General features: G+C 60.8%; 52 protein-coding genes and 1 pseudogene (2 of these 53 only partly in view). 33 read left to right on the top strand and 20 right to left on the bottom strand.

The features are described 5' to 3' along the window. The 3 genes in view from fabG to TX23_RS13095 are tightly spaced (at most 26 nt apart) and all read left to right on the top strand, a layout consistent with a single transcriptional unit that may run on beyond the window. Positions 1–450 carry the 3' portion of a 3-oxoacyl-ACP reductase FabG gene (gene fabG / locus TX23_RS13105; RefSeq protein WP_057702510.1) on the top strand. 279 nt of this gene lie to the left of the window's left edge, so only the last 450 of its 729 coding nucleotides appear in the window; the start codon falls outside the window, past its left edge; it ends in the stop codon at positions 448–450. Further along, positions 450–1,676 (top strand): beta-ketoacyl-ACP synthase, encoded by a 1,227-nt coding sequence (locus TX23_RS13100; protein ID WP_057702509.1) that lies wholly within the window; start codon positions 450–452, stop codon positions 1,674–1,676. The genes fabG and TX23_RS13100 overlap by 1 nt, the downstream gene beginning before the upstream one ends. 26 nt (positions 1,677–1,702) lie before the next feature. Next, positions 1,703–2,122, top strand: a complete 420-nt coding sequence (locus tag TX23_RS13095; RefSeq protein WP_003187927.1) for a hypothetical protein — start codon at positions 1,703–1,705, stop codon at positions 2,120–2,122. A gap of 38 nt (positions 2,123–2,160) precedes the next feature. Here TX23_RS13095 and TX23_RS13090 read toward each other — a convergent pair whose 3' ends face one another. Further along, on the bottom strand, positions 2,161–3,054 hold the full coding sequence (locus tag TX23_RS13090) for a LysR family transcriptional regulator (protein WP_034134713.1): 894 nt from the start codon (positions 3,052–3,054) through the stop codon (positions 2,161–2,163). A 124-nt stretch (positions 3,055–3,178) separates the two neighbouring features. On the opposite strand from TX23_RS13090, the gene TX23_RS13085 reads away from it, so the two are divergent. Further along, the gene (locus TX23_RS13085) at positions 3,179–4,453 is read left to right on the top strand and encodes an MFS transporter (RefSeq protein ID WP_087149499.1); all 1,275 of its coding nucleotides are present in this window, start codon (positions 3,179–3,181) and stop codon (positions 4,451–4,453) included. Between the two features lie 27 nt (positions 4,454–4,480). On the opposite strand, the gene TX23_RS13080 is transcribed toward TX23_RS13085, so the two are convergent. The 12 genes from TX23_RS13080 to pilM all read right to left on the bottom strand — a co-directional run bounded on the left by TX23_RS13080 (position 4,481) and on the right by pilM (position 20,611). After that, positions 4,481–5,752 carry a type II toxin-antitoxin system HipA family toxin gene (locus TX23_RS13080; protein ID WP_057702507.1) on the bottom strand — a complete coding sequence of 424 codons (1,272 nt, stop codon included), beginning with the start codon at positions 5,750–5,752 and terminating at the stop codon, positions 4,481–4,483. After that, positions 5,745–6,008, bottom strand: coding sequence for a helix-turn-helix transcriptional regulator (locus tag TX23_RS13075; protein ID WP_087149498.1), 264 nt, complete (start codon positions 6,006–6,008; stop codon positions 5,745–5,747). The genes TX23_RS13080 and TX23_RS13075 overlap by 8 nt, the downstream gene beginning before the upstream one ends. Positions 6,009–6,131: 123 nt before the next feature. Beyond that, a complete protein-coding gene (gene hemE, locus TX23_RS13070; protein WP_057702506.1) occupies positions 6,132–7,199 on the bottom strand; it encodes a uroporphyrinogen decarboxylase in 1,068 nt (355 codons plus the stop codon). A 252-nt stretch (positions 7,200–7,451) separates the two neighbouring features. After that, the gene (locus tag TX23_RS13065) at positions 7,452–8,870 is read right to left on the bottom strand and encodes an FAD-dependent oxidoreductase (RefSeq protein ID WP_057702505.1); all 1,419 of its coding nucleotides are present in this window, start codon (positions 8,868–8,870) and stop codon (positions 7,452–7,454) included. Positions 8,871–8,902: 32 nt separating this feature from the next. Then, a complete protein-coding gene (gene gltB / locus TX23_RS13060) occupies positions 8,903–13,348 on the bottom strand; it encodes a glutamate synthase large subunit (protein WP_057702504.1) in 4,446 nt (1,481 codons plus the stop codon). Positions 13,349–13,700: 352 nt separating this feature from the next. After that, entirely contained in the window at positions 13,701–15,284 is a 1,584-nt protein-coding gene (locus TX23_RS13055; RefSeq protein ID WP_057702503.1) for an SPOR domain-containing protein, read from the bottom strand. A 10-nt stretch (positions 15,285–15,294) separates the two neighbouring features. After that, positions 15,295–16,395 carry a 3-dehydroquinate synthase gene (gene aroB / locus TX23_RS13050; protein WP_057702502.1) on the bottom strand — a complete coding sequence of 367 codons (1,101 nt, stop codon included), beginning with the start codon at positions 16,393–16,395 and terminating at the stop codon, positions 15,295–15,297. A gap of 125 nt (positions 16,396–16,520) precedes the next feature. After that, the gene (gene aroK / locus TX23_RS13045) at positions 16,521–17,039 is read right to left on the bottom strand and encodes a shikimate kinase AroK (RefSeq protein WP_057702501.1); all 519 of its coding nucleotides are present in this window, start codon (positions 17,037–17,039) and stop codon (positions 16,521–16,523) included. Positions 17,040–17,043: 4 nt separating this feature from the next. After that, entirely contained in the window at positions 17,044–18,369 is a 1,326-nt protein-coding gene (locus tag TX23_RS13040; protein WP_057702500.1) for a type IV pilus secretin PilQ, read from the bottom strand. Positions 18,370–18,438: 69 nt separating this feature from the next. Then, the gene (locus TX23_RS13035; protein ID WP_057702499.1) at positions 18,439–19,410 is read right to left on the bottom strand and encodes a pilus assembly protein PilP; all 972 of its coding nucleotides are present in this window, start codon (positions 19,408–19,410) and stop codon (positions 18,439–18,441) included. Next, positions 19,407–19,958 (bottom strand): PilN domain-containing protein, encoded by a 552-nt coding sequence (locus TX23_RS13030; RefSeq protein WP_057702498.1) that lies wholly within the window; start codon positions 19,956–19,958, stop codon positions 19,407–19,409. Before TX23_RS13030 ends, TX23_RS13035 begins: the two co-directional genes overlap by 4 nt. Further along, positions 19,955–20,611 (bottom strand): type IV pilus biogenesis protein PilM, encoded by a 657-nt coding sequence (pilM, locus tag TX23_RS13025; RefSeq protein WP_057702497.1) that lies wholly within the window; start codon positions 20,609–20,611, stop codon positions 19,955–19,957. Before pilM ends, TX23_RS13030 begins: the two co-directional genes overlap by 4 nt. A 232-nt stretch (positions 20,612–20,843) precedes the next feature. On the opposite strand from pilM, the gene TX23_RS13020 reads away from it, so the two are divergent. Beyond that, positions 20,844–23,315, top strand: a complete 2,472-nt coding sequence (locus TX23_RS13020; protein WP_407071381.1) for a penicillin-binding protein 1A — start codon at positions 20,844–20,846, stop codon at positions 23,313–23,315. A 251-nt stretch (positions 23,316–23,566) separates the two neighbouring features. Here TX23_RS13020 and TX23_RS13015 read toward each other — a convergent pair whose 3' ends face one another. The 3 genes from TX23_RS13015 to rpmE form a co-directional block, all read right to left on the bottom strand. Beyond that, entirely contained in the window at positions 23,567–24,835 is a 1,269-nt protein-coding gene (locus TX23_RS13015; protein ID WP_005784034.1) for a malic enzyme-like NAD(P)-binding protein, read from the bottom strand. Between the two features lie 182 nt (positions 24,836–25,017). After that, the gene (locus TX23_RS13010; RefSeq protein WP_057702495.1) at positions 25,018–25,824 is read right to left on the bottom strand and encodes a thermonuclease family protein; all 807 of its coding nucleotides are present in this window, start codon (positions 25,822–25,824) and stop codon (positions 25,018–25,020) included. A gap of 14 nt (positions 25,825–25,838) precedes the next feature. Next, a complete protein-coding gene (gene rpmE, locus TX23_RS13005) occupies positions 25,839–26,069 on the bottom strand; it encodes a 50S ribosomal protein L31 (protein WP_049710411.1) in 231 nt (76 codons plus the stop codon). A 215-nt stretch (positions 26,070–26,284) separates the two neighbouring features. Between rpmE and TX23_RS13000 the strand changes: the two genes are divergently transcribed. The 10 genes from TX23_RS13000 to TX23_RS12955 all read left to right on the top strand — a co-directional run bounded on the left by TX23_RS13000 (position 26,285) and on the right by TX23_RS12955 (position 39,145). Further along, entirely contained in the window at positions 26,285–28,504 is a 2,220-nt protein-coding gene (locus TX23_RS13000; RefSeq protein ID WP_057702709.1) for a primosomal protein N', read from the top strand. A 202-nt stretch (positions 28,505–28,706) separates the two neighbouring features. Then, positions 28,707–30,443 carry an arginine--tRNA ligase gene (gene argS / locus TX23_RS12995; RefSeq protein WP_057702494.1) on the top strand — a complete coding sequence of 579 codons (1,737 nt, stop codon included), beginning with the start codon at positions 28,707–28,709 and terminating at the stop codon, positions 30,441–30,443. A gap of 1 nt (position 30,444) precedes the next feature. Beyond that, on the top strand, positions 30,445–31,146 hold the full coding sequence (locus tag TX23_RS12990; protein ID WP_005784023.1) for an SPOR domain-containing protein: 702 nt from the start codon (positions 30,445–30,447) through the stop codon (positions 31,144–31,146). Between the two features lie 255 nt (positions 31,147–31,401). Beyond that, a complete protein-coding gene (gene hslV / locus TX23_RS12985) occupies positions 31,402–31,932 on the top strand; it encodes an ATP-dependent protease subunit HslV (RefSeq protein WP_003171209.1) in 531 nt (176 codons plus the stop codon). A gap of 37 nt (positions 31,933–31,969) precedes the next feature. Then, on the top strand, positions 31,970–33,307 hold the full coding sequence (hslU, locus tag TX23_RS12980) for an ATP-dependent protease ATPase subunit HslU (RefSeq protein WP_003171208.1): 1,338 nt from the start codon (positions 31,970–31,972) through the stop codon (positions 33,305–33,307). 160 nt (positions 33,308–33,467) lie between these two features. Next, a complete protein-coding gene (locus TX23_RS12975; protein WP_019820036.1) occupies positions 33,468–33,845 on the top strand; it encodes a gamma-butyrobetaine hydroxylase-like domain-containing protein in 378 nt (125 codons plus the stop codon). Positions 33,846–34,094: 249 nt separating this feature from the next. Next, complete coding sequence (gene phaC / locus TX23_RS12970; RefSeq protein ID WP_057702493.1) at positions 34,095–35,774, top strand: class II poly(R)-hydroxyalkanoic acid synthase; 1,680 nt, start codon at positions 34,095–34,097, stop codon at positions 35,772–35,774. 104 nt (positions 35,775–35,878) lie between these two features. After that, a complete protein-coding gene (gene phaZ / locus TX23_RS12965) occupies positions 35,879–36,724 on the top strand; it encodes a poly(3-hydroxyalkanoate) depolymerase (protein ID WP_019820034.1) in 846 nt (281 codons plus the stop codon). 90 nt (positions 36,725–36,814) lie between these two features. After that, entirely contained in the window at positions 36,815–38,497 is a 1,683-nt protein-coding gene (gene phaC, locus TX23_RS12960; protein ID WP_057702492.1) for a class II poly(R)-hydroxyalkanoic acid synthase, read from the top strand. Between the two features lie 27 nt (positions 38,498–38,524). Further along, the gene (locus tag TX23_RS12955) at positions 38,525–39,145 is read left to right on the top strand and encodes a TetR/AcrR family transcriptional regulator (protein ID WP_057702491.1); all 621 of its coding nucleotides are present in this window, start codon (positions 38,525–38,527) and stop codon (positions 39,143–39,145) included. A 6-nt stretch (positions 39,146–39,151) separates the two neighbouring features. On the opposite strand, the gene TX23_RS12950 is transcribed toward TX23_RS12955, so the two are convergent. Next, complete coding sequence (locus tag TX23_RS12950) at positions 39,152–39,847, bottom strand: response regulator transcription factor (RefSeq protein WP_244885953.1); 696 nt, start codon at positions 39,845–39,847, stop codon at positions 39,152–39,154. Between the two features lie 338 nt (positions 39,848–40,185). Between TX23_RS12950 and TX23_RS12945 the strand changes: the two genes are divergently transcribed. The 6 genes from TX23_RS12945 to TX23_RS12920 all read left to right on the top strand — a co-directional run bounded on the left by TX23_RS12945 (position 40,186) and on the right by TX23_RS12920 (position 46,579). Further along, positions 40,186–40,764 (top strand): fimbrial protein, encoded by a 579-nt coding sequence (locus TX23_RS12945; RefSeq protein WP_057702490.1) that lies wholly within the window; start codon positions 40,186–40,188, stop codon positions 40,762–40,764. Positions 40,765–40,817: 53 nt separating this feature from the next. After that, the gene (locus TX23_RS12940; protein ID WP_057702489.1) at positions 40,818–41,600 is read left to right on the top strand and encodes a fimbrial biogenesis chaperone; all 783 of its coding nucleotides are present in this window, start codon (positions 40,818–40,820) and stop codon (positions 41,598–41,600) included. Beyond that, positions 41,597–42,355: a fimbrial biogenesis chaperone gene (locus tag TX23_RS12935; RefSeq protein ID WP_057702488.1), complete on the top strand. Its 759-nt coding sequence runs from the start codon at positions 41,597–41,599 to the stop codon at positions 42,353–42,355. Before TX23_RS12940 ends, TX23_RS12935 begins: the two co-directional genes overlap by 4 nt. A 145-nt stretch (positions 42,356–42,500) precedes the next feature. Further along, on the top strand, positions 42,501–45,089 hold the full coding sequence (locus TX23_RS12930; protein WP_057702487.1) for a fimbria/pilus outer membrane usher protein: 2,589 nt from the start codon (positions 42,501–42,503) through the stop codon (positions 45,087–45,089). Beyond that, positions 45,089–46,045 (top strand): fimbrial protein, encoded by a 957-nt coding sequence (locus tag TX23_RS12925; protein WP_057702486.1) that lies wholly within the window; start codon positions 45,089–45,091, stop codon positions 46,043–46,045. Before TX23_RS12930 ends, TX23_RS12925 begins: the two co-directional genes overlap by 1 nt. A gap of 18 nt (positions 46,046–46,063) precedes the next feature. Continuing rightward, positions 46,064–46,579, top strand: coding sequence for a fimbrial protein (locus tag TX23_RS12920; protein WP_057702707.1), 516 nt, complete (start codon positions 46,064–46,066; stop codon positions 46,577–46,579). Between the two features lie 94 nt (positions 46,580–46,673). On the opposite strand, the gene TX23_RS12915 is transcribed toward TX23_RS12920, so the two are convergent. From TX23_RS12915 to TX23_RS12905, 3 genes are all read right to left on the bottom strand, one after another. Then, on the bottom strand, positions 46,674–47,609 hold the full coding sequence (locus TX23_RS12915; RefSeq protein WP_057702485.1) for a phasin family protein: 936 nt from the start codon (positions 47,607–47,609) through the stop codon (positions 46,674–46,676). Between the two features lie 12 nt (positions 47,610–47,621). Continuing rightward, entirely contained in the window at positions 47,622–48,044 is a 423-nt protein-coding gene (locus TX23_RS12910; RefSeq protein ID WP_057702484.1) for a phasin family protein, read from the bottom strand. A 101-nt stretch (positions 48,045–48,145) separates the two neighbouring features. Continuing rightward, positions 48,146–48,421 (bottom strand): polyhydroxyalkanoic acid system family protein, encoded by a 276-nt coding sequence (locus tag TX23_RS12905; protein WP_057702483.1) that lies wholly within the window; start codon positions 48,419–48,421, stop codon positions 48,146–48,148. 145 nt (positions 48,422–48,566) lie between these two features. Here TX23_RS12905 and ubiE point away from each other — a divergent pair, with 145 nt between their 5' ends. The 12 genes and pseudogenes from ubiE to TX23_RS12850 all read left to right on the top strand — a co-directional run. Then, the gene (gene ubiE, locus TX23_RS12900) at positions 48,567–49,337 is read left to right on the top strand and encodes a bifunctional demethylmenaquinone methyltransferase/2-methoxy-6-polyprenyl-1,4-benzoquinol methylase UbiE (protein WP_003171186.1); all 771 of its coding nucleotides are present in this window, start codon (positions 48,567–48,569) and stop codon (positions 49,335–49,337) included. After that, a complete protein-coding gene (locus TX23_RS12895; protein ID WP_005784000.1) occupies positions 49,337–49,960 on the top strand; it encodes a ubiquinone biosynthesis accessory factor UbiJ in 624 nt (207 codons plus the stop codon). Before ubiE ends, TX23_RS12895 begins: the two co-directional genes overlap by 1 nt. After that, positions 49,957–51,561, top strand: a complete 1,605-nt coding sequence (ubiB, locus tag TX23_RS12890; protein WP_057702482.1) for a ubiquinone biosynthesis regulatory protein kinase UbiB — start codon at positions 49,957–49,959, stop codon at positions 51,559–51,561. Before TX23_RS12895 ends, ubiB begins: the two co-directional genes overlap by 4 nt. Before the next feature lie 41 nt (positions 51,562–51,602). Beyond that, complete coding sequence (gene hisI / locus TX23_RS12885; protein ID WP_057702481.1) at positions 51,603–51,995, top strand: phosphoribosyl-AMP cyclohydrolase; 393 nt, start codon at positions 51,603–51,605, stop codon at positions 51,993–51,995. A gap of 2 nt (positions 51,996–51,997) precedes the next feature. Next, a complete protein-coding gene (locus tag TX23_RS12880; protein WP_005783994.1) occupies positions 51,998–52,330 on the top strand; it encodes a phosphoribosyl-ATP diphosphatase in 333 nt (110 codons plus the stop codon). Positions 52,331–52,356: 26 nt separating this feature from the next. After that, positions 52,357–52,635: a twin-arginine translocase TatA/TatE family subunit gene (locus TX23_RS12875; RefSeq protein ID WP_005783993.1), complete on the top strand. Its 279-nt coding sequence runs from the start codon at positions 52,357–52,359 to the stop codon at positions 52,633–52,635. Positions 52,636–52,645: 10 nt separating this feature from the next. Further along, on the top strand, positions 52,646–53,044 hold the full coding sequence (gene tatB, locus TX23_RS12870; RefSeq protein ID WP_057702480.1) for a Sec-independent protein translocase protein TatB: 399 nt from the start codon (positions 52,646–52,648) through the stop codon (positions 53,042–53,044). Beyond that, complete coding sequence (tatC, locus tag TX23_RS12865) at positions 53,041–53,832, top strand: twin-arginine translocase subunit TatC (protein WP_005783990.1); 792 nt, start codon at positions 53,041–53,043, stop codon at positions 53,830–53,832. Before tatB ends, tatC begins: the two co-directional genes overlap by 4 nt. Further along, on the top strand, positions 53,829–54,536 hold the full coding sequence (locus TX23_RS12860; RefSeq protein WP_057702479.1) for a 16S rRNA (uracil(1498)-N(3))-methyltransferase: 708 nt from the start codon (positions 53,829–53,831) through the stop codon (positions 54,534–54,536). The genes tatC and TX23_RS12860 overlap by 4 nt, the downstream gene beginning before the upstream one ends. Positions 54,537–54,739: 203 nt before the next feature. Continuing rightward, a pseudogene (locus tag TX23_RS28770) lies at positions 54,740–55,798 on the top strand (methyl-accepting chemotaxis protein); the annotation flags it as partial. Next, positions 55,784–56,656: a methyl-accepting chemotaxis protein gene (locus TX23_RS28765; RefSeq protein WP_407071380.1), complete on the top strand. Its 873-nt coding sequence runs from the start codon at positions 55,784–55,786 to the stop codon at positions 56,654–56,656. The pseudogene TX23_RS28770 and the gene TX23_RS28765, both read left to right, overlap by 15 nt. A 136-nt stretch (positions 56,657–56,792) precedes the next feature. Beyond that, positions 56,793–57,671, top strand: partial view of a HAMP domain-containing methyl-accepting chemotaxis protein gene (locus tag TX23_RS12850; protein WP_057702477.1) — the start only. The gene runs 1,029 nt beyond the window's last position; only the first 879 of its 1,908 coding nucleotides appear in the window; it begins with the start codon at positions 56,793–56,795; its stop codon lies off the right edge, out of view.

The following is a 57,671-nucleotide window of genomic DNA, read 5'->3' as shown; positions in this document are numbered from 1 at the left end:
GGCGCCTTCCCGGCCTTGTCGGAAGATGATTGGGACGTGGTGATGCGTACCAATCTCGATGGTTTCTATAACGTGCTGCACCCGGTGATGATGCCGATGATCCGTCGTCGCGCCGCAGGGCGCATCGTGTGCATCACGTCGGTTTCCGGGCTGATCGGCAATCGCGGCCAGGTCAATTACAGTGCATCGAAAGCCGGCCTGATCGGCGCGGCCAAGGCGCTGGCGATCGAGCTGGGCAAACGCAAGATCACCGTCAACTGCGTGGCTCCGGGGCTGATCGACACCGCAATGCTGGATGAAAATGTACCCGTGGAAGAATTAATGAAGATGATCCCGGCGCAGCGCATGGGCACGCCGGAAGAGGTGGCTGGCGCGGTGAATTTTCTGATGTCGGCTGAAGCGGGCTATATCACGCGCCAGGTGCTGGCCGTGAACGGAGGCTTGTGCTGATGAAGCGCGTCGTCGTCACCGGCATGGCCGGCGTGACCTCCCTGGGCAGCGACTGGGACACCATCGCCGCCAACTTTCGCGCCAACCGCAGCGGTATCCGGCGCATGGATGAGTGGGACCGTTTCACCGAGTTGAACACGCGCCTGGCGGGGCCGATTGATGACTTTGTGGTGCCTGCGCACTGGACCCGCAAGCAATTGCGCAGCATGGGGCGTGTGTCGCGCCTGGCAGTCTGGGCAGCGGAGCAGGCGCTGCAGGATGCCGGCCTGCTTGGAGACCCGTCGATCAAGGACGGACGTATGGGCGTGGCGTGTGGCTCGTCCACCGGCAGCACCGATGAGATCAAGGCGTTCGGCAATATGCTGCTCAATTCGGTGGCCGAGGGGCTTAACGCCAACTCCTATGTACGCATGATGCCGCACACCACGGCGGCGAATATCAGCATTTTCTTTGGCCTTACCGGGCGTTTGATCCCTACCTCCAGCGCCTGCACCAGCGGTAGCCAGGGCATTGGCTATGCCTACGAGGCGATCAAGTTCGGGCGCCTGTCATTGATGCTCGCCGGCGGCGCCGAAGAGCTGTGCCCCACCGAAGCCATGGTGTTCGATGCGCTCTACGCTACCAGCCTGAAAAACGACGCGCCACAAACCAGCCCGCGCCCCTACGACAGCGGCCGCGACGGCCTGGTGATCGGTGAAGGCGGCGGCATGTTGGTGCTCGAAGAGTTGGAACACGCGTTGGCGCGGGGCGCGCATATTCACGCGGAACTGGTTGGCTTCGGCAGCAATGCCGACGGCCAGCACACCACCCGCCCGGAGCAGAAAACCATGCGCCGCGCCATGGAACTGGCCCTGGAAGACGCAGGTCTTGAACCGTCCGCCATCGGCTACGTGAACGGCCACGGCACGGCCACCGATCAGGGCGACATCGCTGAAACCCTGGCCACCAGCAGCCTGTTCGGCAGCCGTATGCCGATCAGCTCGCAGAAGAGTTTCCTCGGCCACACCCTGGGTGCCTGCGGCGCACTGGAGTCGTGGTTCAGCATTGAGATGATGAACCGCGACCAATACGTGCACACCTTCAACCTGGACGCGGTCGACCCGCAATGCGGCGAACTGGATTACCTGCAAGGTGGCTTTCGCCAGATGCACAACGACTACGTGATGAATAACAATTTTGCCTTCGGCGGCGTTAACACCTCGTTGATCTTCCGCCGCTGGGCCTGACTTTTTAATCGATTGGAGAAAACGGAATGTCTTCCCTGCTACGCGCTACCCTGATCACCCTGGCCCTGCTGACCACGGCTGGCTGCACCAGCAAACCGGTGCTCAACACCCAGCACGAGTTACCGGCCACAAGCCAGGTCAGCGAAGAAAAAATGAAGCAAGTGATCGTCGCCGCTCTGCAAAAACGCGAGTGGACGGTACAACGCCTGAGCCCACAACTGGTGCAGGCCGAGATCACCGTGCGCGGCCAGTTCTACGCCGCCATCGACATCCGCTACACCCGCAACAGCTACGCCATCACCTACCGCGACAGCCGCGACCTGGGCTACAAGGACGGCAAGATCCATCGCAACTACAACCGTTGGGTGAGCATGCTGGATCGGGATATTCTGGCGGGGCTGCGTACTTACAGCGTGAATGAAGCAAATACTTCGCCCCAAAACTGACCCCCCTGTGGCGAGGGAGCTTGCTCCCTCGCCACAGGTTATTGAGCGGCCTTACGCGTCAACAACTCCACAAACCCTTTCGCCATCGGCGTTTGCGCGCCCTTACGCTGCACCAGCCACACCGCCGTCACCGCCTGCGGGTCGAGCAAGGTGCGATAGACCACGCCGTCAATGCGGATGCGCTGGTAAGACGCCGGCAACACCGACACCCCCAACCCCGCCGCCACCAGGCCGATGATGGTCATTGCTTCCCCTGCTTCCTGGGCAAAGTGCGGGCTGAACCCGGCGTCGCGAGCCAGGTTGAGCAATTGTGCGTACAGGCCGCTGCCGTAACTGCGCGGGAAGAACACAAAAGGCTCCTCGGCCAATTGCTCCAGGTGCAAGCCGCGCTCGCTGCCTTGGGCCAACGGGTGGCCGGCGCTCAGTACCGCTACCAAGGGTTCGCGCATCAACTCGACCACGCTCAGTGAGTCGGGCAAGGGCAAAGGCCGCATCAGCCCCACCTGAATCGACTCATCCACCAGCGACTCGGCCACTTGGGTGCTGCTCATTTCTTGCAAGTTCAGATGCACCGCCGGGAATGCCTGGCGGAAGGCAAAGATCGCCCGGGGAATGCTCGCGTTGAACGGCGCAGACGAGGTGAAGCCGATCTTCAACTCACCCAGCTCGCCCAACTGCGCACGCCGCGCCACATCTGCCGCCTTGTCGACCTGGGCCAGTACCAAGCGTGCCTCTTGCAAGAACAAGCGCCCTGCCTCGCTCAGCTCGACCCGACGATTGGTGCGCTCGAACAAGCGTGCGCCCAGCTCGTGTTCCAGCGCCTGGATCTGCTGGCTCAGGGGTGGCTGCGAGATGCCCAGCACCTGCGCGGCGCGGCCGAAGTGCAGTTCTTCGGCAACGGCGATGAAGTAGCGCAAATGGCGGAATTCCATGCAAGCCTCATTAGGTCGTAAAAACTATCAAACAGGTCGAACAATATATTGGAAAGAATCATTAGCCAGCTATATTCTTTTTTGCATTGTCAGTCCTGGCAGACTTTCCTCCCCGAGGTCCCCCGTGAATCCTGCTGTTGCTCCACTTGCCCAACACACCCCGCCCTCAGCCCTCGATGAGGTGGTGGCGCAGCTTAATGACGAGTACATCGAAAAAGGCACGCCGATGTTCATGCGCACCGTGCTGGCGCTGTTCTCCGGCGGGTTTGCCACCTTTGCCCTGTTGTATTGCGTACAGCCGATGATGCCGGCACTGTCCCACGAGTTTTCCATCAATGCGGCGCAAAGCAGCCTGATTCTTTCCGTCGCGACCGCCATGCTCGCCTGCGGTCTGCTGGTCACCGGGCCGATATCCGACCGGCTGGGGCGCAAGCCGGTGATGGTTGCCGCATTGTTCTGCGCGGCACTGGCCACCATCGCCAGCGGCTTGATGCCGAGCTGGGAGGGCATCCTGCTGATGCGCGCACTGGTAGGCTTGTCCTTAAGCGGCCTGGCCGCCGTGGCGATGACCTACCTCAGCGAAGAGATCCACCCACAACACATTGGCCTGGCCATGGGCCTGTATATCGGCGGCAATGCGATTGGCGGCATGAGCGGGCGCCTGATCATCGGCGTGTTGATCGACTTCGTCAGCTGGCACACCGCAATGCTGATCATCGGCGCCCTGGCACTGATCGCCGCCACAGTGTTCTGGAAGATCCTGCCGCCATCGCGCAACTTTCGCGCCAGCAGCCTCAAGCCGCGCAGCCTGGTGGATGGCTTTGTCATGCACTTCAAGGATGCGGGCTTGCCGTGGCTGTTTCTTGAAGCCTTCCTGCTGATGGGCGCCTTCGTAACGATGTTCAACTACATCGGCTATCGCCTGCTGGCCTCGCCGTATGAGCTGAGCCAGGCGGTGGTGGGCCTGCTGTCGTTGGTGTACCTCTCGGGCATCTACAGCTCGGCCAAGATCGGCTCGCTGGCCGACCGCCTCGGCCGCCGCCGTGTGCTGTGGGCCACCATCGTGCTGATGCTCGCCGGCATGGCCCTGACGCTGTTCACGCCTTTGTGGCTGGTGGTGCCGGGCATGTTGATCTTCACCTTCGGCTTTTTCGGCGCCCACTCGGTCGCCAGCAGCTGGATCGGCCGCCGGGCAGTAAAAGCCAAGGGGCAGGCGTCGTCGCTGTACTTGTTCTGCTATTACGTGGGGTCGAGTATTGCCGGGACGGCGGGTGGTTTTTTCTGGCACTTTGCCGGGTGGAACGGGATTGGCGGGTTTATCGTCGCGCTGCTGATTGGCGCGTTACTGGTGGCGTTGAAGCTGGCGAAGTTGCCGCCGTTGGGACCCACAGCAGCTTGAGGCATATCGTTTAATGAGAAAACCGCCTCACAGCGGTTTTTTCCCAATGGGCTTTCGCTTCATTCCAGTGCTGATCGAATCATGAAGCGCCATGGCACGTCCTCCATCCCACTCCGCCTGCATTGCCGAAAACAGCTCGATATCGATACGCGTTTGATGGGCAATGAGCGCCTCGGACATTGCCTCGGCAATTCGCTCAATGATCAACAAAGGTTTCTCCACCGCACAGTGCTTACGACCAAATTCCATCAGTTGCTGGCGGTCCGGATAGTTTTTGACCTTGTTCATTTTTATCGCCAAGGTGCGATCTACCAATGAACGACCGGACTTGGGATTGTAGTTCTCATACACAGTAGTGGTGGTGACATCGAAGACGGGCGCTAATTGCACTGTTTCACGGGCGCCAGGATGGGTGTAGATCACACCAAAGTTTTTCAGGTGCGCATCACCATTACGCACCATGACTGACAAGCAAACCGAAGAGAAGAACCGCTCAAGCTCGCGTAACGGATCACCCTGCGCACAAACATGATTGATCACCGCAGCGAGGGTCTCGTAGCTCTGCGAGTACTTGTAATTGTCGTGGGGATCTTTGTTGAGGCCCAATAGAACGGCCATGTCCTCAAAACCAAGCCGCCCGGACGGGGTCAGGTCAAAGCGCTCCATCACAAACAGATCGCCTCCTTCGGACAACCAGAAAGGTGGTGTTTCCATGCCCGCAATACGCGCAGCTTCCATGCAGAGGAACTCATTCTGTGCCAAATGAACGTATTCATCGGCACCCGACTTCACGATCAGGTCAGAACTGAGCATGGTTTTGCGACTGCCCGTCAGCTTGTCCAGGTCAGGTACCAGTACCTTGGGTTGCACACCGGAAATACCCGACTCGAAATATGTCTCCACTAGAAATGCGAATACACCCTGGGAGATATCGGCTGACAGTATTTGCTGGAGGCCCACCTGAGCCTTCACGGGCGCTGATGCCTCAACAGGGTTCTGGTAGGTAAGCCGCCCAATCTGGTTACCGCCGATCACCGATAAAAGGCGCATCTCGTCTACCTGCATATGCTTGGCCATCCGTCGTTTGATTTGATCGGCCAGAAACCCTTCCGGTACGTTCATATCGAAAATCGGATGCAGTACGTTGCTGACAGCAGGCGTCGGGTCGTAGGGCATGACCAGGGATACTTCGCGCCCGGCATCAGCAGATGAATAAGCAAACGAGAATTGCGAGCCTTTGGACAAATCGCCTGCATGGCCCTGGGGTGTCACAACGTTGAGCAGCTTGATTCTACTCATCGTGCTCCACCAGATCGGCGAGGGATTTGAGATCGATGCGTTTATCCACAACTTCCAAGGCCATCCCCAGTGCGCAAATCACCCGGAACACCGTGTACATCGCGACGTTTTCACCCGCTTCAAGATCAATGATGGTCTTGCGGTTGCACTTGGCTCGGTCCGCCAGATACGCTTGACTAAAGCCCTTGGCACGGCGCAGTTGGCGGATTCTTTCGCCAAGATCAGGTGGAGTAGCCAGCAACATAATGTCACCCATGACGGACTTTTCAGTATAAGAATCTAATTATGTCCGCAATGACGGACACCACAAGTACCATACGTCTGCTGACCACAAACAAGAACGCCCGGCCTAAGCCGGGCGTTCTTTATCAGGCAACTGTCACTCGTGGTACTGCGCCGACAACTCATGCACAGCCCGCAGGAACGCGCCCGCGTGCTCCGGGTTCACTTCCGGGGTGATGCCATGGCCGAGGTTGAACACGTGCCCGGTGCCCCTGCCATAGCTGGCCAGGATGCGCCCGACTTCGGTACGGATCGCTTCCGGCTTGGCGTAGAGCACGGTCGGGTCCATGTTGCCTTGCAGGGCCACCTGGTTGCCGACGCGGCGGCGCGCTTCACCAAGGTCGCAGGTCCAGTCCAGGCCCAATGCATCGGCACCAGCATCGGCGATGCTTTCCAGCCACAGGCCGCCGCCTTTGGTGAACATGATCACCGGAACCTTGCGGCCTTCGTGTTCACGGATCAGGCCGCTGACGATCTTGCGCATGTAGGCCAGGGAAAACTCCTGGTAGGCCGCCGCCGACAGGTTGCCGCCCCAGGTGTCGAAGATCTGCACCGCTTGCGCACCGGCCATGATCTGGCCGTTGAGGTAGGACGTCACCGACTGCGCCAGCTTGTCCAGCAACAGGTGCATGGCTTGCGGGTTGTCGTAGAGCATGGCCTTGGTCTTGCGGAAGTCTTTCGACGAGCCGCCTTCAACCATATAAGTGGCCAGGGTCCATGGGCTGCCGGAGAAGCCGATCAGCGGCACACGGCCGTTAAGCTCGCGACGGATGGTGCTGACGGCGTCCATCACATAACCGAGGTCTTTGTGCGGATCAGGGATCGGCAAGGCTTCGATATCAGCCAGGGTGCTCACGACTTTCTTGAAGCGCGGGCCTTCGCCGGTCTCGAAATACAGGCCCTGGCCCATGGCATCAGGGATGGTGAGGATATCGGAGAAGAGGATGGCCGCATCCAGTTGTGGGTAGCGGTCCAGCGGCTGCATGGTGACTTCGCACGCGAACTCCGGATTCATGCACAGGCTCATGAAATCGCCTGCATTGGCGCGGCTGGCGCGGTATTCCGGCAGGTAGCGACCGGCTTGACGCATCATCCACACGGGCGTGACGTCTACGGGTTGCTTGAGCAGGGCACGAAGGAAACGGTCGTTCTTGAGGGCAGTCATGTCGGCATCCGCAAAAAAAGTGCGGGCATTTTCTCAGAGCGCGACGCAAAAGGCACGGCAAGAGCGGAGCCTTTTGTCTATCGGGTCAATTTGTCGCAATGACTGGCAACACAAACCTCAATGTGAAATGAGGTTTGTGTGGGAGCTGGCTTGCCTGCGATAGCATCAACTGGGTCTGGCTGACAGACCGAGTTGCCTGCATCGCAGGCAAGCCAGCTCCCACATTTGATCGCATTTCAGACTGAAATTTGATCAGACCTGCAGGTAGTCCAGGATCCCTTCGGCGGCATTGCGGCCTTCGAAGATCGCGGTTACCACCAGGTCCGACCCGCGCACCATATCGCCACCGGCGAAGATCTTCGGGTTGCTGGTCTGGTGCTTGTACTGGCCTTGCTCCGGAGCTACCACGCGGCCCTGGCTGTCGGTCTGGATTTCAAACTGCTCGAACCAGGGCGCCGGGCTTGGGCGGAAACCGAAGGCGATGACCACGGCGTCGGCCGGGATGATTTCTTCGGAACCCGGGATCGGCTCGGGGCTACGACGGCCACGGGCATCCGGCTCGCCGAGACGGGTCTCGACCACCTTCACGCCTTCGACGCGGTCTTCACCCACGATGGCAATCGGCTGGCGGTTGTAGAGGAATTTCACGCCTTCTTCCTTGGCGTTCTTCACCTCTTTGCGCGAGCCGGGCATGTTGGCTTCGTCACGGCGATACGCACAGGTCACCGACTTGGCGCCCTGGCGGATCGAGGTACGGTTGCAGTCCATGGCCGTGTCGCCACCGCCCAGCACCACGACCTTCTTGCCCTTCATGTCGACGAAATCTTCCGGCGACTTTTCAAAGCCCAGGTTGCGGTTGACGTTGGCGATCAGGAAGTCGAGCGCGTCATACACGCCTGGCAAGTCCTCACCGGCAAAGCCGCCCTTCATGTAGGTGTAGGTGCCCATGCCCATGAACACCGCATCGTATTCGGCGAGCAGTTGCTCCATGGTGATGTCTTTGCCGATTTCGGTATTGAGGCGAAACTCGATACCCATGCCGGTGAACACTTCACGACGGTGGCTCAGTACGTTTTTTTCCAGCTTGAACTCGGGGATACCGAAGGTCAGCAGGCCACCGATTTCCGGGTTCTTGTCGAACACCACCGGGGTTACGCCACCCCGCACCAACACGTCGGCACACCCCAGGCCCGCCGGGCCCGCGCCGATGATCGCGACGCGCTTGCCGGTTGGCTTGACCTTGGACATGTCCGGGCGCCAGCCCATGGCGAACGCGGTGTCGGTGATGTACTTCTCCACTGAACCGATGGTCACCGCGCCGAAGCCGTCGTTGAGGGTGCAGGCACCTTCACATAGACGGTCTTGCGGACACACCCGGCCGCAGACTTCCGGCAGGGTGTTGGTCTGGTGCGACAGCTCGGCGGCGGCGAGGATGTTGCCCTCGGCCACCAGCTTGAGCCAGTTGGGAATGAAGTTGTGCACCGGGCACTTCCATTCGCAATACGGGTTACCGCAACCCAGGCAGCGGTGGGCCTGGTCGGCCGAGTGCTGGGGTTTGAAGGGTTCGTAGATTTCCACGAACTCTTTCTTGCGTTGACGCAACAGTTTCTTCTTCGGATCTTTGCGCCCGACATCGATGAACTGGAAGTCGTTATTCAGACGTTCAGCCATGTTAAAACCTCATCAAACTGTTCAGGCGCATATCACTGCGGGTTGGCACGGATGCTGGAAAGCAACGATTTCAGGTTGGCAGCCTTGGGTTTGACCAGCCAGAAACGACGCAGGTAATCATCGAGGTTTTCGGCGAGGTTACGGCCCCATTCGCTGCCGGTTTCCTCGACGTACTCGTCCAGCACGTGCTGCAAGTGGTTCCGGTAGGATTCCATGGCTTCGCCGCTGATCCGCTGGATCTCGACCAACTCGTGGTTGACCTTGTCGACGAAGGTGTTGTCCTGGTCGAGCACGTAGGCGAAACCGCCGGTCATGCCCGAACCGAAGTTGTAACCGGTCTTGCCCAGTACCGCGACAAAGCCTCCGGTCATGTACTCGCAGCAGTGATCGCCAGTGCCTTCCACCACGGTGTGGGCACCGGAGTTACGCACGGCGAAACGCTCACCGGCGGTACCTGCGGCAAACAGCTTGCCACCGGTGGCGCCGTACAAGCAGGTGTTGCCGATGATGGCACTGTCCTGGGTCTTGTACACGCTGCCAGCCGGCGGAACGATGACCAGTTTGCCGCCGGTCATGCCCTTGCCCACGTAGTCGTTGGCGTCGCCTTCCAGGTACATGTGCAGGCCGCCAGCGTTCCACACGCCGAAGCTCTGGCCCGCAGTGCCCTTGAAGCGGAAGGTGATCGGCGCTTTCGCCATGCCCTGGTTGCCGTGCTTGCGCGCGATTTCGCCGGAGATGCGTGCACCGATGGAGCGGTCGCAGTTGCAGATATCCAGGGCGAATTCGCCACCGCTGGCGTCGCTGATCGAGGAACCGGCCATTTCGACCATTTTCTCGGCCAGCAGGCCTTTGTCGAACGGCGGGTTGCGGTCCACCTGGCAGAACTGTGGCTTGTCTGCCGGGATGTGATCGCTGCCCAACAGCGGTGTCAGGTCCAAATGCTGTTGCTTGGCGGTCTGACCTTCGAGGATGTCCAACAGGTCGGTACGACCGATCAGCTCTTCCAGCGAACGCACACCCAATTTGGCCAGCCACTCACGGGTTTCTTCGGCGACGTAGGTGAAGAAATTCACCACCATGTCGACGGTGCCGATGTAGTGATCCTTGCGCAGTTTTTCGTTCTGAGTCGCCACGCCGGTGGCGCAGTTGTTCAGGTGGCAAATGCGCAGGTATTTGCAGCCCAGGGCGATCATCGGCGCGGTGCCGAAGCCGAAGCTCTCGGCGCCGAGGATTGCGGCCTTGATCACGTCGAGGCCGGTTTTCAGACCACCGTCGGTCTGTACCCGCACCTTGCCGCGCAGGTCGTTGCCGCGCAGGGTCTGGTGGGTTTCGGCCAGGCCGAGTTCCCACGGTGCACCGGCGTACTTGATCGAGGTCAGCGGCGAAGCGCCGGTGCCGCCGTCGTAGCCGGAGATGGTGATCAGGTCGGCATAGGCCTTGGCCACACCGGCGGCAATGGTGCCGACGCCGGCTTCTGCCACCAGTTTCACCGAGACCAGGGCCTGGGGGTTGACTTGTTTCAAGTCGAAAATCAGCTGCGACAAATCTTCAATCGAGTAAATGTCGTGGTGCGGCGGTGGCGAGATCAACGTCACGCCCGGCACCGCGTAGCGCAGCTTGGCGATCAAACCGTTGACCTTGCCGCCTGGCAGTTGACCACCCTCACCCGGCTTGGCGCCCTGGGCAACCTTGATCTGCAGCACTTCGGCGTTGACCAGGTACTCGGGGGTCACACCAAAACGGCCGGTAGCCACCTGCTTGATTTTCGAGCTTTTGAGCGTGCCGTAGCGCGCCGGGTCTTCGCCGCCTTCGCCGGAGTTGGAACGCGCACCCAGGCGGTTCATGGCTTCGGCCAGGGCTTCGTGAGCTTCCGGCGACAAGGCGCCCAGGGAAATCCCGGCGGAGTCAAAGCGCTTGAGGATAGATTCCAGCGGCTCGACTTCGGCGATGTCCATCGGCGTGTCCAGGGTTTTCACCTTGAACAGATCGCGAATCATCGACACCGGGCGGTTATCCACCAGGCTCGTGTATTCCTTGAACTTGGCGTAGTCGCCCTGCTGCACGGCGGCTTGGAGGGTGTTGACCACATCCGGGTTGTACGCATGGTATTCGCCACCGTGCACAAACTTGAGCAGGCCGCCTTGCTGGATCGGCTTGCGCGCACTCCAGGCTTCGGCGGCCAGGGCTTTTTGCTCGGCTTCGATGTCGACGAAGCGCGCACCCTTGATGCGGCTCGGTACGCCACGGAAGCTCAGCTCGCAGACTTCCTCGGACAGGCCGATGGCTTCGAACAACTGAGCGCCACGGTACGAGGTGACGGTGGAGATGCCCATCTTCGACAGGATCTTCAGCAGGCCCTTGGTGATGCCCTTGCGGTAGTTCTTGAACACCTCGTAGAGGTCGCCCAGCACTTCACCGGTACGGATCAGGTCGCCCAGCACTTCGTATGCGAGGAACGGGTACACCGCCGAGGCGCCGAAACCGATCAGCACCGCAAAGTGATGCGGGTCGCGGGCAGTGGCGGTTTCCACGAGGATGTTGGAGTCGCAGCGCAGGCCTTTTTCGGTCAAGCGGTGGTGCACCGCGCCGGTCGCCAGGGACGCGTGGATCGGCAACTTGCCCGGCGCGATATGGCGGTCAGTCAGTACGATCTGGGTGCGACCGGCGCGTACAGCCTCTTCGGCCTGATCGGCGACGTTGCGCACAGCGGCTTCAAGGCCCAGGCTCTCGTCGTAGTTCAGGTCGATGATCTGGCGGTCGAAGCCTGGACGCTCCAGGGTCATCAGCGAGCGCCACTTGGCCGGTGAAACAACCGGCGAGCTGAGGATCACGCGGGAGGCGTGCTCAGGCGATTCCTGGAAGATGTTGCGCTCGGCACCAAGGCACACTTCCAGGGACATGACGATGGCTTCACGCAGCGGGTCGATCGGCGGGTTGGTCACCTGGGCGAACTGCTGGCGGAAGTAGTCGTACGGCGTGCGCACGCGCTGGGACAGCACGGCCATTGGCGTATCGTCGCCCATGGAGCCGACCGCCTCGTAGCCTTGCTCACCGAGCGGGCGCAGCACCTGGTCGCGCTCTTCGAACGTGACCTGGTACATCTTCATGTACTGCTTGAGCTGGTCGATGTCGTAGAAAGCCGAACCGTGGTCATTGTCTTCCATGGTCGCCTGGATGCGCAGGGCGTTCTTGCGCAGCCATTGCTTGTACGGGTGACGCGACTTCAAACGGTTGTCGATGGCGTCGGTGTCGAGGATCTGCCCGGTCTCGGTGTCCACGGCCAGGATCTGGCCAGGGCCGACACGGCCTTTGGCAATCACATCTTCAGGCTTGTAGTCCCACACGCCGATTTCCGAGGCGAGGGTGATAAAGCCATTGGTGGTGGTGACCCAACGCGCCGGGCGCAGGCCGTTACGGTCGAGCAGGCACACCGCGTAGCGGCCGTCGGTCATGACCACGCCGGCCGGGCCGTCCCACGGTTCCATGTGCATCGAGTTGTACTCGTAGAACGCACGCAGGTCCGGGTCCATGGTCTCGACGTTCTGCCACGCTGGCGGAATGATCATGCGCACGCCACGGAACAGGTCGATGCCACCGGTGACCATCAGTTCAAGCATGTTGTCCATGCTGGAGGAGTCCGAACCCACGCGGTTGACCAGCGGGCCGAGTTCTTCGAGGTCCATCAGATCGTTGGCGAACTTGGTGCGCCGGGCCACAGCCCAGTTGCGGTTGCCGGTGATGGTGTTGATCTCGCCGTTGTGGGCGAGGAAGCGGAATGGCTGAGCCAGCGGCCATTTCGGCAGGGTGTTGGTGGAGAAGCGCTGGTGGAACACGCAGATTGCGGTTTGCAGGCGCTCATCGCTCAGGTCTGGATAGAAGGCGGTCAAGTCCGCCGGCATCATCAGACCTTTATAAATGATGGTCTTGTGCGAAAAGCTGCAGATGTAATGGTCGGTGTCGGCGGCGTTGAGCACCGACGAACGACGACGGGACGTGAACAGCTTGATCGCCATGTCCTGGTCGCTCAGGCCGTCGCCTGCGATGAACACTTGTTCGATCTGCGGCAGGCGCTCCAGGGCCAGGCGGCCGAGTACGCTGGTATCGATGGGCACTTTGCGCCAGCCGACCAGTTGCAGGCCGGCGGCCACGATCTCGCGGTTCATGTTTTCGCGAGCGGCTTCGGCTTTTACCGGGTCCTGGTTGAAAAACACCATGCCCACGGCGTACTGCTTGGGCAGGTCGGCCGCGAAATGCTCTTTGGCGACCGCGCGCAGAAACTGGTCGGGCTTTTGAATCAGCAAGCCGCAACCGTCACCGGTCTTGCCGTCGGCGTTGATCCCACCGCGGTGGGTCATGCAGGTCAGGGCCTCGATGGCCGTTTGCAAAAGGGTATGACTGGGCTCGCCCTGCATCTGGGCTATCAGGCCGAAACCGCAGTTATCCTTGAATTCATCGGGTTGGTACAGACCTGCTTTCATAGACACTTTCTCACCAGGCTGCCTCTTTTACCGAGGCAAATTTCTTTTCAATTCAACCGGTTACCTTCCACGCCGAACGTACGCCGGCTTAGCGGGGGCAAAAGGGAGGTCATTGTACACACCGACACAGACGCTCACAAATTTAGCGACGAAATGTCGCAAATCTATGTCGCATTTATGAAAGGTTTAAAGCGATATGCTGTGCTAGTCAAAACTTTTTTAATTCTGACCGCTACGACTCAAAAGCTACTGTGGCGCAGACACCACAAAGCGCGCGGCCTGTAAGGGCAGCACGCACTTGCGGATTTTTTTGAGGTGCCGGGAGGGCGGCCTGGGTAAGGCCGCCGAATCTTCAGCGAGTTGCTGCCAGTTCTTGTTGAACGCTGGCAACAGTGCGAGGCCAAGGTTTACCAGCCTGGACCTTCGCTGGCAAGGCCTTGATGGCAGAATCGGCTGCGGCGCGGCTTGGGAAGCTGCCGTAGGTGATCACGTAGAGAGGCTTGCCGTTGAGCACTTTCTTGAAATAACGGTACTGACCGCCCTGCTCTTTGACGAACGCCTGGGCGTTGGCTTCGGAGCTGGTGCCGAGGATCTGTACCACAAAGTTGCCGGTAGGCTGGCTGCTGTACCAGCTGCTGCCGGCGGCGCCGGCCTTGGCCACGGTGGCGGCTGGTTTTTCAGCAGGCTTGGCGGCCGGGGCTGGTTTGGCGGCTGGCGCCGGCGCAACAGGCTTGGTCACCGGAGCAGGCTTGGCGGTGGCCACGGTCGGCGCCGGAGTCGGAGTCGGAGCAGGCTTGGCGACCGGAGCAACCGGCGTCGCAGGCACACCGGCCGGTACGCCTGCAGGTGGCGCGGTGGTGGTCACAGTCGGCGGCGTGGCGCTGGAGCCTTCCACCGGCACACCGTCGTCGCCTTCGGAGATGCCACCGGCCTCTTCGGCCAGCGGGCCGCGCATCACAGGTTGGCCGACCATCGGCAGGTTGGTCGGTTGGCCGGAGTTGGCGAACTCGACATTGGGAGTGGGCTTGCCCAGTGGCAACTGCGCCTGCTCAGTTGGCGCGCCGGTGGTTGTCGGTGCCTTGTTGCGACCCGGGATCAACCAGGCGGCGGCTACAGCGACCACGACAACGGCGGAAATAGCCAATACGTGCTTCTTAGGCATAGTGAACCCCATCTTTGGACGCTTGACCGCAGAGCGGCTGGCAATCATGGCTTCGATCATGGCATCGCGGGCAACCTGGTTGATGTTTCCAGGCCAGCCATCGGAGCTTTCGTGAATATCAGAGATCTGCGCAGCGGAGAAAAGTTCGATACCGGCCCCGGCACCTTCGAGGCGCTGAGCCAGGTATTCGCGGGTCTCTTCCTCTTCGTACGGCTGCAATTCGATGACGTGGAACAGCTCTTGCTCACCGCTGATCTGCTCCAGGTCGGCGATCAACGACGACTCGCCAAACAGGAACACATGGGGGCGGCCTTCCGGCGTGCCTGCGGCCAGCGCCAACAGCGCTTCCAGGGCGGACTCGTCGAGCTGCTCGGCGTCGTCGACCAGCAGGTAGACTTCCTGGCCGGTCAGGCCCAGTTGCACCACTTGCTTGAGAATCGCATTCGGCTCGGCGTTGGCTACGTCCAGGGCCTGTGCAGCCTGGCGCAGCACGCCCGCGGCATCACCGGCGCCACGGGCCGATACCACCACGCTCTGCACCGATTGCTTGTTGGTGCTGGCGACCAGCGCCTGGCGCAGCAAGGTCTTGCCACTGCCCAACGGCCCCGTGACCACCAGCAGCAACTGGCTGTAACGCGCCAGATGATGCAGTTGCCCCAATACCGGCTTGCGCTGGGCGGGGAAGAATTTGAAACCGGGCACCCGTGGAGCGAAAGGGTCATGGCTCAAGTGATAATGGCCGAGGAACGCCTCGTCGGCATGCAAACTAGTCATCGGGATCTTATTAACCTTTAAGCTGGGCCAGGGCGCGGTAATCCGCTCCCAGCGTGGCCTGTAAAATCTCTTTCGGATAATCGTCGGTCACGACCGCCTCGCCCATGTGGCGCAGCAGTACCAGTCGCAGTCGACCGTCGATCACTTTCTTGTCTATTGCCATATGTTCGAGAAAATCTGCCTCGGTCATCTGTGCTGGAGGGATGACCGGCAAACCGGCGCGCTGGAACAGGCGGATACCGCGATCGCGCTCTTGAGCGCTGATCCAGCCCAGGCGTTGCGACATTTCCAATGCCATCACCGTGCCAGCCGCTACGGCTTCCCCATGCAGCCACACACCATAGCCCATGTGCGTTTCGATCGCATGGCCGAAGGTATGGCCCAGGTTCAGGGTAGCGCGCACGCCGGACTCCCGCTCGTCGGCATTGACCACCAGTGCCTTGGCGGCGCAGGAGCGGGAAATCGCTTCGGTCAGGGCCACCTGGTCGAGCGCGCGCAGAGCGTCTACATGTTCTTCAAGCCAGCTCAGGAAGGGCTCGTCGCAGATCAGCCCGTACTTGATGACTTCCGCCAGGCCCGCCGACAACTCACGCGGTGGCAGTGTGTTGAGGGTCGCGGTGTCGATCAGCACGGCCTGTGGCTGGTAGAACGCACCGACCATGTTCTTGCCCAGCGGGTGGTTGATACCGGTCTTGCCGCCCACCGACGAATCGACCTGGGACAACAAGGTGGTCGGCACCTGGATAAAATCCACGCCGCGCTGGTAGCAGGCTGCGGCAAAACCGGCCATGTCGCCGATCACACCGCCGCCCAAGGCAACCACGGTGGTCCGACGGTCATGACGCGCAGTCAGCAGGCCATCAAAGATCAGTTGCAGGGTTTCCCAGTTCTTGTGGGCTTCGCCATCAGGCAACACCACAGAGATCACCGAATACGCCGCGAGGCTGCGGCTCAAACGCTCAAGATACAGCGGCGCAACCGTTTCGTTGGAGATGATCGCCACCTGCCGGCCAGCAATATGCGGCGCGAGCAGTTCGGGCTGGTCCAACAGACCTTCGCCAATGTGGATCGGGTAGCTGCGCTCGCCTAGATCGACCTTAAGTGTCTGCATGTTTCCCCGCGTTGAAGATGTATTGACGATCGGCAATGCCGAGATCCGACATTACCTGATGGCTCTACGCCACACCTCACAAGGTTATGGCGCGCCGCCGAGAATAGCGCATTTCGGGCCAGGCTTTAACGGGGTGGCAACCGGTGCAGACGCTCAAGAATATCGAGCACCACCATCCGAGGGGGTCGCTCATCGGTTTCCACCACCAGATCGGCAATTTCCCGATACAGCGGATCACGCAGCGCCAGCAGGTCCCGCAGGGTTTTTTCCGGGTTGGCCGTGCGCAGCAACGGGCGATTGCGATCGCGGGCGGTGCGGCCCACCTGCTGCTCGACCGATGCGTGCAAATACACGACCCGACCACCGGCATACAGCGCTCGACGGTTTTCGTCGCGCATGACGGCGCCACCGCCGGTCGCCAATACCACGCCATCGCAGCCACACAGCTCGGCAATCATCGCCTGCTCGCGGTCACGAAAACCCAGCTCGCCTTCTTTATCGAAGATCCATGGGATATTGGCACCCGTGCGCAATTCAATTTCCTTGTCGGAATCTTTGAACGGCAGGCGCAGCTCTTTGGCCAGCAAACGGCCGATGGTGCTCTTTCCAGCCCCCATCGGCCCTACAAGAATCAAATTTCGCACAGAATCAACGACTCACAGCAATCGCCTGGTTATTCATGATACGCGGAGTCAGGAATACCAGCAGCTCGGATTTTTTCTCCGCCAGCACATCGCGCCGGAAAAGGCGGCCAAGATACGGCACATCGCCCAAAAATGGCACTTTATCTACCACTTTGCTTTGGGTATTGGAGAAAACCCCACCGATGACGATGGTCTCGCCATCTTTGACCAGCACCTTGGCGTTGACCTCGTTTTTCTTGATCGGCGGTACGTCATTGAGCCTGTTCAAGTAATCGGGCTCATCCTTGGTGACCTTGACCGCCATGATCACATGATCGTCGGGGGTGATTTGCGGCGTGACCTCCAGCGAAAGCGAAGCCTCCTTGAACGACACCGAAGTAGCGCCCTGGGAGGTGGACTCCTGATAGGGAATTTCGGTGCCCTTGAGGATGCGCGCCGTCTCCTTGTCGGAGGTGACCACCTTGGGCTGGGAAACGATTTCGCCGTTGCCGGTTTTTTCCATGGCCGTCAGTTCAAGGTCCAGCAGCAGATTGTCGGTGATGTAGGCCACACCCAGGCCCGAGGTGCCGGCCAGCGAACCCAAGTCGACAAACGGGGAGCTGGGCGGGTTTTGCGGCGGCTCGGCGCCGCCTGCCACAGGTTTGGAAATACCTCCCACACCTGCACTGCCACGACTGAGCCGCCCACCCCAGCGCACGCCCAGGCTTTTGTCGTAGTCGACGTTGGCCTCGACAATTCGCGCCTCGATCATCACCTGGCGCACGGGAATATCCAGTTGCGCCACGATGCGCCGCAGCTCATCGAGCCTTTCGCCGGTCTGGTAGGCGATGATGTTGTTGGTGCGGTCATCCACCGCCACCGAGCCGCGCTCATCCGTGGCGCCCTCAAAACCTGTAACTGACTGGAACAACTTGGCCAGATCCGCTGCCCTGGCGTAATTAACCTGCAGCAGCTCTCGGCGCAGCGGCGCCAGTTCCGCCATTTGCTTGCGCGACTCCAGCGCCAGCAGTTCGCGAGCGGCCAACTCATCGGCAGGCGCCACCAGCAACACACCGGCTTTCACGCGTTTATCCAAACCTTTGGTTTGCAGCACCAGATCCAGCGCCTGATCCCAGGGTACATCCTTGAGCCGCAGGGTAATTGAACCCTGCACTTCATCGCTGGCCACCAGGTTGAGCCCGGCGACATCGGCGATCTGTTGCAAGACCGCCCGCAGGTCGATGTTCTGAAAATTAAGGTTCATCCGCGAGCCTGTATAGCTGACCGACGCTGCACTGTCGGGCGGCGGCAGGTGGGTCAGGTCCAGGCGATTGGGCACAGCAGCAGCCATCGGTGCCGTGAACGCTATCCATAGCGCCACACCGAAGGACGAGAAAGTCCTTTTCATTGTTTTATTCCGTTATGAGTTGACGTTCAACACAAGGGTTCGAGGGCGCTCAAGCCAGCCGCCCTGTTCATCGGGAAACCGCTCGACCAGGTCGATAGACGCGTCTTGAATGGCCGTGACCTGACCATGGTCCGGGCCCAGGTAGTCACCAACCGCAATCCGATGCACCCTGGATCCGGCACGCAGCAGGGCAAAAGCTTGTGCCCCCAGCGACAGCGTGCCGACCATTTCGAACTGTTCAATGGTCATGCCTTCCAGCAGCCCCCGTGGCCGAGCGAGATCCGGCGCAAGGGCCGGTCGCCCCGGCACACGGGTCACTTGCAACGCAGGCGGCTGAAACGGGTCGCGCACAAACGATGGCGTGTAGACAAATGGCTGGCCCGGGTCAACCGCTTCGCGGACCGTGGCGCTTTGCGTGGTCCGCCGATAGGCCTTTGCCAGCATGTTCAGACGCAGCAAGGCGCCGTCATGCCCCAGAGCAACATCCTGCACGGTGACGACTCGCGGCAACCCACCCAGGGCAGCGACGAATGCCGCCAAATCGTGGTACGCCCCGGTGGCACCGATTTGCATGGGTTGCTCGATAAAGAGCGGACGAGGCTCTTCATCCAACACCGTGATGCCTTCAACCCACACCCCATTGGCAACCGCCAATCGCGCGATATCTTCAAGCAAGGCAGGCACCTCGGACTGGCCGGACAACTGCCCTAGAAGGCCTGCGACCTTGCTCTCCATTGCCCTGAACTGATCAGTGCGCGCCTCAAGGCTGGCGGCCAGCTCGGCTTTTTCCGCCAACTGCTGCTGTAACGCTTGCTCCCGCGCCTCGAACCCGTGCAGTCGATCACGCGAGGGGCTCAGGTACACATCCTCTCCCATCAGCAGCACCAGAGCGGCCAGCCCACAGCCAGCAAGGACCTTGCCAGGCAAGGGCCATTTAGCAGCGTTGTGCAAGAGCGCGGGAAAATCGAGCCTGGGCAGGCTCATGGCTGCGCCTCGCTGGATTCCCCCTGGCGCACCATCAGCTGAAATTCACTTTCGCCACGTGCACCTTCGGCCTGCACGCGCTGCAGACGAGTCGAGCTGGAGCCCTGGGATGGCTTGAGCTGCTGCATCAAACGGGCGATATCCTGGTTGCTTTCAGCCGTGCCGCGAATGCTGATGGTGTCGCCATTGGCGACCACCTCATGCAAATGGACACCTTCAGGCATTGCACGAGCCAATTGCTCGAACAATCGAGCGCCCGAAGAACGGGAATCATGCAGGTCCTGCACTACCTTCATACGCTCGGCCACTTGCTGGCTACGCTCCTGCAGGTCGTCGATGGTCCTGATGCGCGAATCCTGGGCAGCCACATCCTCACCCAGGCGACTATTGCGGCTCACTTGCCGGTCTATTGCCTGGTCGATCACCTGGTCAGCCAGCCACACGGCCGCCAGCGCCACGCAGGCAAATGCCAGCAATAGCACCATGAAATATCTGCGCTTACGCTCTGCCAGCGCCTGGCGCCAAGGCAAAAGATTGATTCGTGTCATCCAGCGAAACTCCTCAGGGCCAACCCGCAAGCTACTCCCATCCCTTGGGCATCCACGGCCCATTGTGCACCATCGACTCGATGACCCGGCGTGAAGCTGGCAAAATCCTGACGGCAAGCGCGCGCCAATGCAAACCCTTCGACATCGACCACCCGCGGCACCAGCCCCGCCAGGGCCAAAACTGCGACTCGCGCGTCGACCTGCTCGCGCAGACAAGCCGCCAACATCACTTCAACCCACTGCGGCCCTTGGGCCGATGGGCCCTGGACCTGAAAGTCGATCGCCACCTCATCCAAAGGGTAAGGAATGAACTGATCGGCCTCCATCTGGATCTTCCAGGCCATTTCTTCGTCGCTAAGGCCCGCGTCCATCTCGACCAACCGCGTGATCACCGAAGGGCCCGCCACTGCCACAGCAGCGTGCCTGGCCGACGTGCGCAGGCAGGATAACGCCTGTTGTAAGGCTCGCCCCACGCCATCGATGTCCAGCACGGCGCCATCGACCACCGCATGGGCGGGCAGCACTTGAGTGGCATAGCCCTGGACACTGAAACCAGCCGGTGAACGATCCAGTTCGATCAGCTTGATACCGCTGTCATTGATGTCGACACCCAAGACGGTGTCGGCTTTTCGCCTGAAAAATCCCTTTCCCATAAAACTCCCTAAAACTTTCCCTGTCATACCGGCTGTCATATCGTTTGATTGCTGCCAGGCACCCTGCATTCGGTCGGCTTGTTCGCGGCACGCGAATGACGCCCCAAGCTGAAAAATGCTTTAATGCCCGGCGTTTTTTCCCGCTTTTTATCTGCTGCCCGGGTCGATCCATCGTTTGCCATGCATCCCCGACGCGTAACTCATTCTTTTCTCTGGAAATCCAAAAGCCTTGATTCGTCTGCTGAAGTTTTTCGGGTACTCCATTGTCGCCATCGTTTGCGGGCTGCTGCTCGTACTCAGCGGGGCCTACCTCTACCTTAGTCCGGGTTTGCCCTCCGTAGAGGCCCTCAGAAGTATCCAGTTGCAGATTCCTTTGCGGGTCTACAGCAGCGATGAAAAACTGATCGCGGAGTTCGGCGAAATGCGCCGCACACCGATCCGTTTCGCCGACATTCCACCCAATTTCATCAGCGCATTGCTGTCGGCAGAAGATGACAATTTCGCCAACCACTACGGCGTCGACCCCAGCAGCCTGGTGCGAGCAGCCACACAGTTGGTAAAAAGCGGACACATTCAATCCGGCGGCAGCACCATCACCATGCAGGTGGCGAAGAACTTCTTCCTCACCAGCGAGCGCAGTTTTTCGCGTAAAGCCACCGAGATCCTGCTGGCGCTGCAGATTGAACGCCAGCTGACCAAGGACGAAATCCTGGAGCTGTACGTCAACAAGATCTACCTGGGCAACCGTGCCTACGGCATTGAGGCCGCCTCCCAGGTCTACTATGGCAAATCGATTCGTGACGCCAGCCTTGCGCAGATGGCCATGATTGCCGGCCTGCCCAAGGCGCCGTCGCGCTTCAACCCGCTGGCCAACCCGGCGCGCAGCAAAGAACGTCGCGACTGGATCCTGGGGCGCATGTACAAGCTGGGCAAGATCGACCAGGCCGCTTACGAAAGCGCCGTGGCCGAGCCGCTGAACGCCAGTTATCACGTGCCGACGCCGGAAGTGAATGCGCCGTATATCGCCGAAATGGCCCGTGCCGAAATGGTTGGCCGTTATGGCAGCGATGCCTACACCGAAGGCTTTCGCGTGACCACGACGGTTCCGAGTAACTTGCAGGAAATCGCCAACCACTCGGTGCATGAAGGCTTGATCACTTATGATCAGCGTCACGGCTACCGCGGCCCCGAGTCGCGCCTGCCGGGCAAGACCCTGAGTGCCTGGACCACCGAACTGGGCAAACAGCGCTCGATCAGCGGCCTGGAGCCGGCCATCGTCACCGAGGTGACCAAAGATGGCATCCAAGTGTTGACCCGCGCCGGCGAAGCCCACGTGGCCTGGGACAGCATGAAATGGGCGCGCCCGTTCCTGAACACCAACAGCATGGGCCCGATGCCCAAGCAACCGTCCGACGTGGCCAAGGTGGGTGATTTGATCCGCGTGCAACGCCAGAAGGATGACAGCCTCAAATTCAGCCAGGTGCCAATTGCCCAGGGCGCCCTGGTATCCCTTGATCCGCAGAACGGCGCAATCCGCGCGCTGGTAGGCGGCTTTGCCTTTGAGCAGAGCAACTACAACCGCGCGATCCAGGCCAAGCGCCAGCCGGGTTCAAGCTTCAAGCCATTCGTCTACAGCGCCGCCCTGGACAACGGCTACACCGCCGCCAGCCTGGTCAACGACGCGCCGATCGTGTTTGTCGACGAATACCTGGACAAGGTCTGGCGTCCGAAGAACGACAACAACACCTTCCTGGGTCCGATCCGCATCCGCGAGGCGCTGTACAAGTCGCGCAACCTGGTGTCGATCCGCCTGTTGCAGGCCATGGGCGTGGGCAAGACCATCGACTACATGACGCGCTTCGGCTTCGCCAAGTCGGACCTGCCGCCCAACCTGTCGCTGGCGCTGGGTACCGCAACCCTGACGCCGATGGAAATCGCCACCGGCTGGAGCACCTTTGCCAACGGCGGCTACAAGATCGCGCCGTACCTGATCGACAAGATCGAAAGCCGCAATGGCGACACCCTGTTCACCGCCAACCCGCCACGAGTGCCCGGTGATGTGGTCAATGGCGTGGCCGCAACCGACGGGCTGGCGGCACCGAGCAACGGCGGTATCACCATCGAGCCGACGCCAGGTACGCCAGGTACGCCAGCGGCCGCAAACGCCGGCGCACCCGCCGAACCGCAAGCGCCAGCAGTTGCCGAGCGCATCGTGGATGGCCGTACCACTTATATCCTCAACAGCATCCTGCAAGACGTAATCAAGAAGGGTACCGGCCGCCGCGCACTGGCCCTGGGCCGTGCGGACATCGCCGGCAAGACCGGTACCACCAACGAATCCAAGGATGCCTGGTTCTCCGGTTATAACGGCGACTATGTGACCACGGTATGGACGGGCTACGACCAGCCGGAAAGCCTGGGCCGCCGCGAGTTTGGTGGCACCGTCGCGCTGCCGATCTGGATGAGCTACATGGGCGCCGCGCTCAAGGACAAGCCGCTGCACACCCAGCCGGAGCCGGAAGGCATCCTGAGCCTGCGCATTGACCCGATCAGCGGCCGTGCGGCTTCGCCGAGCACGCCCAATGCCTACTTCGAACTGTTCAAGAGCGAAGACACGCCGCCGTCAGTCAACGAACTGGGCAATGGCGTGGCACCGGGCAGCCCGCTGCCGGCGGATGAAGGCGCGCCGATCGATTTGTTCTAACCCGATCCAAGACGCAACATAGCTGTAAATGTAAGAGAGGGCTTGCCCTAACGCCTGTAGGAGCGAGCTTGCTCGCGAAAAACTGACAGGCGCCGCGTTCATTCAGACAGCACGCGTTATCGTTGACGTTTTTCGCGAGCAAGCTCGCTCCTACAGAGGGCGAATGTACGTTTAACTCTTGAGATAATTGCCAGCCAACAAAAAGCCCCGACTCGCGAGAGCCGGGGCTTTTTGTTGGTGCGCTAAACGGCTTAGCCGTTGAACACATCATCCACGCTTTGCAGCGGGTAGTTCTTTGGATACGGCAGGGTTGCTACACCGGTCTCGATCGCGGCCTTGGCCACGGCATCGGAGATCAGGGTGATCAGGCGCTTGTCCATTGGCTTTGGAATGATGTACTCACGACCGAACTCCAGCTTGGCACCGCCGTAGGCGTCGCAGACATCCTGAGGCACCGGCAGCTTGGCCAGTTCACGCAGGGCGTTGGCGGCCGCTACTTTCATTTCTTCGTTGATGCGCTTGGCGCGAACGTCCAGGGCACCACGGAAGATGAACGGGAAGCCCAGTACGTTGTTGACCTGGTTCGGGTAGTCCGAACGGCCGGTGGCCATGATCACGTCGCTGCGGGTGGCGTGAGCCAGCTCAGGCGAGATTTCCGGATCCGGGTTGGAGCAGGCGAACACGATCGGGTTCGGCGCCATTGATTTGAGGCCTTCAGCGCTCAGCAGGTTCGGGCCGGACAGGCCAACGAACACGTCGGCACCGTCGAGGGCGTCAGCCAGGGTGCGCTTGGAGGACGGATGGGCAAACATCGCCTTGTACTGGTTCAGGTCGGTACGCTCGGACTGGATCACGCCCTTGCTGTCGACCATGTAGATGTTTTCCAGCTTGGCGCCCATGCTGATGATCAGCTTCATGCAGGAAATGGCCGCAGCACCAGCGCCCAGGCAGACGATCTTCGCCTCACCCAGGGTTTTGCCGGCGATTTCCAGGGCGTTGATCATGCCGGCTGCGGTAACGATCGCGGTGCCGTGCTGGTCATCGTGGAATACCGGAATGTCGCACTGCTCGATCAGGGCCTTTTCGATCTCGAAGCACTCAGGTGCCTTGATGTCTTCCAGGTTGATGCCACCGAAGGTGATGGAAATGCGCTTGACCGTGTCGATGAAAGCCTGCGGGCTCTCGGAATCGACTTCGATGTCGAAAACGTCGATGCCGGCGAAGCGCTTGAACAGCACGCCTTTGCCTTCCATGACTGGCTTGGATGCCAATGGGCCGAGGTTACCCAGACCAAGGATCGCGGTGCCATCGGAAATCACTGCAACCAGGTTGCCCTTGCCGGTGTACTTGTACGCCAGCTCTGGGTCACGGGCGATTTCACGTACGGGTTCGGCAACACCAGGGCTGTAGGCCAGCGACAGGTCGCGGGCAGTGGCAGTGGCTTTGGTGAGCTCTACACTCAGCTTTCCTGGACGAGGATGGGCATGGTATTCGAGAGCGGCAGTTTTCAAATCAGACATATCGGCATTCCGCTTTTACTGTTGGTCGACGGACCGCCGAGGATACGCGTGTCGTAAAGTCCCTACAAGACTGGGCAGTCACAGGTGTCAAGGGCCCTGGGCTACGACTTTTGGCCAAGAGCCACGGGATACAAGGGCTACAACTGTTCACAATCGAAATAAAAAATGTCTACAATTTTTATTCAAGGCGTCGATTTCAGCATGACGGGATCGGTCAGGGGCAGCAGCCAACGCGATTGACCTTTTTTCAAGCGTCCTCGACGAGAGCGATCCTGCACCCAGCCACGCGCCTCGATAGTGTGGCCTTGCAGACCATTGAGCAGGGCTGCATCGAATTGGCTGATCAGATTGGGTGCAATGCGTAATACCAATGAGCCCTGCAACTCAATCCAGATTCCGCCGCGATTGCGCTCGATCTTGCTGACCCGGCCCGTGACCAGTGCAAATCCGGAGCGCTTGAGTTGCGCCGCGGTCTGTACCGGCGATTGGCGCCACAGGCCGAGCTGCGCCTGGCGGGCGCTGTTTTCGGCGGCCTGCTGGCAGGCGACCAAGTCTACGTTTGGCGCCACGCCCACCTGAAAACCCAAGCCTTCGGCAAGCAATTGCGCCTCCAGATTCTCGCCATCGGCGCCGTAGAGGTGGGCCAGGGTGCGCCCGTAATGGTCCTTGCCTTCGCGCCCCGGCACCAGGCCGACACGCCCATCACTGGCCTGCACCAACGCCTGTAGACGCTGGCGCGCAGCCACGGCAAACGGCTCGTCAGTACGGCCCTTTTTGCCGGTCTCCGGCGCATTGAGGCCGATCATCCGCACGCTGCGGCCATCCTTGAGGCGTACGGTGTCGCCATCCACCACGCGCTGCACGTCTACCCGCGCCATGGATGCTGGCGCCGGGCAGAATACCGCAGCCTGAGCAGTCGCCAGCCAAATCCCGGGCACAAAAAAGGCGCCCGCAAGGGACGCCTTTTTCAACAGCTGGCAAAAGCCCATAAGGCTTTTGAGCCTTACTCTGCTGGAGTAGCAGGCTTCTTGCCGAAAGCACCAAAGCGATCTGCGAAGCGCTGTACACGGCCGCCGGTGTCCAGAGTTTTCTGCTTACCGGTGTAGAACGGGTGGCACTCGTTGCATACGTCAGTACCCAGTGGCTTGCACAGGTTCGAACGAGTTTCGAACTTGTTGCCGCAGCTGCAGGTCACTTCGATGGTTTCGTACGCTGGATGGATATCGGCTTTCATGGCACTTCCTCGGGCTAGCGTGCCGCCACTCGACACTATTGTCGAATACCGCACGTAATTAGGCCGCGGATTCTACCAGACCTTTTTAAACGCGCAAGCGGCGCTACTGGCCAAAAACCTCCTTTCATCAGAAAACCGTGGCATACCCAAGCCATCCCCGCTCTGCTAGGCTCGCGCCCCTGCACCACTGCCTGCCTTTATATGAGATGCCCCGCGTGCCCGACGCCATTTTGCGCCTAGCCCTGCCCTCCCCCTTGCGCCGCCTGTTCGATTACCGGGCTCCGGCCGGCGTGCTGCGGGCGCAGTTGCAACCGGGGATGCGCGTGCGCGTGCCGTTTGGACGCAGGGAAATGATCGGCATCCTGGTGGAGGTCACGGACCACAGCGAAGTCCCGGCGGAAAAACTCAAGCCGGCACTGGCCATTCTCGACGCCACGCCGCCGCTTCCGCCGGCCCTGTTCAAGCTGTGCCTGTGGACTGCGCAGTATTACCAGCACAGCCTGGGCGATACCTTGAGCTGGGCGCTGCCGGTGTTGCTGCGTCAGGGCGAACTGGCCGAAGCGCGCCAGGAGCGGTTCTGGTCGATGGTGCCCGGCGCGCGCCTCGACGATCCGCGCATCGCCCGTGCCCCGCGTCAGCGCGAAGCCCTGGCCACCTTGGCCCAGCACCCCCATGGCGTGGCCCATCAGCTGCTGAGCAAGCTGATGTTGAGCAAGGACAGCCTGGACCTGCTGCTGGCCAAGGGCCTGGTACAGGTAGAAATCCGCAAGCACGCTCCGGACCCACGCCATGAACATTGGCTGGCCCAGCCGGAACTACCGCTGAACCCCGAGCAACGCGCCGCCTATGAGGCGATTCGCGCCGGTTTCGACAGTTTTCATGCGTTCCTGCTGGCGGGCGTCACCGGCAGTGGCAAGACCGAAGTGTATTTGCAGCTGATCCGCGACACTCTGCAAGCTGGCAAGCAGGCGCTGGTGCTGATCCCTGAGATCAACCTCGGCCCACAGACCCTGGCGCGTTTCGAGCAGCGCTTCAACGCGCGCATCGCTCTGGTGCACTCGGCGGTCAATGACCGTGAGCGCCTGGAGTCGTGGCTGGCGGCGCGGGACGGCGAGGCGGACATTATTATCGGCACCCGTTCGGCGCTGTTCACCCCGATGAAAAATCCCGGGCTGATCATCATCGACGAAGAGCACGACGGCTCCTATAAACAGCAGGAAGGCCTGCGTTACCACGCCCGCGACCTGGCGCTGGTACGCGCTCGCCAGGAAGACATCCCGATTGTGCTGGGCTCGGCCACGCCGTCCCTGGAAAGCCTGCATAACGCCTACACCGGCCGTTATGGCCTGCTACGCATGAACGAGCGCGCCGGCGGCGCCAAGCAACCGCGCTTCCTGCGCCTGGACGTGAAAAGCCGCCCGCTGGACAGCGGCATTTGCGGCCCGATGCAACAGGCCATCGGCCAGACCCTCGCCGCAGGCCAGCAAGTATTGGTGTTCCTCAATCGCCGCGGCTTTGCACCGACCCTGCTGTGCCATGACTGCGGCTGGATGTCGGAGTGCGAGCGCTGCGATGCGCGCATGACCGTGCACCAGCGCTACGGCGAATTGCGTTGCCATCACTGCGGCCATGTAGAGCGGGTGCCGCGCCATTGCCCGCAGTGCGGCAAAGTCGACTTACGCCCGGTAGGGGCCGGCACCGAGCGCGCCGAAGAGCGCCTTGGCATTCTGTTCCCCGATTATCCGGTGCTGCGGGTCGACCGCGACAGCACGTCGCGCAAAGATGCAATGAACCAGTTGTTTGCCACCATTCAGAAAGGCCAACCGTGCATTCTGATCGGCACGCAAATGCTCGCCAAAGGGCACCACTTTCCACGGGTGACACTGGTGTCGATCCTGGACGCCGACGGCGGGTTGTTCTCCGGGGATTTCCGCGCCAGCGAACGCATGGCGCAGCTGATCGTGCAGGTGGCGGGGCGCGCCGGACGGGCCGAAGAGCCGGGCAAGGTGATTATCCAGACGCACCTGGCCGATCACCCGCTGCTGATTCAACTGACGGAGCAAGGCTATTTTGCCTTCGCCGAACAGGCATTGAGCGAACGCCGCGCTGCCGGCCTGCCCCCCTTTGCGCACTTGGCGTTACTGCGTGCCGAAGCCCACAAACCCGGGCAGGCCGAAGGCTTTCTTGATGAGGCCTGCAGCGCCGCCGAACGTTTATTGGGCGAACTGGCCCTCAGCGGCATCGAACTACTCGGCCCGGTGCCGGCGCCAATGGAGCGGCGCGCCGGACGTTATCGCGCTCAACTACTCTTGCAGGCAACCTCCCGCGCTCCGCTGCATCGGCTATTAAGTCGCTGGATGCTTGAGCTGGAGCAACTGCCCAGCGGTCGGCAGGTGCGATGGTCGTTGGATGTAGACCCGGTAGATTTGTATTGAGGGTAATTACGTCATCGCAGGCAAGCCAGCTCCCACATTATGAAATGTGAATACCCTTAAATGTGGGCGGGCTTGCCCGCGAAGAGGCCCGCAGGTCCGCCATATAGTCTGAACGGTTGGCAAGCCCGCCCTCGCCACGGATAATGCCCAGTTTTTCCACCTGCGCATCGCGCGCCGCCGCTTGCGGTCGAAAGAGAACACCATGAAAGACACCATTCGCCAGCTGATCCAACAAGCCCTCACCCAACTCGTCAACGAAGGTGTGTTGCCTGAAGGCCTGTCGCCGGCGATCCAGGTGGAGAACACCCGCGACAAGACCCACGGCGACTTCGCCAGCAACATCGCGATGATGCTGTCCAAGCCGGCCGGCATGAAACCCCGCGACCTGGCGGAGAAAATCATCGCCGCACTGCCGGCTGACGCCAGTGTCACCAAGGCCGAAATCGCAGGCCCAGGCTTTATCAACTTCTTCCAGAACACCCAGGCCCTGGCTTCGCGCCTGGACGCCGCCCTGGCCGATGCCAGGATCGGCGCGCACAAGTCCGGCGCTACCCAGCGCGTGGTCATCGACCTGTCGGCGCCGAACCTGGCCAAAGAGATGCACGTCGGTCACCTGCGCTCCACCATCATCGGCGACGGCGTGGCACGGGTGCTGGAGTTCCTGGGCGACACCGTGATCCGCCAGAACCACGTGGGCGACTGGGGCACCCAGTTCGGCATGTTGATGGCCTATCTGCAGGAAAACCCGATCACCAGCAACGAGCTGGCCGACCTGGAAAACTTCTACCGCGCCGCCAAGAAGCGCTTCGACGAGTCCGAAGAATTCGCCGACCGCGCCCGCGGCCTGGTGGTCAAACTGCAAGCCGGCGACCCGGAGTGCCTGGCGCTGTGGAACCGCTTCCGTGAGATTTCCCTGTCCCACTGCCAGGAAATCTACGAGCTGCTCAACGTCAAACTGACCATGGCCGACGTAATGGGCGAAAGCGCCTACAACGACGACCTGATCAACGTGGTCAACGACCTCAAGGCCAAGGGCCTGCTGGTCGAGAGCAACGGCGCGCAGTGCGTGTTCCTCGAAGAATTCAAGACCGCCGACGGCGAGCCGCTGCCGGTGATCATCGTCAAGGCCGATGGTGGCTATCTCTACGCCACCACCGACCTGGCTGCCGTGCGCTATCGCAGTGGCGTGCTCAAGGCCGATCGTGCGCTGTACTTCGTCGACCAGCGCCAGGCCCTGCACTTCCAGCAAGTGTTTGAAGTGGCCCGTCGTGCCGGCTTCGTCACCCACCCGATGCACATGGAACACATGGGGTTCGGCACCATGAACGGCGCCGACGGCCGCCCGTTCAAGACCCGCGACGGCGGCACCGTCAAGCTGATCGACCTGCTGACCGAAGCCCAGGAGCGCGCCTACAACCTGGTGAAGGAAAAGAACCCGGAACTGGCCGAGGCCGACCTGCGCAACATCGCCCGCGTGGTGGGCATTGGCGCGGTGAAATACGCCGACCTGTCCAAGCACCGCACCAGCGACTACAGCTTCAACTTCGACCTGATGCTCAACTTCGAAGGCAACACCGCGCCATACCTGCTGTATGCCTACACCCGCGTGGCCGGCGTGTTCCGCAAGCTGGGCAAGGACTTCAGCGAAGTCGAAGGCCAGATCGTGCTGGACGCCGCCCATGAGCAGGAGCTGGCGGCCAAGCTCGCGCAGTTCGGTGAAGTGCTCAACAGCGTCGGCGACAAAGGCACGCCGCATATCCTGTGCACCTATTTGTACGAAGTGGCCGGGTTGTTCTCCAGCTTCTACGAGAACTGCCCTATCCTGACCGCCGACGACGAAGCCCAGAAACAAAGTCGCCTGCGCCTCGCCGCCCTGGCTGGACGCACCCTCAAGCAAGGCCTGGAACTCTTGGGCCTGGAAACTCTGGAGCGTATGTAAGTTGGCTGCCAAGAAAAAACCTGCACCCAAGCGCGGCGCCAGCCGCTATCAGGCTCCGGCTAAACAACCGATCCCGGGCTGGCTGTGGATGGCCATCGGCCTGACGGTCGGCGCCTTCGTGGTATTTCTGATGAAGCTGGAGCCCGGCCAGGGCGATGACGTCAAGCGCGTCAAACAGGAGCAGCAAAAAGCCACGAAGATTGCCGAGGCCAACAAGACCGCGCCAAGCCCGACCGCACCGGTGAAGCCCAAGTACGACTTCTACACCCTGCTGCCGGAATCGGAAGTGATCGTCCCACCTGACGCCGTGCCGGAGAAAACCCTGCCGACTCCGCAGGTGCCGACCACGCCAGTAACCCCAGCGGAAGCGGCGAAAATCGACACAGCCCGCGCCCAGGCTGCACTGGCCGGGATCACCCCGCCACCCGCGCCGCCGGTTGCCGCCACCAAGGCCGCACCGGTGACCAAGTTCTTCCTGCAGGCTGGCTCGTTCCCGAAACAGGCAGACGCCGATCGCGTGCGCGCGCAGATCATTCTGTTAGGCCAATCGGTATCGGTTGAGTCCGGCACGGTGAAGGACGCGACCTGGTATCGCGTGTTGGTAGGGCCGTTCAGCAACCGTGAACAGCTGACCGTAGCGCAAAAGCAATTGGCCGGCGCAGGGTTTAGCAACCTGTTGTTACAACAACGCCAGAGCCGCTGATCCAGCAGCCAACCCGGTTTTAATGTGGGAGCTGGCTTGCCTGCGATAGCGGTGTGACAGTCAATGTTTCAGTGACTGACACACCGCTATCGCAGGCAAGCCAGCTCCCACTTTGGTTTGCAGCGTGCTCAAGTAAGTGTTGAACCCATAAACACCACTCGTCCGCCCTGCCTTCCTACGGTTGAAATCCCCCTCGCCACCCCCATATGAGTTTCCATCAGGGCATTTTCGCCCCGCTGCGTGGAGACTCTCCCCTTGACCACCATCGTTTCAGTACGTCGCCACGGCAAAGTTGTCATGGGCGGCGACGGCCAGGTTTCCCTGGGCAACACCGTGATGAAAGGCAACGCCAAGAAAGTGCGCCGCCTGTACCACGGCCAAGTGCTTGCCGGCTTCGCAGGCGCTACCGCTGACGCCTTTACCCTCTTCGAACGTTTCGAAGGCCAGCTTGAGAAACACCAGGGCCACCTGGTGCGCGCCGCTGTAGAACTTGCCAAAGAATGGCGCACCGACCGCTCCCTCAGCCGCCTGGAGGCCATGCTCGCGGTTGCGAACAAAGACGCTTCCCTGATCATCACCGGCAACGGCGACGTGGTTGAACCCGAGCATGGCCTGATCGCCATGGGTTCCGGTGGTGGCTATGCCCAAGCGGCAGCCAGCGCACTGCTGAAGAAAACCGACCTGTCGGCCCGTGAAATCGTCGAGACCGCCCTGGGTATCGCCGGCGATATCTGCGTGTTCACCAACCACAACCAGACCATTGAGGAGCAGGACCTCGCCGAGTAAGCCGCAGGCTTATTCCCGCTTGAGGCCGCCAGACACTATGTCCATGACCCCCCGCGAAATCGTCCATGAACTCAATCGCCATATCATCGGCCAGGACGATGCCAAGCGCGCCGTTGCCATTGCACTGCGTAACCGCTGGCGCCGGATGCAACTGCCCGAAGAACTGCGCGTTGAAGTAACGCCCAAGAACATCCTGATGATCGGCCCGACCGGCGTCGGTAAAACCGAAATCGCCCGGCGCCTGGCCAAATTGGCGAACGCCCCGTTCATCAAGGTCGAAGCGACCAAGTTCACCGAAGTCGGCTATGTGGGCCGCGACGTCGAGTCGATCATCCGTGACCTGGCCGATGCCGCCCTCAAGATGCTGCGCGAACAGGAAGTGACCAAGGTCAGCCACCGCGCCGAAGACGCCGCCGAAGAGCGCATCCTCGACGCCCTGCTGCCACCGGCCCGCATGGGTTTCAACGAAGACGCCGCACCGTCGTCCGATTCCAACACCCGTCAGCTGTTCCGCAAGCGCCTGCGTGAAGGCCAGCTCGATGACAAGGAAATCGAAATCGAAGTGGCTGAAGTGTCCGGCGTGGATATTTCTGCCCCGCCTGGCATGGAAGAAATGACCAGCCAGTTGCAGAACCTGTTCGCCAACATGGGCAAGGGCAAGAAGAAAAGCCGCAAGCTCAAGGTGAAAGAAGCGCTGAAGCTGGTGCGCGACGAAGAAGCCGGGCGCCTGGTCAATGAGGAAGAACTCAAGGCCAAGGCCCTGGAAGCGGTCGAGCAGCACGGCATCGTGTTTATCGATGAGATCGACAAGGTGGCCAAGCGCGGCAACTCCGGCGGCGTCGATGTATCCCGCGAGGGTGTACAGCGTGACCTGTTGCCGCTGATCGAAGGCTGCACCGTCAACACCAAGCTGGGCATGGTCAAAACTGACCACATTCTGTTTATCGCCTCCGGCGCGTTCCACCTGAGCAAGCCAAGCGACCTGGTACCCGAGCTGCAAGGCCGCCTGCCGATTCGTGTGGAACTCAAGGCGCTGACCCCCGGCGACTTCGAGCGCATCCTCAGCGAACCCCACGCTTCGCTTACCGAGCAGTACCGTGAGTTGCTGAAAACCGAGGGCCTGGGTATCGAGTTCCAGGCGGACGGTATCAAGCGTTTGGCGGAGATCGCCTGGCAGGTCAACGAGAAGACCGAGAACATCGGTGCCCGTCGCCTGCATACCTTGCTTGAGCGCTTGCTGGAGGAAGTGTCGTTCAGTGCCGGCGACATGGCCGGTGCGCAGAATGGCGAAGCGATCAAGATCGATGCTGACTACGTCAACAGCCACTTGGGCGAATTGGCGCAGAACGAAGACTTGTCTCGTTATATCCTGTAAGCCTCACTCAATGTGAGAGTGGCTTGTGTGGGAGCTGGCTTGCCTGCGATAGCATCACCTCAGTGTTCCTGAAACACCGAGGTGCCTGCATCGCGGGCAAGCCCGGCTCCCACATGGGTCCCTCTCACATTTTGAGCCGGTTCCTACAGGGTTATCTCCAATGTCGAAATTTCCTACCGCAGTAAACCTGCACAAAACCTCCAACACCCTCGGCCTTACCTACGGTCCCGACGAGGTTTACCAACTGCCCGCCGAGTTCCTGCGGGTGCACTCCCCTTCCGCCGAGGTCCAGGGCCACGGCAAACCCATCCTGCAATTCGGCAAGCTCAACGTCAGGTTGATCAAGCTGGAACCGGCTGGTCAGTACGCACTGAAATTGACCTTCGACGACGGCCATGACAGCGGACTGTTCACCTGGGACTACCTCTACCAATTAGCCGTACGTCAGGACGCGCTATGGGCCGACTACCTGGCCGAGCTCAAAGCCGCCGGAAAAACCCGCGACCCGAGTGAGTCGGTCGTGCGGCTGATGCTCTAGCACAGGCCTCTTGGTGTTTAGAGCGCATTTTCTAATTTCATCTGCTTGAATGCCCTGTCGCGTGGCCAATGATCGGCCCGCTTGCGAAAAAAAATAAACTCGGGTAACCAATGGAGCTGGCAAGTTCCCTGCATTTGACGATGCGGTATCAACGGTCACCCGGGTCGCAGTACCAGGCTGGTGTCGTGTATCGAAATTGGGTGCGCAGCAATCGCCGGTACTCGTCTTTCGGACAATGGAGCGTCGTAGATGAGTAACAAGAATAACGATGACTTGAAACGCCAGGCCTCGGAAAACACCCTGGGGTTGAACCCGATCATCGCGTTACGCAAAAAGGATTTACTGGCCTCGGCCAAGATGGTGCTGACCCAAGCCATCAAGCAACCGTTGCACAGCGTCAAGCACGTCGCCCACTTTGGCGTCGAGTTGAAGAATGTGATGTTCGGCAAATCCCAGCTGGCGCCTGAAGGCGACGACCGTCGTTTCAACGACCCGGCCTGGAGCCAGAACCCGCTCTACAAACGTTATTTGCAGACTTACCTGGCGTGGCGCAAGGAACTGCACGACTGGATCGACGACAGCAACCTGTCGGCACAAGACATCAGCCGCGGCCACTTCGTGATCAACCTGATGACCGAAGCCATGGCCCCCACCAACAGCGCGGCCAACCCGGCGGCGGTCAAGCGCTTCTTTGAAACCGGCGGCAAAAGCCTGCTCGACGGTTTGTCCCACCTGGCCAAAGACATGGTGCACAACGGCGGTATGCCGAGCCAAGTCAACATGGGTGCCTTTGAGGTCGGCAAGACCCTGGGCACCAGCGAAGGCGCGGTGGTGTTTCGCAACGATGTGCTGGAGCTGATCCAGTACAAGCCCATTACCGAGCAGGTGCATGAGCGCCCGCTGCTGGTGGTGCCGCCGCAGATCAACAAATTCTACGTCTTCGACCTGTGCCCGGATAAAAGCCTGGCGCGCTTTTGCCTGCGCAATGGCCAGCAGACCTTTATCGTCAGTTGGCGCAACCCTACCAAGGCCCAGCGCGAATGGGGCCTGTCGACTTATATCGAGGCGCTCAAGGAAGCAGTGGACGTGGTCACGGCGATCACGGGCAGCAAGGATGTGAATATGCTGGGTGCCTGCTCCGGCGGCATCACCTGCACCGCACTGTTGGGCCACTACGCGGCGCTGGGCGAGAAGAAGGTCAACGCCCTGACGCTGTTGGTGAGCGTGCTGGATACCACCCTGGACACCCAGGTGGCGCTGTTTGTGGATGAACAGACCCTGGAAGCGGCCAAGCGCCATTCCTACCAGGCCGGTGTGCTGGAAGGCCGCGACATGGCCAAGGTATTTGCCTGGATGCGTCCCAACGATCTGATCTGGAACTACTGGGTCAACAATTACCTGCTGGGCAACGAACCGCCGGTGTTCGACATCCTGTTCTGGAACAACGACACCACCCGCTTGCCGGCCGCGTTCCATGGCGACCTGATCGAACTGTTCAAAAACAACCCATTGGTACGCGCCAACGCCCTGGAAGTGTGCGGCACGCCCATCGACCTCAAGCAGGTCACTGCTGACATCTACTCCCTGGCCGGCACCAACGACCACATCACGCCGTGGCAGTCCTGCTACAAATCGGCGCAGTTGTTTGGCGGCAAGGTCGAGTTCGTGCTGTCCAGCAGTGGGCACATTCAAAGCATCCTTAACCCGCCGGGCAACCCCAAGGCACGCTACCAGACCAGCGAGGGCTTGTCGGGCAGTGCGTTGGAGTGGCAGGAGAACGCCACCAAACACACCGATTCGTGGTGGTTGCATTGGCAGGTGTGGCAGGCGGAGCGGGCGGGAAAACTGAAAAAAGCCCCGACTATATTAGGCAATAAAACCTATACCGCCGCCGAAGCGGCGCCGGGTACCTATGTACATGAACGCTAGGCACTTTTGGTAATTGAAATGAGATCAATGTGGGAGCTGGCTTGCCAGCACCCACATTGACCGAGTTCCTACAGACGAACAGCACCACTTCACAGGGCTTGAGCATGGCGCAACCGTTCATCTTCCGCACCATCGACCTGGATGGCCAGACCATCCGCACGGCGGTGCGTCCGGGCAAGCCGCACTTGACCCCGCTGCTGATCTTCAACGGCATCGGCGCCAACCTAGAGCTGGTGTTCCCGTTCGTCCAGGCCCTGGACCCGGACCTGGAAGTGATCGCCTTCGATGTGCCCGGCGTTGGCGGTTCCTCGACGCCGAACCGGCCCTATCGCTTCCCCGGCCTGGCCAAACTCACCGCACGTATGCTTGATTACCTCGACTACGGCCAGGTGAACGCCGTGGGTGTGTCCTGGGGCGGGGCCCTGGCGCAGCAGTTCGCCTATGACTACCCGGAACGCTGCAAGAAGCTGATCCTGGCGGCCACGGCTGCCGGGGCGTTTATGGTGCCGGGCAAGCCTAAAGTGCTGTGGCTGATGGCAAGCCCCAGGCGTTATATCCAACCGTCCCACGTGGTGCGCATTGCACCGATGATTTATGGCGGCTCGTTCCGCCGCGATTCGAAACTGGCCGCCGAACACGCCAGCAAGGTGCGCTCGGCCGGCAAGCTGGGCTACTACTGGCAGCTGTTCGCGGGCCTGGGCTGGACCAGCATTCATTGGCTGCACAAGATCCGCCAGCCCACCCTGGTATTGGCCGGCGACGATGACCCGCTGATCCCGCTGGTCAACATGCGCATGCTCGCCTGGCGCATCCCCAATGCGCAGTTGCACATCATCGATGACGGCCATCTGTTCCTGATCACCCGGGCCGAGGCCGTGGCGCCGATCATCATGAAGTTTCTCGAAGAGGAGCGCCTGCGCGCCGTGATACATCCGCGACCGGCGGTGTGAAGGACCACACCACCGCGCAACTTGCCAGGAACCGACTATGGTTCTGGATTGGCGTGCCTGCTTGATGACTTGACGAAGGAGTGTTGGCTCATGCGAGAAAGACCCGTGACGAACCCGGCGCCCACCCCCGCTGCGTTCATCAACGCGCAAAATGCGATCACCGGCCTGCGCGGCCGGGACTTGCTGTCAACCCTGCGCACCGTCGCCGCACACGGCCTGCGCAACCCGGTGCACACTGCCCGCCACGCCCTGGCGCTGGGCGGCCAACTGGGCCGGGTGCTGCTGGGTGAAACCGTGCACGAGCCCAACCCCAGAGACAATCGCTTCAGCGACCCCACCTGGAAGCTCAACCCGCTGTACCGACGCAGCTTGCAAGCGTATCTGAGCTGGCAGAAACAGACGCGCCACTGGATCGATGACAGCACCCTCAGTGACGATGATCGCGCCCGCGCGCAGTTCGCCTTCGCCCTGCTCAACGATGCCGTCTCCCCTTCCAACACGCTGCTCAACCCGCTGGCGATCAAGGAGTTGCTCAACTCCGGCGGCAACAGCGTGGTACGCGGCGTGAGTAACCTGTTCGAAGATCTGCTGCACAACAACGGTTTGCCGCGCCAGGTCAGCAAGCACGCCTTTGAAGTGGGCAAGACCGTGGCGACCACGCCCGGCTCGGTGGTGTTTCGCAACGAGCTGCTGGAGCTGATCCAGTACAAGCCCATGAGCGAAAAACAGTACGCCAAGCCGCTGCTGGTGGTGCCGCCGCAGATCAACAAGTACTACATCTTCGACCTGAGCCCGGCCAACAGTTTTGTGCAATACGCCCTTAAAAACGGCCTGCAAACCTTCATGGTCAGTTGGCGCAACCCGGACGTGCGGCATCGTGAATGGGGCTTGTCCACCTATGTGGCGGCCTTGGAGGAAGCCCTGAATGTCTGCCGGGCCATCACCGGCGCCCGCGAGGTCAACCTGATGGGCGCCTGCGCCGGTGGCCTGACCATCGCCGCCCTGCAAGGCCACCTGCAAGCCAAGCGCCAGCTGCGGCGCATCTCCAGCGCCAGTTACCTGGTAAGCCTGCTCGACAGCCAGATCGACAGCCCGGCCACGCTGTTCGCCGATGAGCAAACCCTGGAGGCCGCCAAGCGCCGCTCCTACCAGCAAGGGGTACTGGAAGGCCGTGACATGGCCAAGGTGTTTGCCTGGATGCGCCCCAACGACTTGATCTGGAACTACTGGATCAACAATTACCTGCTGGGCAAGGAGCCGCCCGCCTTCGACATCCTGTACTGGAACAACGACAACACGCGCCTGCCCGCCGCCTTGCACGGCGACCTGCTGGACTTCTTCAAGCACAACCCCCTGAGCCATCCCGGTGGCCTGGAGGTATGCGGCACGCCCATCGACTTGCGCAAGGTCACGGTGGACAGCTTCAGCGTGGCCGGGATCAACGACCACATCACGCCGTGGGACGCGGTGTATCGCTCCACCCAACTGCTGGGCGGCGAGCGGCGCTTTGTGCTGTCCAACAGCGGGCATGTCCAGAGCATCCTCAACCCGCCGGGCAACCCCAAGGCCAATTACGTCGAAAACCTAAAGCTGAGCAGCGACCCGCGTGCCTGGTACTACGACGCCCGGCATGTCGAAGGCAGCTGGTGGCCGCAGTGGCTGGAATGGGTACAACAACGTTCCGGAGTACAACGCGAAACGCTTACCGCCCTGGGCAACCAGAACTACCCACCGATGGAAGCAGCGCCAGGCACTTACGTGCGCGTGCGTTGAGCTCAACGATCACATTAAGAAGACTGGATGAAGACCCGCGACCGTATCCTTGAATGCGCCCTGCTGCTGTTCAACCACAAGGGCGAACCGAACGTATCGACCATGGAGGTGGCCAATGAAATGGGGATCAGCCCCGGCAACCTCTACTACCACTTCCATGGCAAGGAGCCGTTGGTGCTGGGGCTGTTCGAGCGCTTTCAAAGCGAGTTGGCGCCACTGCTCGATCCTCCCGCCGATGCGCAACTGGAGGCCGAGGATTACTGGCTGTTCCTGCACCTGATAGTGGAGCGCATGGCCCACTACCGGTTCCTGTTCCAGGACCTGTCGAACCTGGCCGGGCGCTTGCCCAAGCTGGCCAAGGGGGTTCGCCACCTGCTCACGGCGCTCAAGCGCACCCTGGCCTCACTGTTGGCACGCTTGAAAGCCGCAGGGCAACTGGTCAGTGGCACCCAGGCACTGGGGCAATTGGTGGAGCAGATCACCATGACCCTGCTGTTTTCCCTGGATTACCAACGTGTCCTGGACCGTGAAGGCGAGGTCCGGGTGGTGGTGTACCAGGTCATGATGCTGGTGGCGCCACACCTGGTGTCACCCGCACGCCAGGCCACCGAGCGCTGGGCCTTGGGCTATCTGGATGATCCGCATTGACGGTATTCATTCAGGCCCACCGAAGTGCTGAATAAACTTGAACAGTTCACTGTCGTTACGCACGCCCAACTTTCTATATGCCGACTGTTTTTGCGTACTGATGGTACTTGCACTGCGGGAGAACTTTGCTGCAATCGAACTTACCGACATACCATCGAGAAAACAGCGCAATACTTCCCGCTCTTTAGGCGTCAGTCCCGAGCTCAATGACAGCGGCATGGAAACATCAACTGTCGACTTCAGGGTCACGTTATCGAACGCCGACTGCCTGCCTTGTAATGTCGGCACCATACAAGGCGGTAGATAAAGCCGCCCCTGAGCGACAGTTCGAATAGCCGTGATCAGTTCGGTCAGATTCTGAGTCTTGCCCAAAATCCCCCAACACCCCGCCTTCAGGGCCAGCGACACCGTGGCGGGCGAACAGTCCGAAGATACGATCACGGCCCGGCACTGGCTGAAACGTCTGCCCAGTGACTGAAGCAGGCTGAGGCCATCGATGTCGGCAGGCGCCAGGACAAAGTCCATGACTATCACATGCGCTGGCTGCTGGGCCAGCGCCTCAAGCAATTGCCGCCCCGTGCCGTAGGAGCCGATGACCTGGATGTCGGCTTCGGCATTCAATCCCAGCTCGATACCCTGGCGCACCATTTCATGGTCGTCGAGCAGCATGACGGTACAGACAGTAACTGATGAAGTTGGCATAACAACTCCCGCCTGAATCAATGCAGTACTGCACGCTATAGACCAGCCTTATGCAGGATTCAATAAGCGGACATAACAGTACTACATTTACTTACAGCCACTTCTTACAGAAAAACCTGAAGGAAGTTTCTGAACTTCAACCCCCGCCAAAAAACCTTAAACAAAACAATACGCTTTCGAACAATCACGAACTAAAACTCGTGGCTTCACTATAGAGCGCATTCATTTTTAGATACAAATTATGCACACCCGCCCCGTGAACAAATTCGACACGGGTTCACAGGTGCTGCGCATCAACCTGCGACGGGAAACTTCAATCAATCAAGATCAGGAACATAATGAAAGCCAACGTTTTTTCTTCCGTTGCCACCGCGCTGGCCTTGACCGCCGCTGTGCCGCCCTCGGCGCACGCCGCCGATGGCGTGATCAATTTCAGTGGCCTGGTGACCGATGTGACCTGCACCGTCGAAGGCGCGACGCCGGGCACGGGCGCCGTGGTCAAGGACGTAAACCTGGGTGGCGTCTCCGCTGCACGCTTGGCTACGGCGGGCAGCCGCGCCAACCTGACCGGTTTCTCTATTCGCATCGGCGCACCGGGTGAGGGCAGTTGCACCAACGGACGTACCGCGATGATTGCCTTCGACCCGACCAGCCCGGCTATCGACGTGGCCACGGGCCGCTTGAACATCGATGGCTATGACGATCCGTCCGACACCACCAATGCCAAGAATGTACAGGTAGAAATCACTAGCCGTAGCGGCACGCCAATCAATGTGTACACGGAGAAATCCGAAGGCGTGGTGATCGCCGATAACCAGGCAACCATTCCACTGGCAGCACAGCTGTACGCCAGCGGCCCGGCTGCCGAAGGCAAGGTCAATACCCGAGTCGGATTCATGATCGAGTACGCCGAATAAAGCGCGAGCGGGCCTGCGCAAGCGGGCTCCTCCCTGGGTGAAGAGACCAGATGATGAATATCAAGACACGTCTTACCGTTGCCGCCTGTGTGTCTGCTGCGATGCTGCTATGCCCGCTTACCGCTGACGCAGGCGTCATTATCCACGGCACCCGGGTGATCTACCCTGCCGAACGGCAAGAGGTGATCGTGCGCCTTGAAAACAAGGGCACCCGCCCGGCATTGGTACAGACCTGGCTGGACGACGGCGACCGGTACTCGACCGCGGCCACTGCAAAAGCGCCGTTGAGTGCGTCACCTCCGATCTTTCGTATCGAGCCGCACCAGCAACAGGCGATACGCCTGCGCTACTCGGGCGAGCCTCTGCCTGCCGATCGCGAAAGCCTGTTCTGGCTGAATGTGCTGGAAGTGCCGCCCAGTACGGCGAAAGGTGAAGACAACAACCAGATCGAATTGGCGTTCCGCACGCGGTTGCGCGTGTTCGTGCGCCCGCAAGCGTTGCCCTACCCGGTGGCAAGCGCGGCATCCAGGTTGCAATGGAAACTGGTCGCCCACCAGCGCGGCTACGCTCTGCAAGCCACTAACCCGACGCCTTATCACGTCTCGCTCGCCTCCGTCGAATTGCTCAGCGCCGCCAAGCGCTTTGCCAAAGCGCCTAACCAGAGCGCCAACGACAGCCTGCTGCTGCCGGCCGGCGACGTGAAACGCTTTGCGCTGCCCCTGCTGCGCGAGTGCCCGCCAGCGCCGACCAGGGTTGAGTTCACCAGCGTCAGCGACTTCGGTGCCCGCGTGCGGCATTCGGCAGCGCTGCCCGCGTGCACGGGGCAACCATCATGAATGCACTTTCGATTCTGGCGCAGACCATCTTGCTGACTTTCACGCTGCTGGGCGCAACGACGCTGCAGGCGAGCGTGATCATCAACAGCACCCGTGTGGTTTACCCGCAAAGCGACAAAGAGGTTACCGTCAGGCTGGAAAGCAAAAACCAGGCACCGGTGCTGGTACAAACCTGGCTGGACAAGGGCGACGAGCACTCGACGCCGGAGCAGGGCGACATTCCGTTTGTGGTGACCCCGCCGATCTTTCGCATGGAGCCAGGCAAGCAACAAGTGGTGCGCGTGGCCTATACCGGCGAACCCTTGCCACCGACACAGGAAAGCCTGTTCTGGTTCAACCTGTTGGAAGTGCCTGCCCAGCCCCCAGGCGCGCAAACCGGTAATCAACTGCAGCTGGCGTTCCGCTCGCGGATCAAGCTGTTTTTCCGCCCGCACAATCTTGCGTACGGGGTGCAAGCCGCACCTGGAAAACTGCAATGGCGACGCGTATCGAACGCCCAGGGCCAGGGCCTGGAAGTATTCAACCCAACGCCCTATCACGTGACCTTCGAAGCCGTCGAGGTGCTGGACTCGGGGCAACGGCACGCACGTAAAACCGCGTCGCCCAGCAGCGCAAACATGGTAGTGCCCGGTGGCCGCCTTCGTTTTGAGCTGCCCACGCTCAACTCTGCGCCCAGTGCCACGGCCACCGTGCAATTCCAGACGCTCGACGACTATGGCGTGAAAATCGCCCACAGCGCCAAGGTCCCGCCATGACGCCCCAGGTACCTGACCTTCCCGCGTAGCGCGCCCTGAACGGCGCCTCCCACGCTTCCATCTCTTTATGTCGATGCCCATTGGTTCGGGTAGGGAATCCCTATGCCAAGCGTTGGCTGACACCTGCTTTTCGAGAACGCTGAACATGAGTTTCAACACGCCAGCCGGCGTTAACTATCCATCCCCGGCACGTCATCGATTCAAGCTGACCGTGCATAGCCTGCTGCTGATCAGCGGCGCCTGCAGCCTCTACGCCCACAGTGCCGAACAGGTCGAATTCAACCCAGCCTTTTTTCCGGGCGGCAAGGCGGGCGCGCAAGTCGATATTGCAAAATTCAACCAAGGCAACGTCATCCTGCCCGGCAACTACCGCGCCGACGTGCACCTCAACGGCCAGTGGATCGGGCGTGAAACCCTGTCCTTCTCCAACGTCGCCGGCCAGGACACCGCGCAACTGTGCCTGAAACGCCAGGCGTTGCTCAGGTTTGGCGTCACGGTCGATAGCGTTCAACCGGCGGCCCTTTCCGACTGTGCCGACATCGCCAGCTACCTGCCCGGCGCAAGCAGCCGGTTCGACTCGGGCGAAAGTCGCCTGGACCTGCAGGTTCCGCAGATTTACCTGGCCCGTCAGCCACGCGGCTATGTCGACCCGCAACATTGGGATGGCGGCGTGGATGCCGCGTTTGTACGTTACAACGCCAGCACCTTCACCACGCGCACCGACGGGCGCACCCTGGGCTCCAGCTACCTGGGCTTGAATACCGGGCTAAACCTGGGCGACTGGCACTGGCGCCACAATGGCAATTACAGCCGTACCCATACCGCCTCGGGCTATCAAAGCAGCGCCACGTATGTACAGCGGGAATTGGGCACCTTGAAGTCCCAACTGGTGCTCGGCGAAATCTATACCCCCGGCGAGCTTTTCGACAGCGTGCGCCTGCGCGGCGCCAGCCTGTCCAGCGATGACCGGATGTTCCCCGACTCGCTGACCGGCTTTGCGCCGGTGGTGCGCGGTGTCGCCGAAACCAGCGCACGGGTCACTGTGCGCCAGCGTGGCGTACTGCTCGATGAAGTCTCCGTGGCGCCCGGCCCGTTCGTGCTCAAGGACCTGTTCCCCACCGGTTATGGCGGCGATCTGAACGTCACTGTGACCGAAGCCGATGGCCGTACCCGCGAGTTCATCGTCCCCTTTGCCGCCAACGCCCACCTGCTGCGCCCCGGCTACAGCCGTTACTCGTTGAGTGCCGGGCTGCTCGATGAAATCGGCCTGCACCATCCGCCCAGAGTGATGCAGGCCACCTACCAACACGGCCTGAGCAACTTGCTGACCGGTTATACCGGCGCCGTGATAGGCGAGGACTACCGCTCGCAGTTACTGGGTGCTGCGTTCAACACGCCGTTCGGCGCACTGTCGTTGGACATGACCCAGTCCAACGCCCATCTGCCGGGGCATGGCTCACGCGATGGGCAAAGCGTGCAGCTGCGCTACAGCAAGAATTTCGCCCACACCGGTACTCACTTCGCCCTGGGCGCCTACCGCTACTCCACCGAAGGTTTCTTGAGCGTGAGCGATGCGGCGCACATCCGCGATCTCGCCCTGGACGGGCTCAAGCTTGACCGTGTGTCGCGCCTTCGCGACCGGATGGACATCAGCCTCAATCAACGCGTGGGCGATGGATCGGTGTACCTCACCGGCTCCTCGCAAAACTATTGGAACCGTACCAATGGCAACCTGACATTCACCGCCGGCTACAGCGGCACATGGAACGGGCTGCACTACACAGTCAGCGCGCAGCGTACCCGTGACTTGCTGACTGAGCATGTCGACAAGCAGCTGGACTTTACCGTGAGTCTGCCGCTGGGCAGCGGTGCCCGCACGCCCACCCTGACGACCACTGTTTACCGAGGCGGCCAAAGCTCAGGTGAGCGCCTGGGCCTGGGTGGCACCCTTGGCGAACGCAGTGAATTGAGCTACGGCTTGAGCAGCAGCCGCGCCCAGGGCAGCGGCTATGCCACCAGCGCCGACCTCAAATACCAGACGTCCCAGGGCGCGCTATCGGCAAGCTACGGCCAGAGCAACGCGTACCAGTCGACCTCCCTGGGCATGACTGGCGGCATCGTCGCCCACCGTGGCGGCGTGACCTTTGCACCGGAGCTGGGCGACACCATCGGCCTCGTCCAGGCCCCCGACGCTCTGGGCGCAAGGATCAACGGTAACCACAGCGCCCAGATCGGCAAAAGCGGTTATGCCGTGGTGCCGCATCTCACCCCTTACCGCCAGAACGTGGTCGAGTTGGACCCCAAGGACCTGTCCGTCGATGTAGAGCTCAAGACCGCCGCGCAGAACGTCGCCCCTCGGGCCGGCTCGGTGGTGCAGTTGCAGTTCGAAACGGTCAGTGGGCAAGCCATATTGATCACGGCTCAGCGTGAGGATGGCAACCCGCTGCCATTCGGTGCGGATGTATTCGATGAAGACGGCGCAAGCGTCGGCATCGTTGGCCAGGGCGGTAAAGCCTTTGTTCGCGTGGCGCGCACACAAGGGCAACTGACCGTCAAATGGGGCCCGCAAGCTGATGCTTCATGCAAGCTGCATTACGCGCTAAGTGCGCGCCCCCACTCTGACGCGGCCCACCGCGTACGCCATCTGAACGCAGGCACCTGCCGAAGCGAAACACCCGTTGCCGCACATGCAGCGCCTGTCGACAAATACCTCGTGACTGCTCGGAATGCATGATGAAGACATTGATCAGACTCATCTCAACATTGCTGGTGCTTGGCCTGCCGATCGCTGCGCAAGCGGAGTGCGACAGCTATATGAACTCCACCCACGGCCTCTCCCTTCCGACGACTATCACCGTACCGCCCGACCTGCCGGTGGGCAGCGTGATCACCGAGCAACCGTTCAGCGGCGTGGCTGCGGGCCGCTTCATGAATTGCAACAGCGTGACGCTGATACAAGTTGCATCGCGCAATTACCTGCATCACCAGGCCACCACGATCTATCAAACCGAGGCTCCGGGCATCGGCATGCGTATAAGGATTACCGATGCCCGTCCCTCGAGCAGCTTCTACGCGTTTGACAATTCCGTGGGTTACCTGCCCAGCGGAAGCCACCCCATCTTCACCAATGCCGAGGCAATCTTCTACAAGATCGGGCCGGTGACCAGAGGGGAGGTGCCTGCGGGAAGGGTCTACCATTACACGATGTTGACCCGCATCGGCCAGATTCTGGGCCGCTTTGAGCTCAAGCTCGACAACTCGGTTACTTTCGTCAGCCCCGTCGCCACTTGCGACCTCGCCACCGGTGATGTCAACCGCACCATCACGCTCGACCCCGTGCAGGTCAGTGCGTTCAACAGCAGCCCCTACGCCGGCGCACGCAATTTTGAGCTGACGGCCAATTGCAGCGACGCCGCCAACGTCACCTTTCGTTTTTCCGGCCAGCCATCGACTGACAACAACCTGCTCTTTGCCAACACCGGCACGGCCGACGGCGTGGCGCTTTGGCTGTACTCGCGGATCGACGGCACTCACCGAACCATTGCTGCCAATGGCAGCGACAACGAACGCACGCTGGTTGTGACCGGCAATCGCGCGGTATTGCCACTCGGCGCGGCGTACCACAAGAGCGGCACGGTCGGCCAAGGCACGCTGACCAGTACCGCCACCGTCAACATCACCTACAACTGAACCCCCTGAGGACTCATGATGCGTCTACCTACACTGCCCCTGCTACTGGCGATCACCGCAAGCCTGGACATTCCCGCCGCGCTCGCTGCCACTACTGGCACCCTGACATTTCAAGGCGTGGTCAATGCTGGCACCTGCAACCTTAACGCCGGCGATGTAAACCGCACGATTACCTTGCCTGCGGTCAAAGTATCGGACTTCGACACTACCGACTCTGCGGGAGAGCACGACTTTGAACTTGCCGCCGACTGCGACTCGGACGTCAAGAACGTGATCTTCCAGTTCGCCGGCACCCCCTCTGCCGGCAACGCCGAGCTCTTTGCCAACACGGGAACATCGGGCGGCACCGCACTGTGGCTGGCCAGCACCGGCATCATCCCCGCCAATGGCACCGAGGTACAACGCAGCCGTACGGTTGCGACAAGCGCCAGCAAGGCGGTACTGCCACTCAAAGCGGCTTACCATAAAACCGGAGAAGCAATTACCCACGGTACCCTGGCCAGTGCCGTGACTGTTTCGATCACTTACAACTGATGGGCTTGGGATAAAGCCCCGCGATAGCTGATTTTTGCCAAGCATAAAAAATGCCCGGCCTCTACAGGCCGGGCATTTTTCTGTCCCGCAAAAATCAGGACTGACTGGATGGCGTCGGGTTGACCGGCGTTGCAGTCGCAGTAGCGGCCGCGTGCGTCGGTGCGGACACCGAATTGGCGGTAGAAGCGGCCGGTGCTGGCGCCGCTGCTGCCTTGGCCGCCGCAGCAGGCTTGGCGGCTGCCGGTTTTTTCGCTACCGCAGGCTTTTTGGCCGCTGCAGGTTTAGCTGCAGGTTTGGCAGCGGCGGGCTTGGCGGCAGGTTTGGCAGCCGCTGTTTTAGCCGCAGGCTTGGCAGCCGGTTTAGCCGCAGGTTTCGCGGCGGTTTTAGCGGCCACTGGCTTGGCGGCAGGCTTGGTGGCCGGTTTAGCGGCAGCAGTTTTAGCTGCTGGCTTGGCCGCAGGTTTCGCAGCGGTTTTGGCTGGCGCTTTGGCAGCGGCTTTTGCAGCCGGCTTGGCGGCGGCTTTAACCAGAGGCTTGGCGGCAGTTTTAACGGCGGGTTTTGCCGCAGCTGTTTTAGCCGCAGGTTTGGCAGCCGGTTTTGCTGCAGGCTTGGCCGCGGCAGTCTTGGCGGGAGCCGCTTTGGCGCCGGTCAGTTTCTCAATTTGCTTGGTCAGGGTATCGACCTTGCTGTGCAGCGCCTTTAACTCAGCCTTGCTGGGTACGCCCAGTCGCGAAATGGCACTATTGAGGCGTTTGTCGAAGGTTTCTTCCAACTTGCCCCAGGTGTCAGAAATGCTCGACTTGGCGGAACCGGCAGTTGCCTTGGCCGCTTCTACTTTTTTACCGACTGTGCTCTTGGTCAACTTCTCGGCCTTCTCGCCGTCCTTGACCAGAGTCTCGAAGTATTTACCGCCGTCACTGCTAACCTTCGAGTACACGCCTAAACCAGCAAGCCAGATTTTGCGGGAATATTTTTCAACTTCCCCAACCCACGAGCTGCCTTCTTTCTGAGTAGTCTTTTTAACAGCCATCCCGATGTCTCCTTAGTGTTTACGCGCGACACGTTCGAGCAATGCCGTCAGCTCTTCGAGCTTAGCAGAGAGTGTCTCCACGTCATGTTTAGACGCAATGCCGATTCGATTCAAGGCACTTGCAACACGCGTGTCAAAAGCTTTTTCAACTTTATCAAGCTGAACTTCAACCAAGCCTCTGACGCCGGAGACATTACTCTTTACTTGATCAATCTGACTGTTGGCGGCATCAAGTTGTTCAACTACAACTTTTTTACCTTTGCTTTCAACATGTTGGCCGCTCTTGACCAGCTCTTTGAAGTATTCGCCGCCCTCGCTGCCGACCTTTGCATAGGCACCAAGGCCCGCCAGCCAGATCTTGCGGGCATAGCTTTTAACCTCACTCAGGGGGGTGGTTTGAACGTCGATTTTTTTCTTCAAAATAACTTTGGCCATGGTGCACCTCACGCAAAAAGGGTGGAGGACGGCCCGCAGGAGTTGAGGGCTTGGGCACAAAGTAGGGTTTAAAATTAGAATCGGCACCCTAAGAAGCCAGGTCAGGCCAACGCCTTATCCAGGGCTTTTTCGATTTCGGACTTGATCGTGCCACTCATGGCCGACATCAACAGGCCGAGTTCGACATCGATGCGCAGCGAGTCTTCGCCTACCGCGACCGTGCCCTTAACCCCGGAACGTTTGAGCTTCAGGGTATCGCCGGCCCACGAAGATTCCACACCATATTTATCTTCGAGTTTGCGCGCCAATTGCTCGGCCTTGGCCCGCGCCTGTTCTTTTCCCAGGGTATGTTCACGCTCAACGGTAATACGGGCCATTGCAATGACTCCTCTTTATAACGACTCGAAACACCCGCCATGCGGCAAAAGGCCTCGGTGAGCATCTATCTTACCTGCAGCCTTGCCAAGACAAAGCAGGCCTTGGGGATTATCATGTCCCGCATTCTCTTTTGGTGACAGCGATATGACTGATCAGCGCAAAGGCAGCGATGCCGAACCCACCACTCACTTCGGCTTCAAGAACGTCCCGGAAAGCCAAAAGGCGGAAAAAGTCGCTGAGGTGTTTCACTCTGTGGCGGCCAAGTACGACCTGATGAACGACGTGCTTTCCGGCGGTATGCACCGCCTGTGGAAGCGCTTCACTATCGAGTTGTCGGGCGTACGCACCGGCAACCGCGTGCTGGACATCGCCGGCGGCACGGGCGACCTGGCCGCCAAGTTCTCCAAACTGGTTGGCCCCACCGGCCAAGTGGTGTTGGCCGATATCAACGGTTCGATGCTCAAGGTGGGCCGTGATCGCCTGCTCGACAAAGGCGTGGCCGGCAACATCGAGTTCGTTCAGGCCGATGCCGAGAAGCTGCCGTTCCCCGACAACCATTTCGACTGCGTGACCATCGCCTTCGGCCTGCGCAACGTCACCCACAAGGAAGACGCGATCCGCTCGATGCTGCGCGTCCTCAAACCGGGTGGCCGCCTGTTGGTGCTGGAATTCTCCAAGCCGACCAACGCGCTGATGTCCAAGGTCTACGACACTTACTCGTTCGCCTTTATGCCGCTGATGGGCAAGCTGATCACCAATGACGCCGAGAGCTACCGCTACCTGGCCGAATCGATCCGTATGCACCCCGACCAGGAAACCCTGAAGTCAATGATGGTGGAGGCCGGTTTCGACCGCGTGACCTACCACAACATGACCTCCGGCATCGTTGCCTTGCACCGAGGTATCAAGCCCTGATGCTGCTCGCAGGTCTTCTCGCCAGTGTCGAACATGGCCTCAACCGTGTTCTGCGCCTGGACAGCACCGCCCTGGCGCGGCTGGCACACTTGAACGGCAAAGTCATTGCCGTCGACTGCCGCAGCCCCGCCGTGCAGCTGTTTATTCTGCCCAGCGATGAAGGCTTGCTGCTCGCCACTCAATGGGCCGCCGACGCCGACTGCACCTTGCGTGCGCCGGCCTCCAGCCTGTTGCACCTGGCGCTGAGCCGCAACAAAACCGCCATCCTCCACAGCCCGGAGGTGGAGCTGGAAGGCGACAGTGCGGTGCTGATGGACCTGGCCGCCGTGCTGCAGGATCTGGAGCTGGACTGGGAATACGAACTGTCGCGCTGGATCGGCCCTGTCGCCACCCAGTTGCTCAGCGGGCACCTGCGCAGCCGCTCGCGCTGGTACCAGCAAGGGTTCGCCAGCCTCAACCAGAACCTCGCCGAATACCTGAGCGAAGAATCGCGCACCCTGGTCGGGCAACGGGAAGCGCAAGCGCGCTTTCGTGAGCTCGACAAGGCCAAAATCGACCTGGAACGCCTTGAGGCCCGCTTCGAGCGCCTGAGCCGTTCCCTTGATCCAAGCGATAACGCATGAAGCTGCTCGCCGTCCGCCGTTTGTTTCGTATCCAGCGCGTCGTAATCCGCTACCGCCTCGATGACCTGCTGTTTGCCCTGCCCCTGCCGTGGTTTCTGCTGGCGGTGCGTTATGTGCTGCCGTGGCGCTGGTTCCCGCGCAAACAACTGGAGCTGAGCCGAGGCGCGTGCCTGCGCCTGGCGTTGCAGGATTTGGGGCCGATCTTTATCAAGTTCGGGCAAATCCTCTCGACCCGTCGCGACCTGCTGCCCGAAGACATCGCCGATGAGCTGATGCTGCTGCAGGACCGTGTGCCGCCTTTCGATTCGCAGCAGTCGATGGCACTGATCGAAGAACAACTGGGCCAGAAGATCAGCGAGGTGTTCAGCCGCTTCGATGTCGAGCCCCTGGCCTCGGCCTCGGTCGCGCAGGTCCACGCCGCGCAGCTCAAGACCGGCGAAGAGGTGGTGGTGAAGGTGATTCGGCCGGGCCTCAAGCCGATCATCGGCCAGGACCTGGCGTGGCTGTTTGTTCTCGCCCGGGCTGCCGAACGCTTCTCCGCCGACGCGCGCCTGCTGCATCCGGTGGATGTGGTCGCCGACTACGAAAAAACCATCTACGACGAACTCGACCTGCTGCGCGAAGCAGCCAACGCCAGCCAGTTGCGACGCAACTTTGAAGGCTCGCAACTGCTGTACGTGCCCCAAGTGTATTGGGATTGGTGCCGCCCGAAAGTGCTGGTGATGGAGCGCATCTATGGGGTACAGGTCACCGACCTGGCCACCCTGGCCGACCAGCGCACCGATATGAAAATGCTTGCCGAGCGTGGCGTGGAGATCTTCTTCACCCAGGTGTTTCGCGACAGTTTCTTTCACGCCGACATGCACCCGGGCAACATCTTCGTCAGCACCGTCAACCCGTGGAGCCCGCAGTACATCGCCATCGACTGCGGCATCGTCGGCAGCCTGACCCCGGAAGACCAGGACTACCTGGCGCGCAACCTGTTTGCTTTCTTCAAGCGCGACTACCGCCGAGTGGCGCAGTTGCACATTGATTCAGGCTGGGTGCCGGCGGAAACCAAGCTCAACGAATTCGAAGCGGCGATCCGCACCGTGTGCGAGCCGATCTTCGAAAAACCGTTAAAAGATATTTCCTTCGGCCAGGTGCTGATGCGCCTGTTCCAGACGGCGCGGCGCTTCAATATGGAAGTACAGCCGCAGTTGGTGCTGCTGCAAAAAACCTTGCTCAACATCGAAGGCCTGGGCCGCCAGCTGTACCCGGACCTGGATCTGTGGAACACCGCGCAGCCGTTCCTGGAGCGCTGGATGCGCGAGCGCATGAGCCCAAAAACCATGCTGGGCAACCTGCACAGCCAGTTCGAACAGCTGCCGCACCTGGCCAACATGACCCGCGACCTGCTGGAGCGCATGTCCCAGCCCCACGCCAAAGACCCCGAGCCGCCGTGGCGCAAGCGCAAGGACGATTGGTTCCTGCGCCTGCTCGGCGCCGCGCATCTGGCAGGCGGTGTGATGCTGGTGATCGGCGGGCCGCTGAATCAACTGGGTTACTGGCCAGCCGGCATCATGGCGGCCGTGGGTGTTTATCTGATCGTGCGTCGATAGCCAATCCGGTTATACACTGTCGCAAATTGCCGGAGCCGAACATGAAAAACTGGCTGGACGAGATCAAGTGGGACAGTGACGGCCTGGTGCCGGCCATTGCCCAGGACTACAAGACCGGGCGCGTATTGATGATGGCCTGGATGAACCGTGAAGCGCTGAGCCTCACCGCCACTGAGCAGCGCGCCATCTACTGGTCACGTTCGCGTGGCAGACTGTGGCGCAAGGGCGAAGAGTCCGGGCATGTGCAGGTGCTGCATGAGATGCGCCTGGACTGCGACGCCGACGTGGTGATCCTGATGGTCGACCAGATCGGCGACATCGCTTGCCATACCGGGCGCCACAGCTGTTTCTATCGCGTGTTCGAAGACGGCGAATGGAAGGTAGTGGAGCCGGTGCTCAAAGACCCCCACGCCATTTATTCGTCAGGACACTGAACATGAGCGATACCCTGAACCGTGTGGCCCAGGTGCTGGAAGACCGCAAAGGCGCGGATGCCGACAGCTCCTACGTCGCCAGCCTGTACCACAAGGGTCTGAACAAGATTCTGGAAAAACTCGGCGAAGAATCCGTCGAGACCATCATTGCGGCCAAGGACGCGCAAATCAGCGGTGATTACAGCGATGTAATCTATGAGACCGCAGACTTGTGGTTCCATAGCCTGGTGATGCTCGCCCAACTGGGGCAGCATCCACAGGCCGTGCTGGATGAACTGGACCGTCGCTTCGGCTTGTCCGGGCATGTCGAAAAGGCTTCGCGCCCGTCCGCCTGATTAACCAAGACTTGAGGATTTGCAGCATGGGCATTTTTGACTGGAAACACTGGATCGTCATTCTGGTGGTGGTTGTTCTGGTGTTCGGCACCAAGAAACTGAAAAACCTCGGCACCGACGTCGGCGAGTCGATCAAGGGCTTTCGTAAAGCCATGAACGACGACGAGAAGCCCGCCGAGCCAAGCGCAAACCCGGTACCACCGGCCCAGCCTGTGCACCCGCAGGCCGCGCAGCCGATCACCGAGCGTCGTACCTTCGACGTGCAGGCTGAAAAAGTCCAAGAGCCGACCCGCAAAGACTCGTGAGCACTGACTAATGTTTGGTATCAGCTTCTCTGAACTGCTGCTCGTCGGCCTGGTGGCCCTGCTGGTACTGGGGCCGGAACGCCTGCCCGGTGCCGCGCGCACCGCCGGCCTGTGGATCGGGCGCCTGAAACGCAGTTTCAACGCGATCAAACAGGAAGTTGAACGGGAAATCGGTGCCGACGAGATCCGCAGGCAGTTGCACAACGAACATATCCTGTCGTTGGAGCAAGAGACTCGCAAGATTCTCTCCCCGGTGCAGGAGCCGGCCAAGCCGGCCCCTCCGGTAGCCGAGCAGAGCATCGCGCCGGCACCTGCTGCCCAAACCGAGCCCGCCCCGACAGAGCCTGCGCCGACGCCCGTTGCGTCGCCTGCCCCCCATGACCCTACACTGCCGCCGCGAGCCCCATGAGCGCTGATAAACCGGAAAACGACCAGCATATGCCGCTGGTCTCGCACCTCACCGAGTTGCGTACCCGCCTGCTGCGTTGCGTAGCGGCCATCTTCATCATCTTTGCCGGGCTGTTCGCCTTTACCCAGCAGATCTACACCTTCGTTTCCACGCCCTTGCGCCAGTACCTGCCGGTCGGCGCGACGATGATTGCCACCGATGTGTCGTCGCCGTTCCTGACGCCGTTGAAGCTGACCATGATGGTTTCGCTGTTCCTGGCGATCCCGGTGATCCTGCATCAGATCTGGGGCTTTATTGCGCCGGGCCTGTACAAGCACGAGAAGCGCATCGCGGTGCCGTTGCTGGTGTCGAGCATCCTGCTGTTCTACACCGGCATGGCCTTCGCCTACTTCCTGGTGTTCCCGCTGATCTTCAAGTTCTTCGCCGCCGCCACTCCGGCCGGCGTGGAGATGATGACCGATATCACCAGCTACCTCGACTTCGTGATGACGCTGTTCTTCGCCTTTGGCGTGGCCTTCGAAATCCCGGTGGCGGTGGTGTTGCTGGTGTGGATCGGGGTGGTCGACGTCAAGTACCTGAAGAAGATCCGCCCGTACGTGATCATCGGCTGCTTTGTGGTCGGCATGATCCTCACACCGCCGGACATTTTCTCCCAGACCTTGCTGGCCGTGCCGATGTGGATGCTGTTTGAAGTGGGCATCCTGTTCAGCGGCTTGATCAGCAAGCGCGGCGAACACCCGGACGACCAGCCTGCCGACGACGACCAGCCGCCAGCGACCCAGCCGTGAACCTGCTACTGCTGGAAGACGCCGATTTTATTGCGGCAGACCGCGTGGTGCTGCGTGATCGGCGCCTTGTGCATATGCAGGAAGTCCACCGCGCCGTAGTGGGTGACAACCTGCGTGTGGGCCGCATTGGCGGGCTGATGGGCAATGCCCAACTGCTGCGGCTGGAAGCCAGTGAAGCCGAGCTGCAAGTCAGCTTCGACCAGCCACCGCCGAGCAAACTGCCGCTGACCCTGCTGCTGGCCCTGCCCCGCCCGAAGATGCTGCGTCGAGTGCTGCAAACGGTAGCGGCCATGGGTGTGCCCAAGGTCGTGCTGGTCAACAGCTACCGCGTGGAAAAAAGCTTCTGGCAAACCCCGTTCCTGGAGCCTGAAGCGGTGCGCGAGCAACTGATCCTTGGCCTGGAACAGGCGCGGGACACGGTACTGCCCGAGATCATTATCGAAAAGCGCTTCAAACCCTTTGTCGAAGACCGCCTGCCGGCCATGGCTGCCGGCACCCTGGGCCTGATCGGTCATCCGGGCGATTACCCGGCCTGCCCGCGAGGGCTGGATGAGCCGGTAACACTGGCGATTGGCCCTGAAGGCGGCTGGATTCCCTATGAAGTCGAGCTGCTGACCAGGGCCGGTTTGCAACCGGTGCAGCTTGGTGCGCGCATCCTACGGGTTGAAACCGCCGTGACGGCCCTGCTCGCCCGACTGTTCTGATATCAAATCCAAAAACACCGCAGCCTAAATGTGGGAGGGGGCTTGCCCCCGATAGCGGTGTATCAATCACTAAATGTGGTGGCTGACACTCTGCCATCGGGGGCAAGCCCCCTCCCACATTGAATCTGTGGCGCTACAGAATCCTATGCCCATGCCGATAGCCTTTGAATAAGTCCAAGCCTTGTTCCAGGGGAGTTCGCAGCATGTATCGTTGGTTAGCCGAGAAACTGGGGAATGTAAGCGTCAACCGCAAGCTGAGCGTCGGCTTTGGCCTGGTGTTGATCCTGACGCTGTTGATCACCTTTACCGGCTGGACCGGCCTGGGCGATGTGATCAGTCGCGGCGATAAGCTGGGTTTTATCTCCAGCCTCAATGGCCTGACCAAAGACCTGCGCCTGGCGCGCCTGGACTTTGATATGCGCCGCGGCGAACAAGGCACCGACGCAGTTACCGGCCTGATCACTCAGCTGGACGAGGGCCTTAAAACTGCCGCGCAGTTAATCGAACAACCCAATGACAAGGCTCTCGTCGAACAACAACAGGAAGCCTTGAGCCAATACAAAAAAGCCTTCGCCACCATGGTCCAGGCAGGCCTCAAGCGTGAGGGTGCGCGCAGCAAGCTCGGCGACACGGCCGATAATGCCGTGGCCAAAACCAACGAGATTGAAAAAAGCCTGCTGCAAGGCGACAGCGTCACCCAGTTCAACAGCGTGGTTGACCTGAGCAAGCTGATCCAGCAAGCCCGCTTCCAGGTACGCGGCTACACCTACAGCGGCAAGGTCGAGGCCGAGCAACCCGCCCTCGACGCTATCGACAACGCCCTGAAGAAAATCACCGAACTGCAAGGCCAGCTGCCGACGCAATATCAGGCCAACCTGCAAGAGGCCGGTGCCTCACTGCAAGCCTATCGGGCCGCCGTCAGCCAATACCGCGACTCCCAGGTGGCCAGTGCCGCAGCACTTAAGATCCTAAGTGCCCAGGGCGATATTCTGTTGGGTCATAGCGAGAAACTCACCACCTCGCAAACGGCAGTGCGCGACCATGATGTGGCCCAGGCCAAGTACTTGTTGCTGCTCGCCACCGTACTGGCGGTAGCCTTCGGCCTGTTCGCTGCCTGGGCCATCACCCGCCAGATCGTCATACCGCTGAACCAGACCCTCAAAGTCGCCGAGCGCGTGGCCTCCGGCGACCTGAGCCACAACCTGGACTCTGGCCGCCAGGACGAGCTGGGCCAGTTGCAACGCGCCATGCAGAGCATGACCGTGGGCCTGCGCGCGTTGATCGGCGGTATCAGCGACGGCGTCACCCAGATCGCCAGTGCAGCCGAGCAGTTATCGGCCGTGACTGAACAGACCAGCGCCGGGGTCAACAGCCAAAAGGTGGAGACCGATCAGGTCGCCACCGCCATGAACGAAATGGCCGCCACCGTGCAGGAAGTCGCACGCAATGCCGAGCAAGCCTCGGAAGCTGCGGTGGCCGCCGATCAACAGGCCCGTGAAGGTGACAAGGTGGTCGGTGAGGCCATCGCCCAGATCGAGCGCCTGGCGACAGAAGTCGGCAATTCCACCCTCGCCATGGGTGACCTCAAGCGCGAAAGCGACAAGATCGGCAGCGTGCTCGACGTGATCAAATCCGTCGCCCAGCAAACCAACCTGCTGGCGCTGAACGCGGCCATTGAAGCGGCGCGTGCCGGTGAGGCCGGGCGTGGCTTCGCGGTGGTGGCCGATGAAGTGCGCAGCCTGGCCCAGCGCACTCAGAAGTCCACCGAAGAGATTGAAGAGCTGATCGTCGGCCTGCAAAACGGTACCCAGCAGGTGGCCTCCATCATGGACAACAGCCGCGGGCTGACCGACAGCAGCGTCGAACTGACCCGTCGCGCCGGCAGCGCATTGGCGAATATCACCCGCACGGTTTCAACCATCCAGGCAATGAACTCACAGATTGCCACCGCCGCCGAGCAACAGAGCGCCGTGGCCGAAGAGATCAACCGCAGCGTGTTGAATGTGCGTGATGTCTCCGAACAAACGTCCTCGGCCAGCGAAGAAACCGCCGCATCGAGTGCAGAACTGGCGCGCCTGGGGATCTACTTGCAGACCCTGGTCGGGCGTTTCCGCATCTGACAGGGTCTTGCGCGGCGGCCGATTAAGACCGCCGCCTCTTGTGAAACTTCCTACACAGTTATCAGCCCCGCCTCACCCCGATCCGATTTAGCGTTGCATCTGTAGCGATACGCTTTCTCTGATTGGGAGGTGCATTATGTTTCCTCGGCTGACCCGTATGCTGGTCAATGCCAGCGTCCGCCTGAAGCTTGCCCTGGGCTTTGGCCTGGTGCTGATCCTCAGCTTCGTCATTGCCGCGACAGGCTGGCAAGCCTTGAGCGCCGTCCTGTACCGATCCGACAGCCTGACGACCCTGGGCCATCTGGCTGTCGAAGCCGAGGCCATGCGCGCCGACCGCATCGTGTACCGCACCCTGATGGACAGCAACAGCCTGGCCAAGATGAATCAAAGGGTCGAACAGATCGACCAGTACCTGGCCGACCTTTCGAGCCGCTTGCGGGACCCGACCGACCGGCAACGGCTGGAAGACGCGGCCCTTCTGGTGTCGGGCTCCAAGGCCGCGCTCACGCAATTGCCGCCGTTGCTGGCCGCGCGCGAGCAGGTCCGCCCGGCGCTTAAAAAGTCCGCCCTGCAAGCCAGCGATACCCTCGCTCAATTGGCCAGTGATTTGCCCGACCAAAATGACGAGAAGGCCCTCGATGCCATCGAGAACCTGCGCCAGGCCATGGAGCAAGCCGAGGATCGAGCGCAGAGCCCCGCCTGGGCAGCCGACACCTTACAGGCCTATGCCGATGCGTTCGGCCAGGCGCTTGACGGCATGCAGATCGCGCTGGCTTCCGTCACCGCCCTCCCGGTGGACTCGACACTGCTCAAGACCGATCTGGCCAACTACCGCGAGCAACTGATAACGCTCAAGCAAGCCCAGCTCGACACCGAAACCGTGCAGAACCGCTTCGAACAGCAACTCAACGAGCTGCGTGACAAGAGCAACTTGTTGAGCCAGAGCCAGAACACCAAGCGCAACAACGAGGCGGATCAAACCCGCACCTTGCTGATCAGCGTGACCATGGCCGCA

The sequence above is a fragment of the Pseudomonas paralactis genome, assembly GCF_001439735.1.
In the GTDB taxonomy this organism is placed as follows: Bacteria; Pseudomonadota; Gammaproteobacteria; order Pseudomonadales; family Pseudomonadaceae; genus Aquipseudomonas; species Aquipseudomonas paralactis.
Note: the sequence above shows the minus strand (reverse complement) of the source record. Positions and strands in the feature narration are given on the sequence as shown.

Excerpts from the sequence above, each read along its gene's own strand:
- TX23_RS13100 (WP_057702509.1), top strand. The coding sequence starts at position 450 with ATGAAGCGCGTCGTCGTCACCGGCATGGCCGGCGTGACCTCCCTGGGC.
- TX23_RS13075 (WP_087149498.1), bottom strand. The coding sequence starts at position 6,008 with ATGGGTGACATTATGTTGCTGGCTACTCCACCTGATCTTGGCGAAAGA.
- TX23_RS12880 (WP_005783994.1), top strand. The coding sequence starts at position 51,998 with ATGAGCGATACCCTGAACCGTGTGGCCCAGGTGCTGGAAGACCGCAAA.
- TX23_RS12955 (WP_057702491.1), top strand. The coding sequence starts at position 38,525 with ATGAAGACCCGCGACCGTATCCTTGAATGCGCCCTGCTGCTGTTCAAC.
- TX23_RS12930 (WP_057702487.1), top strand. The coding sequence starts at position 42,501 with ATGAGTTTCAACACGCCAGCCGGCGTTAACTATCCATCCCCGGCACGT.
- pilM (WP_057702497.1), bottom strand. The coding sequence starts at position 20,611 with ATGGGAAAGGGATTTTTCAGGCGAAAAGCCGACACCGTCTTGGGTGTC.
- rpmE (WP_049710411.1), bottom strand. The coding sequence starts at position 26,069 with ATGAAAGCCGATATCCATCCAGCGTACGAAACCATCGAAGTGACCTGC.
- TX23_RS13095 (WP_003187927.1), top strand. The coding sequence starts at position 1,703 with ATGTCTTCCCTGCTACGCGCTACCCTGATCACCCTGGCCCTGCTGACC.
- TX23_RS12940 (WP_057702489.1), top strand. The coding sequence starts at position 40,818 with ATGAATATCAAGACACGTCTTACCGTTGCCGCCTGTGTGTCTGCTGCG.
- TX23_RS28765 (WP_407071380.1), top strand. The coding sequence starts at position 55,784 with ATGCAGAGCATGACCGTGGGCCTGCGCGCGTTGATCGGCGGTATCAGC.
- TX23_RS12875 (WP_005783993.1), top strand. The coding sequence starts at position 52,357 with ATGGGCATTTTTGACTGGAAACACTGGATCGTCATTCTGGTGGTGGTT.
- phaZ (WP_019820034.1), top strand. The coding sequence starts at position 35,879 with ATGGCGCAACCGTTCATCTTCCGCACCATCGACCTGGATGGCCAGACC.
- tatC (WP_005783990.1), top strand. The coding sequence starts at position 53,041 with ATGAGCGCTGATAAACCGGAAAACGACCAGCATATGCCGCTGGTCTCG.
- TX23_RS12915 (WP_057702485.1), bottom strand. The coding sequence starts at position 47,609 with ATGGCTGTTAAAAAGACTACTCAGAAAGAAGGCAGCTCGTGGGTTGGG.
- ubiB (WP_057702482.1), top strand. The coding sequence starts at position 49,957 with ATGAAGCTGCTCGCCGTCCGCCGTTTGTTTCGTATCCAGCGCGTCGTA.
- TX23_RS12895 (WP_005784000.1), top strand. The coding sequence starts at position 49,337 with ATGCTGCTCGCAGGTCTTCTCGCCAGTGTCGAACATGGCCTCAACCGT.
- hemE (WP_057702506.1), bottom strand. The coding sequence starts at position 7,199 with ATGACTGCCCTCAAGAACGACCGTTTCCTTCGTGCCCTGCTCAAGCAA.
- TX23_RS12920 (WP_057702707.1), top strand. The coding sequence starts at position 46,064 with ATGCGTCTACCTACACTGCCCCTGCTACTGGCGATCACCGCAAGCCTG.
- TX23_RS13055 (WP_057702503.1), bottom strand. The coding sequence starts at position 15,284 with ATGACTAGTTTGCATGCCGACGAGGCGTTCCTCGGCCATTATCACTTG.
- TX23_RS13015 (WP_005784034.1), bottom strand. The coding sequence starts at position 24,835 with ATGTCTGATTTGAAAACTGCCGCTCTCGAATACCATGCCCATCCTCGT.
- gltB (WP_057702504.1), bottom strand. The coding sequence starts at position 13,348 with ATGAAAGCAGGTCTGTACCAACCCGATGAATTCAAGGATAACTGCGGT.
- TX23_RS13065 (WP_057702505.1), bottom strand. The coding sequence starts at position 8,870 with ATGGCTGAACGTCTGAATAACGACTTCCAGTTCATCGATGTCGGGCGC.
- TX23_RS13035 (WP_057702499.1), bottom strand. The coding sequence starts at position 19,410 with ATGAGCCTGCCCAGGCTCGATTTTCCCGCGCTCTTGCACAACGCTGCT.
- ubiE (WP_003171186.1), top strand. The coding sequence starts at position 48,567 with ATGACTGATCAGCGCAAAGGCAGCGATGCCGAACCCACCACTCACTTC.
- aroB (WP_057702502.1), bottom strand. The coding sequence starts at position 16,395 with ATGCAGACACTTAAGGTCGATCTAGGCGAGCGCAGCTACCCGATCCAC.
- TX23_RS13090 (WP_034134713.1), bottom strand. The coding sequence starts at position 3,054 with ATGGAATTCCGCCATTTGCGCTACTTCATCGCCGTTGCCGAAGAACTG.
- phaC (WP_057702492.1), top strand. The coding sequence starts at position 36,815 with ATGCGAGAAAGACCCGTGACGAACCCGGCGCCCACCCCCGCTGCGTTC.
- hslU (WP_003171208.1), top strand. The coding sequence starts at position 31,970 with ATGTCCATGACCCCCCGCGAAATCGTCCATGAACTCAATCGCCATATC.
- TX23_RS12925 (WP_057702486.1), top strand. The coding sequence starts at position 45,089 with ATGAAGACATTGATCAGACTCATCTCAACATTGCTGGTGCTTGGCCTG.
- TX23_RS12905 (WP_057702483.1), bottom strand. The coding sequence starts at position 48,421 with ATGGCCCGTATTACCGTTGAGCGTGAACATACCCTGGGAAAAGAACAG.
- TX23_RS12910 (WP_057702484.1), bottom strand. The coding sequence starts at position 48,044 with ATGGCCAAAGTTATTTTGAAGAAAAAAATCGACGTTCAAACCACCCCC.
- TX23_RS13030 (WP_057702498.1), bottom strand. The coding sequence starts at position 19,958 with ATGACACGAATCAATCTTTTGCCTTGGCGCCAGGCGCTGGCAGAGCGT.
- TX23_RS13010 (WP_057702495.1), bottom strand. The coding sequence starts at position 25,824 with ATGGGCTTTTGCCAGCTGTTGAAAAAGGCGTCCCTTGCGGGCGCCTTT.
- TX23_RS12950 (WP_244885953.1), bottom strand. The coding sequence starts at position 39,847 with ATGCCAACTTCATCAGTTACTGTCTGTACCGTCATGCTGCTCGACGAC.
- phaC (WP_057702493.1), top strand. The coding sequence starts at position 34,095 with ATGAGTAACAAGAATAACGATGACTTGAAACGCCAGGCCTCGGAAAAC.
- TX23_RS13040 (WP_057702500.1), bottom strand. The coding sequence starts at position 18,369 with ATGGCTGCTGCTGTGCCCAATCGCCTGGACCTGACCCACCTGCCGCCG.
- TX23_RS12975 (WP_019820036.1), top strand. The coding sequence starts at position 33,468 with ATGTCGAAATTTCCTACCGCAGTAAACCTGCACAAAACCTCCAACACC.
- tatB (WP_057702480.1), top strand. The coding sequence starts at position 52,646 with ATGTTTGGTATCAGCTTCTCTGAACTGCTGCTCGTCGGCCTGGTGGCC.
- TX23_RS12945 (WP_057702490.1), top strand. The coding sequence starts at position 40,186 with ATGAAAGCCAACGTTTTTTCTTCCGTTGCCACCGCGCTGGCCTTGACC.
- argS (WP_057702494.1), top strand. The coding sequence starts at position 28,707 with ATGAAAGACACCATTCGCCAGCTGATCCAACAAGCCCTCACCCAACTC.
- TX23_RS12935 (WP_057702488.1), top strand. The coding sequence starts at position 41,597 with ATGAATGCACTTTCGATTCTGGCGCAGACCATCTTGCTGACTTTCACG.
- TX23_RS13080 (WP_057702507.1), bottom strand. The coding sequence starts at position 5,752 with ATGAGTAGAATCAAGCTGCTCAACGTTGTGACACCCCAGGGCCATGCA.
- hisI (WP_057702481.1), top strand. The coding sequence starts at position 51,603 with ATGAAAAACTGGCTGGACGAGATCAAGTGGGACAGTGACGGCCTGGTG.